The organism is Virgibacillus sp. AGTR (assembly GCF_016919725.2).
Lineage (GTDB): Bacteria > Bacillota > Bacilli > Bacillales > Amphibacillaceae > Virgibacillus > Virgibacillus salarius.
On sequence record NZ_JAJERH010000018.1, the window covers coordinates 1 to 57,671 of the forward strand.

At 36.5% G+C, this 57,671-nt stretch carries 54 protein-coding genes, 2 tRNA genes, 2 riboswitches and 1 other annotated feature (1 of these 59 running past the window's edge); of the genes, 32 read left to right on the forward strand and 24 right to left on the reverse strand.

What is annotated here, in order from left to right; translation table 11 throughout:
• Positions 1 to 182: 182 nt before the first annotated feature.
• The 10 genes from JUJ52_RS09030 to rpmH form a co-directional block, all read right to left on the reverse strand.
• Complete coding sequence (locus JUJ52_RS09030; protein ID WP_205389371.1) at positions 183 to 1,019, reverse strand: ParB/RepB/Spo0J family partition protein; 837 nt, start codon at positions 1,017 to 1,019, stop codon at positions 183 to 185.
• Positions 1,000 to 1,773, reverse strand: coding sequence for a ParA family protein (locus JUJ52_RS09035; RefSeq protein WP_026680114.1), 774 nt, complete (start codon positions 1,771 to 1,773; stop codon positions 1,000 to 1,002). Before JUJ52_RS09035 ends, JUJ52_RS09030 begins: the two co-directional genes overlap by 20 nt.
• 196 nt (positions 1,774 to 1,969) lie before the next feature.
• Positions 1,970 to 2,845 carry a nucleoid occlusion protein gene (gene noc / locus JUJ52_RS09040; RefSeq protein ID WP_166530512.1) on the reverse strand — a complete coding sequence of 292 codons (876 nt, stop codon included), beginning with the start codon at positions 2,843 to 2,845 and terminating at the stop codon, positions 1,970 to 1,972.
• 438 nt (positions 2,846 to 3,283) lie between these two features.
• The gene (gene rsmG / locus JUJ52_RS09045) at positions 3,284 to 3,997 is read right to left on the reverse strand and encodes a 16S rRNA (guanine(527)-N(7))-methyltransferase RsmG (RefSeq protein WP_205389372.1); all 714 of its coding nucleotides are present in this window, start codon (positions 3,995 to 3,997) and stop codon (positions 3,284 to 3,286) included.
• A 112-nt stretch (positions 3,998 to 4,109) separates the two neighbouring features.
• Positions 4,110 to 5,996 (reverse strand): tRNA uridine-5-carboxymethylaminomethyl(34) synthesis enzyme MnmG, encoded by a 1,887-nt coding sequence (mnmG, locus tag JUJ52_RS09050; RefSeq protein ID WP_205389373.1) that lies wholly within the window; start codon positions 5,994 to 5,996, stop codon positions 4,110 to 4,112.
• A gap of 57 nt (positions 5,997 to 6,053) precedes the next feature.
• The gene (mnmE, locus tag JUJ52_RS09055) at positions 6,054 to 7,430 is read right to left on the reverse strand and encodes a tRNA uridine-5-carboxymethylaminomethyl(34) synthesis GTPase MnmE (RefSeq protein ID WP_205389374.1); all 1,377 of its coding nucleotides are present in this window, start codon (positions 7,428 to 7,430) and stop codon (positions 6,054 to 6,056) included.
• Positions 7,431 to 7,716: 286 nt separating this feature from the next.
• Positions 7,717 to 8,331, reverse strand: a complete 615-nt coding sequence (gene jag, locus JUJ52_RS09060) for an RNA-binding cell elongation regulator Jag/EloR (protein ID WP_026680118.1) — start codon at positions 8,329 to 8,331, stop codon at positions 7,717 to 7,719.
• A complete protein-coding gene (gene spoIIIJ, locus JUJ52_RS09065) occupies positions 8,328 to 9,098 on the reverse strand; it encodes a YidC family membrane integrase SpoIIIJ (RefSeq protein WP_026680119.1) in 771 nt (256 codons plus the stop codon). The genes jag and spoIIIJ overlap by 4 nt, the downstream gene beginning before the upstream one ends.
• Before the next feature lie 114 nt (positions 9,099 to 9,212).
• Positions 9,213 to 9,557, reverse strand: coding sequence for a ribonuclease P protein component (gene rnpA, locus JUJ52_RS09070; protein WP_121604244.1), 345 nt, complete (start codon positions 9,555 to 9,557; stop codon positions 9,213 to 9,215).
• 194 nt (positions 9,558 to 9,751) lie between these two features.
• On the reverse strand, positions 9,752 to 9,886 hold the full coding sequence (gene rpmH / locus JUJ52_RS09075; RefSeq protein WP_021290274.1) for a 50S ribosomal protein L34: 135 nt from the start codon (positions 9,884 to 9,886) through the stop codon (positions 9,752 to 9,754).
• 711 nt (positions 9,887 to 10,597) lie between these two features.
• Between rpmH and dnaA the strand changes: the two genes are divergently transcribed.
• From dnaA to JUJ52_RS09115, 8 genes are all read left to right on the forward strand, one after another.
• Complete coding sequence (dnaA, locus tag JUJ52_RS09080) at positions 10,598 to 11,941, forward strand: chromosomal replication initiator protein DnaA (protein ID WP_166530511.1); 1,344 nt, start codon at positions 10,598 to 10,600, stop codon at positions 11,939 to 11,941.
• A 218-nt stretch (positions 11,942 to 12,159) separates the two neighbouring features.
• Positions 12,160 to 13,296, forward strand: coding sequence for a DNA polymerase III subunit beta (gene dnaN / locus JUJ52_RS09085; protein WP_166530510.1), 1,137 nt, complete (start codon positions 12,160 to 12,162; stop codon positions 13,294 to 13,296).
• A 262-nt stretch (positions 13,297 to 13,558) separates the two neighbouring features.
• The gene (gene yaaA / locus JUJ52_RS09090; RefSeq protein ID WP_026680123.1) at positions 13,559 to 13,774 is read left to right on the forward strand and encodes a S4 domain-containing protein YaaA; all 216 of its coding nucleotides are present in this window, start codon (positions 13,559 to 13,561) and stop codon (positions 13,772 to 13,774) included.
• 275 nt (positions 13,775 to 14,049) lie between these two features.
• Positions 14,050 to 15,162 carry a DNA replication/repair protein RecF gene (gene recF, locus JUJ52_RS09095; RefSeq protein WP_026680124.1) on the forward strand — a complete coding sequence of 371 codons (1,113 nt, stop codon included), beginning with the start codon at positions 14,050 to 14,052 and terminating at the stop codon, positions 15,160 to 15,162.
• 15 nt (positions 15,163 to 15,177) lie between these two features.
• A complete protein-coding gene (remB, locus tag JUJ52_RS09100; RefSeq protein WP_026680125.1) occupies positions 15,178 to 15,477 on the forward strand; it encodes an extracellular matrix regulator RemB in 300 nt (99 codons plus the stop codon).
• A 16-nt stretch (positions 15,478 to 15,493) separates the two neighbouring features.
• A complete protein-coding gene (gene gyrB / locus JUJ52_RS09105; RefSeq protein WP_026680126.1) occupies positions 15,494 to 17,419 on the forward strand; it encodes a DNA topoisomerase (ATP-hydrolyzing) subunit B in 1,926 nt (641 codons plus the stop codon).
• A 95-nt stretch (positions 17,420 to 17,514) separates the two neighbouring features.
• A complete protein-coding gene (gene gyrA / locus JUJ52_RS09110; protein ID WP_026680127.1) occupies positions 17,515 to 20,013 on the forward strand; it encodes a DNA gyrase subunit A in 2,499 nt (832 codons plus the stop codon).
• Positions 20,014 to 20,120: 107 nt separating this feature from the next.
• Entirely contained in the window at positions 20,121 to 21,242 is a 1,122-nt protein-coding gene (locus JUJ52_RS09115) for an HD-GYP domain-containing protein (RefSeq protein WP_205389375.1), read from the forward strand.
• Between the two features lie 5 nt (positions 21,243 to 21,247).
• On the opposite strand, the gene JUJ52_RS09120 is transcribed toward JUJ52_RS09115, so the two are convergent.
• Positions 21,248 to 22,198, reverse strand: a complete 951-nt coding sequence (locus JUJ52_RS09120; RefSeq protein ID WP_026680129.1) for a YaaC family protein — start codon at positions 22,196 to 22,198, stop codon at positions 21,248 to 21,250.
• 201 nt (positions 22,199 to 22,399) lie between these two features.
• Between JUJ52_RS09120 and guaB the strand changes: the two genes are divergently transcribed.
• From guaB to JUJ52_RS09180, 12 genes are all read left to right on the forward strand, one after another.
• Complete coding sequence (guaB, locus tag JUJ52_RS09125; RefSeq protein ID WP_026680130.1) at positions 22,400 to 23,869, forward strand: IMP dehydrogenase; 1,470 nt, start codon at positions 22,400 to 22,402, stop codon at positions 23,867 to 23,869.
• 164 nt (positions 23,870 to 24,033) lie between these two features.
• On the forward strand, positions 24,034 to 25,368 hold the full coding sequence (locus tag JUJ52_RS09130) for a serine hydrolase (protein ID WP_026680131.1): 1,335 nt from the start codon (positions 24,034 to 24,036) through the stop codon (positions 25,366 to 25,368).
• Positions 25,369 to 25,421: 53 nt separating this feature from the next.
• Entirely contained in the window at positions 25,422 to 26,306 is an 885-nt protein-coding gene (gene pdxS, locus JUJ52_RS09135) for a pyridoxal 5'-phosphate synthase lyase subunit PdxS (protein WP_026680132.1), read from the forward strand.
• Positions 26,307 to 26,321: 15 nt separating this feature from the next.
• Positions 26,322 to 26,906, forward strand: coding sequence for a pyridoxal 5'-phosphate synthase glutaminase subunit PdxT (gene pdxT, locus JUJ52_RS09140; protein WP_205389376.1), 585 nt, complete (start codon positions 26,322 to 26,324; stop codon positions 26,904 to 26,906).
• Between the two features lie 421 nt (positions 26,907 to 27,327).
• Positions 27,328 to 27,546 (forward strand) — a binding site (T-box leader).
• 62 nt (positions 27,547 to 27,608) lie between these two features.
• The gene (serS, locus tag JUJ52_RS09145) at positions 27,609 to 28,883 is read left to right on the forward strand and encodes a serine--tRNA ligase (protein ID WP_026680135.1); all 1,275 of its coding nucleotides are present in this window, start codon (positions 27,609 to 27,611) and stop codon (positions 28,881 to 28,883) included.
• Positions 28,884 to 29,150: 267 nt separating this feature from the next.
• Positions 29,151 to 30,200, forward strand: coding sequence for a FecCD family ABC transporter permease (locus JUJ52_RS09150; RefSeq protein WP_026680136.1), 1,050 nt, complete (start codon positions 29,151 to 29,153; stop codon positions 30,198 to 30,200).
• Entirely contained in the window at positions 30,200 to 31,225 is a 1,026-nt protein-coding gene (locus JUJ52_RS09155) for a FecCD family ABC transporter permease (protein ID WP_205389378.1), read from the forward strand. The genes JUJ52_RS09150 and JUJ52_RS09155 overlap by 1 nt, the downstream gene beginning before the upstream one ends.
• A gap of 36 nt (positions 31,226 to 31,261) precedes the next feature.
• Positions 31,262 to 32,251 carry an ABC transporter substrate-binding protein gene (locus JUJ52_RS09160; RefSeq protein ID WP_205389379.1) on the forward strand — a complete coding sequence of 330 codons (990 nt, stop codon included), beginning with the start codon at positions 31,262 to 31,264 and terminating at the stop codon, positions 32,249 to 32,251.
• A gap of 399 nt (positions 32,252 to 32,650) precedes the next feature.
• On the forward strand, positions 32,651 to 32,845 hold the full coding sequence (locus JUJ52_RS09165; RefSeq protein ID WP_121604251.1) for a hypothetical protein: 195 nt from the start codon (positions 32,651 to 32,653) through the stop codon (positions 32,843 to 32,845).
• 395 nt (positions 32,846 to 33,240) lie between these two features.
• Positions 33,241 to 33,726, forward strand: coding sequence for a sigma-70 family RNA polymerase sigma factor (locus JUJ52_RS09170; protein ID WP_026679926.1), 486 nt, complete (start codon positions 33,241 to 33,243; stop codon positions 33,724 to 33,726).
• 3 nt (positions 33,727 to 33,729) lie between these two features.
• Complete coding sequence (locus JUJ52_RS09175; RefSeq protein ID WP_051388246.1) at positions 33,730 to 34,827, forward strand: anti-sigma factor; 1,098 nt, start codon at positions 33,730 to 33,732, stop codon at positions 34,825 to 34,827.
• Positions 34,815 to 35,144, forward strand: coding sequence for a hypothetical protein (locus JUJ52_RS09180; protein ID WP_205389381.1), 330 nt, complete (start codon positions 34,815 to 34,817; stop codon positions 35,142 to 35,144). Before JUJ52_RS09175 ends, JUJ52_RS09180 begins: the two co-directional genes overlap by 13 nt.
• 122 nt (positions 35,145 to 35,266) lie before the next feature.
• Here JUJ52_RS09180 and JUJ52_RS09185 read toward each other — a convergent pair whose 3' ends face one another.
• A complete protein-coding gene (locus JUJ52_RS09185) occupies positions 35,267 to 36,232 on the reverse strand; it encodes an ABC transporter substrate-binding protein (RefSeq protein ID WP_205389382.1) in 966 nt (321 codons plus the stop codon).
• A 16-nt stretch (positions 36,233 to 36,248) separates the two neighbouring features.
• Positions 36,249 to 37,304 (reverse strand): NAD(P)/FAD-dependent oxidoreductase, encoded by a 1,056-nt coding sequence (locus tag JUJ52_RS09190; RefSeq protein WP_026679922.1) that lies wholly within the window; start codon positions 37,302 to 37,304, stop codon positions 36,249 to 36,251.
• A gap of 189 nt (positions 37,305 to 37,493) precedes the next feature.
• Positions 37,494 to 37,600, forward strand: a riboswitch (SAM riboswitch).
• 81 nt (positions 37,601 to 37,681) lie between these two features.
• Positions 37,682 to 37,785, forward strand: a riboswitch (SAM riboswitch).
• Between the two features lie 72 nt (positions 37,786 to 37,857).
• On the opposite strand from JUJ52_RS09190, the gene JUJ52_RS09195 reads away from it, so the two are divergent.
• The 5 genes from JUJ52_RS09195 to JUJ52_RS09215 all read left to right on the forward strand — a co-directional run bounded on the left by JUJ52_RS09195 (position 37,858) and on the right by JUJ52_RS09215 (position 42,041).
• Positions 37,858 to 38,889 carry a methionine ABC transporter ATP-binding protein gene (locus tag JUJ52_RS09195; protein ID WP_205389383.1) on the forward strand — a complete coding sequence of 344 codons (1,032 nt, stop codon included), beginning with the start codon at positions 37,858 to 37,860 and terminating at the stop codon, positions 38,887 to 38,889.
• Positions 38,879 to 39,529, forward strand: coding sequence for a methionine ABC transporter permease (locus JUJ52_RS09200; protein ID WP_026679919.1), 651 nt, complete (start codon positions 38,879 to 38,881; stop codon positions 39,527 to 39,529). Before JUJ52_RS09195 ends, JUJ52_RS09200 begins: the two co-directional genes overlap by 11 nt.
• Before the next feature lie 86 nt (positions 39,530 to 39,615).
• Positions 39,616 to 40,434, forward strand: coding sequence for a MetQ/NlpA family ABC transporter substrate-binding protein (locus tag JUJ52_RS09205; RefSeq protein ID WP_026679918.1), 819 nt, complete (start codon positions 39,616 to 39,618; stop codon positions 40,432 to 40,434).
• 29 nt (positions 40,435 to 40,463) lie between these two features.
• Entirely contained in the window at positions 40,464 to 41,669 is a 1,206-nt protein-coding gene (locus tag JUJ52_RS09210) for a M20 family metallopeptidase (RefSeq protein WP_205389384.1), read from the forward strand.
• 279 nt (positions 41,670 to 41,948) lie between these two features.
• A tRNA-Ser gene (locus JUJ52_RS09215) sits at positions 41,949 to 42,041 on the forward strand.
• Between the two features lie 96 nt (positions 42,042 to 42,137).
• On the opposite strand, the gene JUJ52_RS09220 is transcribed toward JUJ52_RS09215, so the two are convergent.
• Entirely contained in the window at positions 42,138 to 42,881 is a 744-nt protein-coding gene (locus JUJ52_RS09220; protein WP_026679916.1) for a GTP pyrophosphokinase, read from the reverse strand.
• Positions 42,882 to 43,313: 432 nt separating this feature from the next.
• Here JUJ52_RS09220 and proC point away from each other — a divergent pair, with 432 nt between their 5' ends.
• Positions 43,314 to 44,126 carry a pyrroline-5-carboxylate reductase gene (gene proC / locus JUJ52_RS09225; protein WP_034678423.1) on the forward strand — a complete coding sequence of 271 codons (813 nt, stop codon included), beginning with the start codon at positions 43,314 to 43,316 and terminating at the stop codon, positions 44,124 to 44,126.
• 15 nt (positions 44,127 to 44,141) lie between these two features.
• The gene (locus JUJ52_RS23700; protein WP_205389385.1) at positions 44,142 to 44,327 is read left to right on the forward strand and encodes a TIGR04104 family putative zinc finger protein; all 186 of its coding nucleotides are present in this window, start codon (positions 44,142 to 44,144) and stop codon (positions 44,325 to 44,327) included.
• A 453-nt stretch (positions 44,328 to 44,780) separates the two neighbouring features.
• Here the strand turns inward: JUJ52_RS23700 and JUJ52_RS09230 are convergent, their stop codons facing one another.
• Positions 44,781 to 45,464 carry a deoxynucleoside kinase gene (locus JUJ52_RS09230; RefSeq protein ID WP_026679913.1) on the reverse strand — a complete coding sequence of 228 codons (684 nt, stop codon included), beginning with the start codon at positions 45,462 to 45,464 and terminating at the stop codon, positions 44,781 to 44,783.
• A 14-nt stretch (positions 45,465 to 45,478) separates the two neighbouring features.
• Entirely contained in the window at positions 45,479 to 46,129 is a 651-nt protein-coding gene (locus JUJ52_RS09235; protein ID WP_034678421.1) for a deoxynucleoside kinase, read from the reverse strand.
• Between the two features lie 224 nt (positions 46,130 to 46,353).
• Between JUJ52_RS09235 and JUJ52_RS09240 the strand changes: the two genes are divergently transcribed.
• Positions 46,354 to 46,426: transfer RNA gene (locus JUJ52_RS09240), tRNA-Arg, on the forward strand.
• 224 nt (positions 46,427 to 46,650) lie between these two features.
• On the opposite strand, the gene JUJ52_RS09245 is transcribed toward JUJ52_RS09240, so the two are convergent.
• A complete protein-coding gene (locus JUJ52_RS09245; protein WP_026679912.1) occupies positions 46,651 to 46,875 on the reverse strand; it encodes a DUF3221 domain-containing protein in 225 nt (74 codons plus the stop codon).
• Between the two features lie 202 nt (positions 46,876 to 47,077).
• Positions 47,078 to 47,290 carry a hypothetical protein gene (locus JUJ52_RS09250; RefSeq protein ID WP_152525393.1) on the reverse strand — a complete coding sequence of 71 codons (213 nt, stop codon included), beginning with the start codon at positions 47,288 to 47,290 and terminating at the stop codon, positions 47,078 to 47,080.
• Positions 47,291 to 47,529: 239 nt separating this feature from the next.
• On the opposite strand from JUJ52_RS09250, the gene JUJ52_RS09255 reads away from it, so the two are divergent.
• On the forward strand, positions 47,530 to 47,847 hold the full coding sequence (locus JUJ52_RS09255; protein ID WP_026679911.1) for a magnetosome magnetite crystal formation protein family: 318 nt from the start codon (positions 47,530 to 47,532) through the stop codon (positions 47,845 to 47,847).
• 434 nt (positions 47,848 to 48,281) lie between these two features.
• Here JUJ52_RS09255 and JUJ52_RS09260 read toward each other — a convergent pair whose 3' ends face one another.
• The gene (locus JUJ52_RS09260) at positions 48,282 to 49,148 is read right to left on the reverse strand and encodes a TetR/AcrR family transcriptional regulator (RefSeq protein WP_205389386.1); all 867 of its coding nucleotides are present in this window, start codon (positions 49,146 to 49,148) and stop codon (positions 48,282 to 48,284) included.
• A gap of 115 nt (positions 49,149 to 49,263) precedes the next feature.
• Here JUJ52_RS09260 and JUJ52_RS09265 point away from each other — a divergent pair, with 115 nt between their 5' ends.
• Positions 49,264 to 50,706 (forward strand): MDR family MFS transporter, encoded by a 1,443-nt coding sequence (locus tag JUJ52_RS09265; RefSeq protein WP_026679909.1) that lies wholly within the window; start codon positions 49,264 to 49,266, stop codon positions 50,704 to 50,706.
• A 107-nt stretch (positions 50,707 to 50,813) separates the two neighbouring features.
• Complete coding sequence (locus JUJ52_RS09270; RefSeq protein ID WP_026679908.1) at positions 50,814 to 51,206, forward strand: hypothetical protein; 393 nt, start codon at positions 50,814 to 50,816, stop codon at positions 51,204 to 51,206.
• Between the two features lie 207 nt (positions 51,207 to 51,413).
• On the opposite strand, the gene JUJ52_RS09275 is transcribed toward JUJ52_RS09270, so the two are convergent.
• From JUJ52_RS09275 to bioA, 5 genes are all read right to left on the reverse strand, one after another.
• Positions 51,414 to 52,694 carry a DUF5068 domain-containing protein gene (locus JUJ52_RS09275; protein ID WP_026679907.1) on the reverse strand — a complete coding sequence of 427 codons (1,281 nt, stop codon included), beginning with the start codon at positions 52,692 to 52,694 and terminating at the stop codon, positions 51,414 to 51,416.
• A 391-nt stretch (positions 52,695 to 53,085) separates the two neighbouring features.
• Complete coding sequence (gene bioB, locus JUJ52_RS09280) at positions 53,086 to 54,078, reverse strand: biotin synthase BioB (RefSeq protein ID WP_121604260.1); 993 nt, start codon at positions 54,076 to 54,078, stop codon at positions 53,086 to 53,088.
• 60 nt (positions 54,079 to 54,138) lie between these two features.
• On the reverse strand, positions 54,139 to 54,750 hold the full coding sequence (locus JUJ52_RS09285; protein ID WP_034678419.1) for an ECF transporter S component: 612 nt from the start codon (positions 54,748 to 54,750) through the stop codon (positions 54,139 to 54,141).
• 100 nt (positions 54,751 to 54,850) lie between these two features.
• Positions 54,851 to 55,540: a dethiobiotin synthase gene (bioD, locus tag JUJ52_RS09290; protein ID WP_026679905.1), complete on the reverse strand. Its 690-nt coding sequence runs from the start codon at positions 55,538 to 55,540 to the stop codon at positions 54,851 to 54,853.
• Between the two features lie 65 nt (positions 55,541 to 55,605).
• Positions 55,606 to 56,979 (reverse strand): adenosylmethionine--8-amino-7-oxononanoate transaminase, encoded by a 1,374-nt coding sequence (bioA, locus tag JUJ52_RS09295; protein WP_205389387.1) that lies wholly within the window; start codon positions 56,977 to 56,979, stop codon positions 55,606 to 55,608.
• 418 nt (positions 56,980 to 57,397) lie between these two features.
• On the opposite strand from bioA, the gene JUJ52_RS09300 reads away from it, so the two are divergent.
• A protein-coding gene (locus tag JUJ52_RS09300; protein WP_026679904.1) for a dicarboxylate/amino acid:cation symporter crosses the window boundary here: on the forward strand, positions 57,398 to 57,671 show its 5' end (the start). The gene runs 965 nt beyond the window's last position; the window shows 274 of its 1,239 coding nt (coding positions 1-274); the start codon lies at positions 57,398 to 57,400; its stop codon lies off the right edge, out of view.

Consider the following 57,671-nt stretch of genomic DNA (forward strand, 5'->3'; position numbering starts at 1 on the left):
CCGTGCCCACGGAAAGCGAAGTAATTAGTCGGAGCATTGCCAATATACATCAAAATTTCAAAATAACTACTTGGCTTAACGCAGTCATTGCACTGATTTTATACTTTCTTATCTTTTAACAAAAGACTGACATTTTTCATTGTCAGTCTTTTATTAAAATCATATCATATGTTGTGGCTCGCTCACTGATCTAATACATCCATAATTCGTTGTAAGTCTTCATCATTATAAAACTCAATTTCAATTTTACCTTTTCGTTTACCGCGCTGAATGGAAACTGCTGTACCCAGCCTATTTCTTAAGTATGATTCTCTCTCCTGAAGGAAAATATCCTTCTTAGGCTTTTCTTTCTTCTTCACCGGTTTTTCATTTAACTGAATAATTAACTTCTCTACTTGTCTAACATTCAGCTTCTCTCTCCGTATCTTTTGAATCAGTGATTGCAGTTTAGTTTTATCTTTCAGACCTAATAAGGCTCGTCCATGACCCATTGAAAGCTCCCCGTTGTTAATACAAGCTATCACCTGATCTGGTAAGGAAAGTAACCGAACGATATTGGCAATATGTGAGCGACTCTTTCCTAACCTCCTTGATAGCTCTTCTTGGGTAATCCTTAATTCATTCATTAAGTTGGCGTATGCATGCGCCTCTTCAATCGGTGTTAAATCTTCTCTTTGAAGATTTTCTAATAGGGCAAGCTCCATCATTTTTTCATCCGATAATTCTTTAATGACGACAGGAAGTTTTTCTAAACCAGCCTCTTTAGCAGCACGGTATCTTCGTTCACCAACAACTATTTCATATCCTTTAATACTTTTACGTACTAAGAGTGGTTGAATGATTCCATATTCTAGTATCGATTCTTTTAACTCCTCAATAGCATCTGCATGAAATGTCTTACGTGGTTGATATGGATTTGGTCTACATTCAGTAATGGCTATTTCCTGAATAACATCATCTTCATGCTCTTCAATGTCTGGAAAAAAAGCATTAATACCTTTACCTAACCCTTTCGCCATTGGCCATCACTTCCTTCGCTAATTCAAGGTATACTTCTGCCCCTCTTGATTTTGGATCATAACTTATAATCGGAAGTCCATGGCTAGGAGCTTCACCCAACCTCACATTTCTAGGAACAATCGTTTGATACACCTTATCCTGAAAATATTTTTTAACTTCCTCAATTACCTGAAGACCCAAATTCGTTCTTGCATCTAACATCGTCAACAGTACCCCTTCTATCATAAGTGACTTATTTAAGTGCTTTTGGACTAGTCGAATGGTATTCAATAACTGACTTAGCCCCTCCAAAGCATAATATTCACATTGTACTGGAATAATTACCGTATCTGAAGCAGTTAATGCATTTAATGTTAATAAGCCTAAAGAAGGCGGGCAATCTATAATGATATAATCATACTTTTCTTTCAAGTTTTCTAATGATTTCTTTAATCTTATTTCCCTAGAAATTGTTGGTACAAGTTCAATTTCTGCACCAGCAAGCTGAATGGTAGCAGGTATGATATCTAAGTTGTCTACATTTGTTGGAATACAAACTTCCTCAGCTGGTAGATCTTCTACTAGTACATTATAGATACAGTTTTTCACATCTGCTTTATTAACCCCTGTACCACTTGTTGCATTTCCCTGGGGATCTACATCAACAAGAAGTACATTGTTGCCCAAATGTGCAAGACAAGCACTTAAATTCACCGATGAAGTTGTTTTTCCTACGCCACCTTTTTGATTTGCGATGGACATTATTTTTCCCATGTTGACACCTACCCTAAAACTATATACTTTCTATTTTATCACTTTTTTTATGCAATGGGCGACTTATTTATGTTTTGTTTCTATTTCATAATCCAAAATTGCACCATTTTCCGTGTTTTAACTATTCATGTGCAAAATACCCATCTTTTTTGTAAAAGATGGGCTGTACATGTAATTATTTCAATGTATAATAGCTTTACTTCTTTTTAGGTATTTTTATTGTGATTTGGTAGTAATCGTCTAAATCCTGTTCATCTGATTCAACTTCTACTCCCGTATCTGACACCATATTTAAAGACTGTCTAATGGTGTTCATTGCAATTCGAATATCCTTATTGAATCCTTTTCTCTTTGGCGCTTTCTTTTTCGTTATAGATTGTTGCTCATTTAATTTTTTAATTCGATCTTCTGTTTGTTTAACATTTAGGTCATTATCCAAAATATCTTGTAATAATTTAATCTGCTTTTCTTCATCTTTTAATTTAATGAGTGCGCGTGCATGTCTTTCTGTGATGTATTTACCCAATAATGCCTCTTGTACGGGCTGTGGCAATTTTAATAAACGAAGCTTATTAGCAATTGTAGATTGATTCTTGCCTAAACGTTGTGCTAATGCTTCCTGCGTTAATGAATGTATTTCCAATAGTCTAGCGTAAGCAGTTGCCTCTTCTATAACTGTTAATTCCTCTCGTTGCAAGTTCTCAATTAATGCTACTGAGGCAGTTTCAGCATCTGTCATTTCACGAATGATAGCTGAGATGTATTCCCATCCCAATGATTGCACTGCTCTCCATCTGCGTTCCCCAGCTATTAACTCATATTTTTCTTCCTCGCCATCCACCTCTAACTTACGTACGACGATTGGTTGAATCATTCCATGCGTATGAATTGTCTGTGCGAGTTCTTTTATTTTTTCTTCACTAAAAATCGATCTTGGTTGAAATCGATTGGCCTCTATATGATTGATAGGAATCTGAATAACTTCATCAGGATGAAACGATTCCATTTCAGCATCTGAATCCGCTTCAGATTTATCACCTATTCCAAAAAATCGGTTAAAGGGCTTCACCATAATCCCACACCACCTCTATTGTACTTGATATGCTTATCTATGTATAAAATATAAAATGTTTCACGTGAAACATTTTATATGAATCTATCATTATTATAGCACAGGAAAAGGTATTCATAAGAAAAGCGCGGGGCAACTTGACTACTCCCAACATGCCTTTACAAATCTTTTATTTCCTTAAGGAAAGTGCTAAAGACCTATAAAAAAGGCAGTAAATCTAGACATTTCATCACTTATACGTTCATATCGCTTAAGAAAAAACGCTGCAGCAAAAATGCTACTGCGCTTGTATAAAAACTACACACCCATGTACATGTTGCTGGATGATAGTGCATCAGCTTATATTTTATCACATTTTTTAACCAAAGAATATCCAATCAGCCTATTTTAAAAATAATGCTTTGATCGCTAAAGTTCATACATGCAAGTAATGATAGCTTATTCAATTGGCTCTTTGTTTGGTAAGCCAGCTTTTCTTGGATACTTCTTAGGTGTTTTTCTTACTTTTTTAATCTCTATAATAGATCGTTCGCTAGCTTCTTCAGGCAAAGCAAATGTGTATGTATGCATTAATTTTCCACCTAATAACTCAACTGCCGATTTTGCTTGTCCTACTTCATCCTTTGCCTTTAATCCCTTCATAGCAAGAAAAACTCCATGCTTTTTAGTTAATGGTAAACACAATTCACATAGCACGGACATACGGGCGACAGCTCTTGCTGTTACTATATCAAACGATTCTCGAAATTGGTTCTTCCCGAAATTCTCGGCACGATCATGATAAAAAGCAACGTTATCTAATGCTAACTCCGTTGCTAAGTGATTTAAAAAGCCGATACGTTTTTTTAATGAATCCACAATCGTTACTTTAAGCTGCGGAAAACATATCTTTAAAGGAATACTGGGAAATCCTGCCCCTGCTCCGACATCACAGATAGTTAAGTCTGTAGTGAAATCATAATAAAAGGCCGCACTTATGGAATCATAAAAATGCTTTAAGTAGACATCCTTTTCTTCTATTAAACCAGTAAGATTTATTTTTTCATTCCATTCAACTAACGTACGATAATAGATAGCAAATTGTTCCTGCTGCTGTTGATTTAGATCGATTCCTTTTATCCTTAAAGCTTGTACAAATTGTTCTGGGTTCATACCGTTTAACTCCTTATGTAGAGGGTGTTACAGAAAGGAATAACAGCTGTATACCTTTCTGTAACCTGAAATATCCTAAACACTCCTGCATCAGTCCACTGTCAGTCAAATACTAATTCGCCAAACGAGCGATATTTCCTTGTTCAATATATACGATTAAAATGGATATATCTGCAGGATTGACCCCTGAAATTCGTGACGCTTGACCTACGGATAGTGGTCTTACCTTTTTAAGCTTTTCTTTTGCTTCTGTAGCTATTCCACTAATATCATCATAATCAATATCTACTGGAATTTTCTTATCTTCCATCTTAAGCATACGCTCTACTTGTTCATTTGCTTTTTTGATATAGCCTTCATATTTTATTTGAATACCGACCTGTTCCGTTACTTCAGCGGATAATTTGGGATCTGCTTGGATAATAGATGCTAATAAATCATACGATAATTCTGGACGCTTCAATAAATCATAAGCTTTTATAGCTTCTTTTAGAGGTGTTGCACCTGCTTGCTCAAGCAGGTAGTTTACCTCTTCAGAAGGTTTTATAATTAGCTTGAACAATCGAATTTTCTCTTCTTCTACCAGTCGATTTTTCTCGACAAATTTAGCATAGCGTTCTTCTGAGATAAGACCAAGCTGGTAGCCTAATTCAGTCATTCGTAAATCAGCATTATCATGTCTTAATAATAGACGATATTCCGCACGAGAAGTAAGAAGACGATAGGGCTCATTGGTTCCTTTTGTTACTAAATCATCTATTAGTACACCAATATAAGCTTGGGATCGATCTAGAATAACTGGTTCTTTATCCAATACTTTTGCTGCGGCATTAATTCCTGCCATAATTCCTTGAGCAGCAGCTTCTTCATAACCCGAAGTACCGTTAATTTGACCAGCAGTAAACAATCCAGGAATTTTTTTTGTTTCCAAGGTTGGCCACAGCTGTGTTGGTACAATTGCATCATATTCAATTGCATAGCCTGCGCGCATAATTTCTGCATTCTCTAGTCCTTCTACACTTCTTACCATTTCATGTTGAATGGATTCAGGAAGTGATGTGGAAAGTCCTTGTACATAAACCTCTTCCGTATCTCTTCCTTCTGGTTCTAGGAAAATTTGATGACGAGGTTTATCATTAAATCGAACAATTTTGTCTTCAATAGACGGGCAATAACGAGGACCCGTTCCCCTTTTCATACCAGAATACATGGATGAAAGTGATAGATTCTCATTAATTATTTCATGTGTAAATTCATTTGTATACGTTAACCAACATGGGATTTGCTCCGTAATATATTCCGTTGTTTCATAAGAAAAACTTTGTGGTTTTTCATCACCTGGTTGGATCTCTGTTTTTGAATAATCAATGGTATGACTATTTACTCTTGGTGGAGTACCTGTTTTAAAGCGAGTAATCTCAAACCCAAGCTCTTCTAAGTTTTCGGATAGCTTAATTGTTGGGCGTTGGTTATTAGGACCACTCTCATACTCCAGATCCCCCATTAAAACTTTCCCACGCATAAACGTACCAGTAGTAATTATAACTGTTTCTGCACTATAAGCAGCATTCGTTTCAGTAATAACACCTTTACATATGCCATTTTCGACAATTAATTGATCTACCATACCTTGACGTAGTGTAAGATTTCTTTCATTTTCAATTATTTGTTTCATTTCTTTTATATATAAAGGCTTATCAGCTTGTGCACGCAAAGCCTGCACAGCTGGTCCTTTCCCAGTATTTAACATACGCATTTGAATATACGTTTTATCAATTACTTTTGCCATAACACCGCCAAGTGCATCTATTTCACGAACCACTATACCTTTAGCAGGTCCGCCTATTGACGGGTTACATGGCATAAAGGCAATCATATCTAGGTTGAGTGTGAGCATTAATGTCTTTGCACCCATTTTTGCTGCAGCGAGACCTGCTTCTACTCCAGCATGCCCTGCACCAACTACAATCACGTCATAATGACCTGCATCATATGTCATTGGTCTTCATCCTTTCTATATTTTCATTACCAATACCAAAAAAACGATAGTTTTTATTTACTTTCCTAAACAAAATTGTGAAAACAGCTGATCAATTAAACTGTCACTTGCTGTATCACCAATAATTTCCCCCAAGAATTCCCATGTTCTTGTAACATCAATTTGAACAATATCCAGAGGCATTTCTAATTTTAGAGCATCGATAGCATCTTCTAATGCACGGCTGGCTTGTTTTAATAACTGGATATGTCGTACATTTGAAACATACGTTAGATCTCCGGTATCAATTTCCCCTTCGAAGAACGTTTTAGAAATCGCATTTTCTAATTCATCTACACCTTCTTCTTCAATTAATGAGGTAGTGACAACTGGTTTATCCTCTGCTAGCACTTTTACCCGCTCTAAATCCAATTTTTGCTCAAGGTCTGTCTTATTAATTATTACAATATAATTAAGTCCCTGTATTGCTGTAAATAATTTTTCGTCTTCCTCTGTTAAATCATCGTTATAGTTCAAAACAAATAAAATCAAATCAGACTCTTTTAATACCTGTCTAGAGCGTTCCACACCAATCTTCTCAACAATATCTTCTGTTTCTCTAATACCTGCTGTATCTACCAAACGTAGTGGAACACCTCTTACGTTTACATACTCTTCAATAATATCCCGTGTTGTCCCTGGTATTTCTGTTACAATGGCCTTATTTTCTTGAACCAGTGTATTCATTAACGAAGACTTACCGACATTTGGTCTACCAATAATAGCCGTTGCTAAGCCTTCTCTTAATATTTTGCCTTGTTTAGCAACCTGTAACAGCTTCTCTATTTCTGCATGAACTTCTTTTGTCTTCTTACGCATCATTTCATGTGACATTTCTTCCACATCATCATATTCAGGATAATCAATATTCACCTCAACATGAGCAACTGTTTCCAATAAATCCTGTCGTAGACGCTCAATTAAAGTAGACAAACGACCATCCATTTGTTTTAGAGCTACAGACATTGCTTTGTCTGTTTTAGCCCGGATTAAATCCATTACCGCCTCAGCTTGAGACAAATCTATTCTGCCATGTAGAAAGGCTCGTTTGGTAAACTCACCAGGCTCTGCTAAACGTGCTCCTTTACTCAATATAATTTCCAGCACACGATTTACAGCAACCATTCCACCATGACAGTTAATTTCAACTACATCTTCACGTGTAAATGTTTTCGGCGCTCGCATCACAGAAACCATTACTTCCTCAGCAATCTCATTTGATTGTGGATCGATAATTTTCCCATAGTTAATAGTATGTGACGCTACCTGCTTTAAATCATTGCCTTTGAATATTTCCGTAGTTATTGAAATTGCTTCAGGACCACTTAATCGGACAATTGCTATCGCCCCTTCACCAATCGGTGTGGATATTGCAGTAATTGTATCTGTTTCCATTGCTCTTCACCTCCAACATAAAGTTATATATATAGAACGTATAATTATTTTTATCGTCACTAACTTAATAGAATATCATACTTTTTAATAAAAATAAAGTTATCCACAACACATCCCTGCTAAACGTGATAAGGTTTATGCACATGTGGATAACTTTATTCGATATACGCTTCCTGCTTCGTGAATTGTACACAATCTGTCAAAATAATGCTACCCTTTTTCAAAAAAAATTCCGCCTAGTTTGGCACTAAGCGGATAATTTTTGATTTATTTCTTACTAGCCATATTAAGGCTGTATTACAATATGACGATGTGGCTCTTTACCATCAGAATATGTCGAAACTTCTTCATTTGCTTGTAGCACACTATGAATAATTTTACGTTCGAAGGCAGGCATTGGCTCCAAAGCTACCTTTTTATTCATGCGGATAGCCTTATCTGCCATTTTTAACGCAAGCGACTCAAGTGTCTCTTTTCTACGTCCCCGATAACCTTCAGCATCTAGTGTCACCGTATAATATTGCTTTCCTTCTTTATTGATAACAAGATGTAGTAAATATTGTAAGGCATTTAAAGTTTGTCCTCTTTTTCCAATAAGTAAAGCTATATTATCACCCTGTACATCATAGGTTACATGATTTTCCTCTACCTTTGTAAAAATCGTAGCATCTATATGCATCTGTTTTATGATTTGCTGTAAATATTTTTCCGTTTCTTCTATCTGATTTTTGACAGTCGATACCTTTACAAAAGCGCGTTTGGACCCGAAAACACCTAGTAACCCTTTTTTTCCTTCATCAATCACGTCGATTTCGACTTGGTCCCTTGTTGTATTTAACTGCTCTAATGCTGATTGGACCGCTTCTTCAACCGTTTGTCCACTAGCAGTTATTTCTCTCACTTTTTGTCTCCTCCATTACTTTTATCAGCCATCATTGGTTTACGGATAAATAGTGTTTGGGCAACCATAAAGATATTCCCTACTACCCAATATAACGCCAATGCTGCTGGGAAGAATATTGCAAAAACACCAATCATAATAGGCATCACATAAAGCATAACCATCATTTGTGGATTTTGAGCGGCTGGACTTCCTGACATCATCAATTTTTGCTGGAACCACGTAGCTGCTGCAGCAATAATCGGTAAAATGAAAAATGGATCCGGCGCACCTAGCTCAAACCACAGAAAACTATGTGTTTTGATGGATTCCGTACGCATAATTGCATGATACATGGCAATTAAAATAGGCATTTGAATAAATATTGGTAAGCACCCTGCAAGCGGATTTACCCCATTCTTTTGAAATAATGCCATTGTTTCCTGCTGTAGTTTTTGCTGTGTATTTGCATCTTTCGAGCTATATTTCTGTTGCAGTTCCTTCAACTTAGGCTGAATATCCTGCATAGCTTTTGAACTCTTTAATTGTTTCACATTTAGTGGTAGCAGTACTAGCCTTACTAAAATAGTAACGATTACAATCGCTAGACCGTAGTTTTCATTAAATAATTCTGCAAAATATGTGATTAGCATGGATACTGGAAAGACGAAATATTTATTCCAGATACCTTCACTTTCTTCCGTGATAGGTTCATTTACATCGGTACAACCAGAAAGTATTGCTAGCAGACCAATTAAAGTTACCAGCAACCAAAACTTTTTACGCAACACTTTTCCTCCTAACTAAAATAAAAGAGCTAACTCTTTTCTATCAACGAATATTCAAATAGCTTATCCTAAGAGTTATTTTAACCTAAACAAACCTAAGATTCTATATTAAATTTATTGATTTTTTAACAATCGTTCTTTATATAAAAGATGTGTCAAGCTTTTTTTGATTTCATGATATTCCATCTGTTTTGCAGGGTGTCTGGCAATGATTACAATATCATGTGGATACGCAATTTTTTCCTCTAATTCTTGAAAAGACTGACGTAAATAACGCTTAATTCGATTTCTTGTTACCGCATTTCCTATCTTTTTTCCAACAGATAACCCAATTCTGAAATGATTCTGCCCCTTTTTCTCTACATAATAGATGACGAGTTGTCTGTTTGCAAAAGATTTACCACACTTAAACGTATATTGAAATTCTTCATTCTTTTTAATTCGAAATTCTTTCTTCATCTATATCACCTTATTACGTATACCACTTATCAGCTTGTCCCTGATTCTGGTCTTTTCTATGTATAATTATAGAAGAAATATCATTCTTCTATTCTTAAGCTGCCCAACTTATAAGTGGTAATAACACATTAACCCACTTCTATCTATAAACAATATGTCTAAAGTGGAAAAAAGACCACTGATTATTCAGTGGCCTATGCAGACAAGACTTTTCTTCCTTTACGACGACGACGAGCCAATACTTTACGTCCGTTTTTAGTACTCATACGTGAGCGAAAGCCGTGTACTTTTTTACGTTTGCGATTATTTGGTTGATACGTTCTTTTCATTTATCCTGCACCTCCCTAAGGGATGAAATAATCTTTTATTAAACAGTCAATAGACAGTCTTTGTAATTATACGTAAAAATACTTCCATCTGTCAACTCACTTCTAATTTAAACTATCCACACCCTACTGTTTGGAAATAATCGAGTCTTATTTGCTATCCACAACATATATCGACAGGAAAATCACAAAATATAGTGGTGTGGACAATAATTGTCTACAACCGATGGACTTTGTGGATAACTGTCGAAACCCCATTGCATTCAAAGGGTTTTTCTGATATTATATTTGTGTTTAACTTGTGAAAAAAGAAAACTGAAATTCTAGTTATACACAAACTGTGGATAACTTGTGGATACTTGTTAACATGATTGTTTATGTTGTTATCAACAAAGCTGTGGACAACGTTTATAATTAATTCAAAGCTTATTCCACCTATATTTATTTATCCACACCAATATTATTTTTGTTATACCATTTTAACCCTTCAATTTTAAATACAATTGGAAGTAGACCTAAACGTAAATTCTATTTATCTTGCCTTTCCATCTTTAAAAGATTGAGAGAGGCTTTTTATGTCATTATTACTCATTAATTGGAGCAGTATGCAGTCTTTACGTAAATACTCATTAATTAACATAAATGGTTCCTAATAGAAACATCGATAATTGGAAGTGGATGACATTTATTACAGTGAAAGGAGTGAAATTCTGCTTGGAGAATATACAGGAAATATGGATAGCTACCTTAGAGAGAATTGAAGAAAAAATTAGTAAGCCGAGCTTTGATACATGGTTAAAGAACACAAAAGCAGAAACCATCGAAAACAATACACTTATTGTTTCCGCACCAAATGAATTTGCTAGAGATTGGCTTGAAAATCAATACACAAAGCTTATTTCCGAGATTCTATCAGAAATAACTGGTTCAGATATTGTTGCTAAATTTATACTTCCGAATACAAGTACGTCGATTGATAACTTCGAACCTACACAGAAGCAAAAGCCAAAAGACGATCCTAATGAAGCACCTAAATCCATGTTAAATGCAAAATATACCTTTGATACGTTTGTTATTGGTGCTGGAAACAGATTCGCTCATGCTGCATCCTTGGCTGTAGCTGAGGCACCAGCACAAGCATATAACCCGTTGTTTATATATGGAGGAGTAGGTCTAGGGAAAACACATTTAATGCATGCCATTGGACATTATGTACGTGATCATAATCCAAACGCAAAGGTCGTTTATCTATCTTCTGAGAAATTTACAAACGAATTTATTAACGCAATTATGGATAATAAAACAGTTAACTTTCGTAATAAATATCGTAATGTTGATGTTCTGCTAATTGATGATATTCAATTTATAGCAGGTAAGGAATCGACACAGGAAGAATTTTTCCATACATTTAATGCATTACATGACGATAATAAACAAATAATTATTTCAAGTGATCGGCCACCAAAAGAGATTCCAACTTTAGAGGACAGGCTTCGCTCTCGCTTTGAATGGGGATTAATTACAGATATTACACCACCGGATTTAGAGACCAGAATTGCTATCTTAACAAAAAAAGCAAAAGCAGAAGGACTCGACATTCCAAATGAGGTTATGCTTTATATCGCTAATCAAATTGATACGAATATTCGCGAGCTAGAAGGTGCGCTTATTCGAATTGTTGCTTATTCATCCTTAGTTAATCAAGATATTGATGCATCACTAGCTGCTGATGCTTTAAAAGATATTATTCCTAGTAATCAACCAAAGATAATAACTATCCAGAGCATTCAAGAAACGGTTGGAGCAAAATATAATGTACGATTAGAAGATTTTATTGCCAAAAAACGGACAAAATCGATTGCTTTTCCACGCCAGATTGCTATGTATCTATCTCGAGAAATGACAGACGCATCCTTACCAAAAATTGGTGAAGAGTTCGGTGGGCGAGATCATACTACAGTAATTCATGCTCATGAAAAAGTATCAAAGTTGATGGAAAAGGATACGCAATTAGCAAAAGAACTTGAAGAATTGAAAGAGCAATTAAAATCACTTTAAATTATAACTCTCACTTTCTCATTTTCAGCTAATTAAAGATCCTGTGAAAACTGTGGAAAACAGAGACAACCTTATAAACAAGTTGTCCACATGTGAATAACCTTAGCGCATTGACAAAAACAGATTTATCCACATAATCACAGCCCTTATTATTATTATTACTATATTTTTATAAAATAATATAATTAAAAAGAACTTCCACTAGGAGGATTTATTTCATGAAATTTATCATTCAGCGAGATCAATTAATAGCAAGTGTTCAAAATGTAATGAAGGCTATTTCATCTAGAACGGTTATTCCTATATTAACTGGAATAAAAATTGAAGCTAGACAAGACGGTATAACCTTAACAGGAAGTGATTCTGATATATCTATTGAGTCCTATATTCCTGCTGAAGAAAACGGTACGGTTAATGTTGAGTACATTGAAGAAGGAAGTATTGTACTACAAGCGAAGTATTTCCCAGACATTGTTCGCAAACTTCCTGAAAAGACGATAGAAATACATGCAGATGAAAACTTAAAAGTAACCATTCGCTCAGGAAAAGCAGAATTTAATTTAAATGGACAAGATGCTACAGAATATCCACAATTACCTAAATTACAGACAGATGATAGTTTTGAACTACCAATTGATTTACTAAAGAGCTTAATTAAACAAACGGTATTTGCTGTATCCACAATGGAAACTCGACCAATCTTAACGGGTGTAAATGTAAAATTAGAAAATCAAACACTTACATTTACAGCGACAGATAGTCATCGACTAGCTTCTAGAACGATACCAGTAGCAGATACTACCAATGAATTTTCTAATGTTGTTGTTCCGGGAAAAAGTCTAAATGAATTAAACAAAATCTTAGATGATACAGAGGATAAGGTTGAAATTAGTGTAACTAGTAATCAAATTTTATTCCGAACAAAACATTTGAATTTCTTATCCCGTTTATTAGACGGTAATTATCCAGAAACCTCTCGGTTGATTCCTGATCAAAGCAAAACGGTATTGCATGTTAAAACGAAAGAATTATTAAGTACAATTGATCGTGCTTCCCTATTAGCTAAAGAAGAACGCAATAATGTAGTTCGTTTAACTACACAAGGTGATCAGCTAGTAGAAATTGCAAGTAATCATCCAGAAGTTGGAAATGTTACAGAAGAAGTTACGGTATCTTCAATAGAGGGAGAAGAGTTAAAGATTTCATTTAGTTCTAAATACATGATGGATGCATTGAAAGCCATTGAATTTGAGGATGTGAATATCGAATTCACTGGAGCGCTACGACCATTTATTATTCATCCAGCAAATGAAGACTCTATCCTGCAGTTAATTGTACCTGTGAGAACATACTAAAAATAGCTCATGCTTTCCGTTAATTTAATCAAAAAATTAACAATCACTTTGATATTTCAGCGTAAAATTTAATAAAAAGCTCTTATCGGACGAAGATAAGGGCTTTTTACATCTGTATAAGTGATTTTTAGCCTAAATAAGCGATTATTTTAGGATATAAAGGGTCATACCTTTCCTTAATGGAAAATCTTTAGTAAAATAAGAATAGAGGATAAATAGATACGTGTTTTACAAATATGACCTAAAAGAGTGATAATATAATATGCCTGAAAAAATAACTATACGAACGGAATATATCTCCTTAGGCCAATTCATCAAGCTTGCCAATGTTTTAGAATCTGGTGGTATGGTAAAAGCTTATTTACAAGATGTTGGCGTCTTAGTTAATGGTGAACGAGAACATAGGCGAGGGAGAAAGCTATATCCTGGTGATGTGGTGAAGATTGAGGAAATCGGGTCTTTTCTCGTTACAGATTGATAAAAAATGAATTAACATATAGAGTCTTAGAAAATGATTTTGACGGTTAAAATAAAACTTGCTTGTTTCTGACGCAGCTTTTTTCATTCTGCGTCTGCAATTCGTTCAGGTTCAAGCTATTTTTGCTGCTTTGCAATCTCATTACTAGGAAGAATTTAACAGGCATCAGCAAGCCGTCATTCATAAAAATCTGTTTTCGAAAAACGTTATTTCAATAGATTACCTACGTTAAAAGGATGGAATCATAATTTTTTATGATTAGAAGAGGATTAACTATGCATATTGAAAAGCTACAATTAAAAAATTACCGTAATTACCATAAATTGGATATATCATTTGATGATAAGATAAATGTAATTATCGGTGAAAATGCGCAGGGGAAAACGAATTTAATGGAGGCTATCTACCTGCTTGCCTTTACAAAGTCCCATCGAACTCCTAGAGAAAAGGAATTGATCAAATGGGATGAAGAATATGCTAAAATAGAAGGTAGAATTACTAAAAGAAAACAATCTTTTCCGCTAGAAATCGTAATCTCCTCAAAAGGGAAAAAGGCGAAGTTAAATCGATTGGAACAAAAGCGGTTAAGTGATTATATAGGAGCGCTAAATGTTGTTATGTTTGCTCCAGAGGATTTAACACTTGTAAAAGGAGCACCACAAATTCGCAGACGTTTCATTGATATGGAACTTGGCCAAATACAGCCTCGTTACATCTATCATTTAGGACAGTACCAAAAAATCCTTAAACAACGTAATTCTGTTCTAAAACAATTGCAACGCAGATCGGATCAAGATACTACGATGTTGCAGGTTTTAACAGAGCAGCTCGCAGAACATGCCGCAACTCTATTGGAAAGGCGGTTTGTTTTTTTGGATTTATTAAGAAAATGGGCTAGTCCGATACATTATGGTATTAGTCGTCAACTTGAAAGTCTGGAAATAAAGTATTCTCCGACAATAGAAGTATCAGAAGAAGCAAATAAGGAGAAAATAGAAGATATATACTGTGAAAAATTCAAAAGCATTCAAGAAAAAGAGATCGAGAGAGGGACAACATTAATTGGCCCGCATCGTGACGATCTGCTGTTTTATGTTAATCATAGAGACGTACAAACCTATGGATCACAAGGACAGCAGCGAACAGCAGCTTTATCTGTAAAACTAGCAGAGATTGAATTAATTTATAGTGAGGTAGGAGAATACCCCATTTTATTGTTGGATGATGTGTTAAGCGAACTAGATGATTTCCGACAATCTCATCTTTTAAACACCATTCATGGTAAAGTTCAGACCTTCGTATCCACCACAAGTGTTGATGGCATTAATCATGAAACATTAGAAAAAGCGGAAATCTTTCGTGTGCAGGAAGGAAAAGTAGAAGCATAATGTGGGGGGATACAGATGTTTATTCATATTGGAAATGATACCGTTATTCACTCGAGTGATGTTGTTGCTATTATTGATTATCATTTAATTTCATCATCAACCATTATGGAAGAGTTAATGACAGAATCATTAAAAGAGAAGCGAGTAGCTGGACCGATTGAACATGCAAAATCAGTCATGATTACGAAAGAGATGATGTATTATAGCACTTTATCTGTCTCTACTCTGAAAAAAAGAGCAAGTATGATATCTACAATCAGCAAGCTCGATGATTTTTCAGACGAAATTAAGGAACTAGATTCCGAAGAAGTTTAGAAATGGATGTGAAAACATGTCAATGGAAGATAAGATCATGAATGAACAGGCCTATGATGCAGATCAAATACAGGTACTTGAAGGGCTAGAAGCGGTCCGTAAACGTCCCGGAATGTATATTGGTTCAACAAGTGAAAAAGGCTTGCATCATCTCGTCTGGGAAATTGTAGATAACAGTATTGATGAAGCCCTAGCTGGCTATTGTGATAAGATCGAGGTTATTATCGAAAAGGATAATAGTATAACGGTAAAGGATAATGGACGCGGTATCCCTGTTGATATCCAGAAAAAAACAGGACGCCCAGCTTTAGAAGTTATTATGACTGTCCTTCATGCCGGAGGAAAGTTCGGTGGTGGTGGTTATAAGGTTTCTGGTGGGCTTCATGGCGTAGGTGCTTCTGTTGTTAATGCGCTGTCTACTAATTTAGAGGTACATGTCCATCGAGATAATAAAATTCATTATTTACAGTTTAAAAAAGGTGTTCCACAAGGGGAAATTGAAGTAGTTGGCGAAACAGATATTACGGGAACAATTACACATTTCAATCCTGATCCAGAAATCTTTAACGAAACCACGACGTATAATTTTGATACGTTATCTCAACGACTTAGAGAGTTAGCATTTCTAAATAAGGGAATCAATATTTCCATTGAAGATAAGCGAACAGACTCAGAGCCAATTAATTATCATTATGAGGGTGGAATTAGCTCTTATGTAGAATATATAAATCGCACAAAGGAAATTTTGCATGAGCCTTTTTATGCTGAAGGAGAAGAGCAAGGGATATCTGTAGAAGTTGCCATTCAATACAATGATGGCTTTACGAGCAATCTCTATTCATTTGCCAATAATATTCATACCTATGAGGGCGGTATGCATGAATCTGGGTTTAAAACAGGATTGACACGTGTGATTAACGATTATGCTAGAAAGAATAACTTATTTAAGGAAAATGATCCGAATTTATCTGGAGACGATGTTCGCGAAGGATTGACAGCAATTGTTTCCGTTAAACATCCTGATCCTCAGTTTGAAGGTCAAACAAAGACTAAATTAGGTAATAGTGAAGTACGGACAGTTACCGATTCTGTTTTTAGTGAAACCTTTTCTAAATTTTTATTCGAAAATCCAAACGTTGCTAAAATCGTTGTAGAAAAAGGATTAATGGCTTCACGTGCCCGGGCAGCGGCGAAAAAAGCTCGTGAACTGACACGTAGAAAAAGTGCGTTGGAAGTATCCAATTTACCTGGTAAACTTGCAGATTGTTCTTCAAAGGATGCTAAAATCAGTGAATTGTACATTGTGGAGGGAGATTCTGCGGGAGGATCTGCTAAACAAGGACGTGACCGACATTTTCAAGCAATCTTACCTTTACGTGGAAAGATTTTAAACGTAGAAAAAGCGCGGCTTGATAAAATTTTATCAAATAATGAAGTGCGAACGATTATTACTGCTTTAGGTACAGGGATTGGCGAGGATTTTGATATCACTAAAGCCCGTTATCATAAAATTGTGCTTATGACAGATGCCGATGTTGATGGTGCCCATATTCGAACGTTATTGTTAACCTTCTTTTATCGTTATATGCGCCCACTTATTGAGCATGGCTATGTTTATATTGCGCAGCCACCTCTTTACAAGATACAACAAGGTAAGGCTGTTCATTATGCCTACAATGACAAAGAGATGGAACGGATATTAGAGGAAATACCGAAAGCTCCAAAACCAGGCTTGCAGCGATATAAAGGTTTAGGGGAAATGAATGCAACGCAACTTTGGGAAACAACAATGAGTCCAGAATCACGTACCCTTCTTCAAGTTGAATTATCTGATGCAATTGACGCTGATCAGATTTTTGATGTGCTGATGGGAGATAAAGTGGAACCACGAAGAAACTTTATCCAAGAGAATGCCCAATATGTAAAGAATTTGGATATTTAGATAAAGCCACGTTCCACGTTGTTATATAAAATATAAAGCCAGCTTCTCAGGCTTTATAGGTTTTGGTTGTACTAGTGAATGGAGGTAGTATTACAATGGCGGATCAGCAACGTCCAAATGTACAGGAGATAAATCTTAGTCAGGAAATGCGTACATCATTCCTTGATTATGCAATGAGTGTTATTGTCTCACGTGCTCTTCCAGATGTTCGTGACGGATTAAAGCCTGTTCATCGTAGAATATTATATGCAATGAATGATTTAGGTATGCATGCAGATAAAGCTTATAAAAAATCTGCTCGTATCGTTGGTGAAGTAATTGGTAAATATCATCCACATGGTGATTCAGCTGTTTATGAAGCTATGGTAAGGATGGCGCAGGATTTTAGTTATCGAAATATGCTGGTAGATGGGCATGGTAATTTTGGTTCTGTAGATGGAGATTCAGCGGCAGCAATGCGTTATACGGAAGCAAGAATGTCAAAAATATCCATGGAATTATTGCGTGATATCAATAAAGATACAATCGATTATACGGATAACTATGATGGCTCAGAAAGGGAACCAGTTGTTTTCCCTTCTAGATTTCCTAACTTACTTGTTAATGGAGCATCAGGGATAGCTGTAGGGATGGCAACAAATATTCCACCACATAATCTTGGTGAAACAATAGATGCCGTACTTGCGCTAAGTAAAGATCCAGAAATTACAATTGATGAACTGATGGAGGATTATATTCATGGTCCTGATTTCCCTACAGCTGGGCAAATTCTTGGTAGGAGTGGAATTCGCAAAGCATATGAAACAGGGAAAGGCTCTGTTACTATTCGAGCAAAAGTCAATATTGAAGAGAAGCCAAACGGAAAGTCTACGATTATTGCAACTGAATTACCATATCAGGTAAATAAAGCAAAGCTGATAGAGAAGATTGCTGAGCTTGTACGAGATAAACGAATTGACGGAATTACTGATTTACGAGATGAATCAGATCGTGATGGGCTACGTGTCGTTATTGAACTCCGTCGGGATGTAAATGCGAATGTTGTTCTTAATAATTTATATAAACATACTGCGTTGCAAACTACCTTTGGGATAAATACGTTGGCATTAGTAGACGGACAACCTAAAGTACTTTCAATCAAACAATGTCTTATTCATTATTTAGAGCATCAAAAAGTAATTATTAAACGGCGTACAGCATTTGAATTGCGAAAAGCTGAGGCACGTGCACATATTTTAGAGGGGTTGCGAATTGCGCTTGATAATTTGGATGAGGTTATTGCGCTTATTCGTAGTTCAAAGACAACAGATATTGCACGTACTGGACTAATTGAACGTTTTGATCTATCTGAGAAACAAGCACAAGCAATTTTAGATATGCGTTTACAACGTTTAACAGGTCTTGAACGTGAAAAAATTGAAAATGAGTATAAAGAACTTCAAAAACTAATTGAAGAGTTAAAAGCGATTTTAGCGGATGAAGAAAAGGTATTAGAGATTATTCGTGAAGAGCTAACAGAAATTAAGGAACGCTTTAATGATGATCGTCGAACTGAAATTGTTGTTGGTGGTAGTGATTTCTTTGAGGACGAAGATCTAATCCCAGAAGAAAACATTGTTATTACATTAACACATCAGGGATATATCAAACGATTACCTTCTTCTACCTATCGTACTCAGAAGCGTGGCGGTCGTGGTATCCAAGGAATGGGAACGAATGAGGATGATTTTGTTGAACATCTTGTCTCTACTTCTACCCATGACACTATATTATTCTTCACAAATAAAGGTAAAGTGTACAAGGCAAAAGGATATGAAGTGCCAGAGTTCAGTAGAACTGCAAAAGGAATTCCCATTATTAATCTGTTGCAAATTGAGAAAGGCGAATGGGTGAATGCGGTTATCTCTGTAAAAGACTATCGTGAAGATCAATTTTTATTTTTTACAACGAAGCACGGTATTTCTAAACGTACGTCACTTGCCCAATTTGCAAATATTCGTAAAGGTGGACTTATTGCAGTAGGACTTCGAGAAGAAGATGAGCTGATCTCAGTGCGGCTAACTGATGGTACAAAGGATATGATGATTGCAACGAAAAATGGCTATTTAATTCGTTTTCCAGAGGACCAAATACGATCTATGGGAAGGACTGCAGCTGGCGTAAAGGGTATATCATTACGTGAAGATGATGAGGTTGTTTCCATGGAAATCTTACAGGAAGATGCTAAGATTCTCCACGTAACAAGTAAGGGTTATGGTAAACAAACACCAGAGTCAGAGTATCGAATAACAAATCGTGGTGGTAAAGGAATATACACTTGTAATTTAACAGAAAAAACAGGACATGTAGCAGCGGTGAAAGCTGTTTCAGGTAAAGAAGATCTTATGCTAATTACTGTTGCAGGTGTACTCATTCGTATTCCAGTCGAAGATATATCAGAGACTGGACGTAATACGATGGGAGTTCGTTTGATCCGTTTACAGGATGATGAGGAAGTAGCTACTGTAACAAGGATTGATCAGGATGAGGAAGAAGAACAAGTGGATCAGAAAGATCAAGCAGCACAAGATACAACAGAAGATGTGGAAGAATAATTGAAAAGATGGCTGACGTTCGGCCATCTTTTTTTCAACTAGATGAAACACAATGAGATACTATCCTATTTTATATATCTTATTTATCTAGTGGGGAGGAAAGTAATATGCAAGTAAGTCCATTACATCTAATACCAGGCTGTGTTTTAATGAAGGACGTAGAAGGAAAAACGAGTCGTCCGATAATCCCTAAGCAGACTGTGCTTACAGAGCAGCATATTGTTGTATTACAAAAATTCCTAGTGAAAACCGTTCATGTCTCTCCAAAGTTGGCAGATGGTAGTGAATATCAGCCGAAAGAGGAAGAAATGCAGCAAAGAAAGAGTGATTTGTTAGAAACTAACCTTCGTGAGGAAACATCATCTTTACCATTTGCAGCACATTATCAGCTAGCTGTTAAGCAATACAAAGCGCTCTTTGTATCTTGGCAAAACGGCTCAGCTATTGATATTACTCAAGTACGTAAGTTGATTATTCCTTTGTTAGGGCGAATGAAAGACATCAGCCAGGCAATCTATACTATACATCACTATGCAACTAGGGAGGACTATTTCTTTCATCATAATGTGGCGGTGGCTATTTTATCGGCTTATCTCGGATACAAAACCGGATACGCAAAAGGAGAATGGTTACAAGTTGGTCTAGCAGGATTTTTAAGTGATTGTGGAATGGCAAGAATTGATCCTGCCATCGTGAAGAAACATCATTTTTTAACAACTGAAGATTTATTAGAAGTAAAAAAGCATCCTACTTATTCCTATCGATTAACCGAGAAATTACCAACGATTAAACAAGCTGTTAAACAAGCAGTCTTACAACATCACGAGCGAATGGATGGCAGTGGTTATCCACTTGGATTATCCAAAGGGAAAATTCATCGTTATGCTCGGATTGTCGCTGTTTGTGATATGTACCATGCTATGATTTGTGATCGGTTATATAAGGAAAAGCAATCCCCTTTTAAGGTAATGGAGAAACTGCGGCAGGAGCAATTTTCTAAGTTAGATCCAGATGTAGTTCATACTTTTGTGCAGGGTATTACCAATTTCCCCGTAGGGACAAAGGTAAAGCTATCCAATGCAATGATAGGGGAGATTGTCTTCACTGATGCCAATAAGCCAACTCGACCAATGATAAGGCTACAAGATAATGACGACATCATGGCATTACAAAATCATCCTACTGTTTATATTGAAGAGATTTTAGAGAGTTCGTCTAGCATCGACTGACTCTCTTACAATTTTTTTCGTTGATCGTATAAATTTTCCCCTAATAGAAGTGGCATTTTAGTTGACGTTAATTCTAAGAAGTACAAAATGAATGGATAATCGATGTCGGGTTTTGCGACGAATAAATCTCCCCACCACTCTGTTTCATAACGACAAAGCATGCTTAGATTATATAAAATCAAATAATGTACCATCACTTCGTGAATGGACAGATAATCTTCACGTTTTAAAGGGAAAAATAATTGTTCTGTAGAACTGTGGACGAAAAATGGGCCAGTTACTTTTTTAACTGGATCAGTAACCTCCATTCGAATCATACGATCATCGTAATCATAATATTTTATATTTGGTAGGTATGGTTGAATTCGGCGAATAAAGGCTGTATCTGTTAAATGATAGGAATCCAGTAAATGAGCTGGAAACTCTAATAGTTTGGAATATTGTTTTCCGACAGGTACCATCTTATGTTCCCCTTGAAATTGAAAGAGTTGATTCATTTCTGGTATTACTGCTAATAAATGTTTCATACTTCTTTTTTCAAATGGAATCGTTTGCTCGTATAAATGCTCAGAAAAGTAAGGGAATAAGCCATTATGTTGTACTTTTACCTCATCATTCATAAATGTATAATCCTTTTTCTTTCTTTTCCTAGCTGTTACACCATGAGCTAATAAGTTGGTCGACTCAGGATAATTTGGGCGTTTGGTTAATAAGCAGGCTTTAATGAAGTGCACCATCCCATAAAAATAAAGAATCGGCTGCATAAAAGGATCAGACTTCCTTCCTTGCTGATAAAATCGGTTCCCATGGTTTAAATAATAGATAAAGGCATTACAATTCTCATAGCTCTTCGCTTCCGGATCTGGAAGTTTTAACTGTGTATAACAATGGCATAAATAGCTTTGTGCAGTTTGTTGGGATTGTAAGTAATTAACAAAGGAGATAATCGGATTCATAGATGATACCTCTTAACTATTAAAAAATTTTGAATCTATTTATTTTTTTATTTCCAACAATCTCTTGTTGAAAAAGCTAATATGTTGGCGTATTGTAAATAAAAATAGAAGTACTACTAGTGTATGCAAGTTCGGTTCTTGCATACATAAGGGTGTAGTGAAAAGCCTAGATAGTTATCTAAACTTATAAGGAGGATAAGCATGCGAGAAGATAAATTTTCTAAAGAAGGTTTAACGTTTGATGATGTTTTGTTAATGCCTGCAAAATCAGAGGTATTGCCAAAGGATGTGGATGTAAGTACACAACTAACGGACAATATAAAGCTCAACACCCCATTAATAAGTGCTGGAATGGATACTGTAACAGAAGCATCGATGGCAATAGCAATGGCTCGACAAGGTGGAATTGGTATTATTCATAAGAATATGTCGATTGAGGAGCAAGCAGAGCAAGTAGATCGTGTTAAACGTTCCGAAAGTGGCGTAATTACAAACCCATTCTTTTTAACTCCAGAACATCAGGTATATGATGCAGAACATTTGATGGGTAAATTTCGCATATCGGGTGTACCGATTGTTAATAACACGGATGAACAGAAGCTTGTAGGAATACTTACGAATCGTGATCTTCGATTTATTCAAGATTATTCTATATTGATTTCAGAAGTGATGACAAGTGAAAATCTGGTAACAGCACCAGTTGGTACAACTTTAGAAGAAGCTGAACAAATCCTCCAACAATATAAAATTGAAAAGCTGCCATTAGTGGATGATCAAACGGTTCTAAAAGGATTAATTACTATAAAAGATATTGAAAAAGTAATTGAGTTTCCACATGCAGCAAAAGATGCGCAAGGTAGACTATTAGCAGGTGCAGCAGTTGGTGTGACAGGAGATGCTATGAAACGAATTGAAAAGCTTGTGGAAGCTGGCGTTGACGCTATCGTTATTGACACAGCTCATGGCCACTCACAAGGGGTTATCGAACAAGTAAAAGCAGTACGTAAGGCTTATCCGTCATTAGATATTATTGCAGGTAACGTAGCAACACCTCAAGCAACGAAAGAGCTGATTGAGGCTGGAGCATCGATTGTTAAAGTAGGAATTGGCCCTGGCTCTATTTGCACTACACGTGTCGTAGCCGGTGTAGGTGTTCCACAAATTACAGCAGTATATGATTGTGCGCAAGCAGCTGCTGAATATAATGTACCTGTTATTGCAGATGGTGGTATCAAGTATTCAGGTGACATTGTAAAAGCATTGGCTGCAGGAGCTCATGCGGTTATGCTAGGTAGCATGTTTGCAGGTGTTTCCGAAAGCCCTGGTGAAACGGAGATTTTCCAAGGAAGACAATATAAAGTTTACCGAGGAATGGGATCTGTTGGTGCAATGAAGGCAGGCTCAAAAGATCGTTATTTCCAAGAGGACTCTGATGTGAAGAAGCTTGTCCCTGAAGGAATTGAAGGTAGAGTTGCTTATAAAGGTCCACTTGCTGATACGATTCATCAATTAATGGGCGGACTTCGTTCTGGAATGGGTTATTGTGGTACAGAAACTATTGATGCACTAAGAGAAGATGCTCAATTCGTAAAAATTACAAATGCGGGGCTAAGGGAAAGTCATCCACATGATGTACAAATTACCAAAGAGGCACCTAATTATTCTATATAGTCTTACGACAAACTTTGTACTAGTCGATGAAAAAATTGTAGATGGGGATATTTCCCTGTCTATTTTTTTGTCTATTTCTATGGTAAAATAACTAAGTGCATCCTTAAATTGAAAAAGTGTGCAACAAACATAGAGGTTAAACTACAGGTTGGAGGTACAGAAAGTTGAAACATAGTCTACAAAAGAGTTTCGTCATTTTACTAGCAGCGATGGTAATGATGGTTTCTATCATTGCAAAGCCATTTACTGCAAATGCTGCAGAAACATTGGATATTGAGGCAGAATCTGCGATATTAGTAGATGCAAATACTGGTAAAATTTTATTTGCCAAGAATGCGGATGTGGCTCTTCCTCCAGCTAGTATGACCAAAATGATGACAGAATATCTCGTATGGGAAGCCATCGAAAAGGGTCAAATCAGCTGGGATACAACAACACAGATTAGTGACTATCCATACAGCATTTCTGCTAATGCTTCTTTTTCAGGAATAGGATTAGAACAATCGAAGGATTATAAAGTAAAAGATTTGTATAACGCAATGGCAATCAACTCTGATAATGCTACTTCGATTGCATTAGCTGAATTGATTGCAGGTTCAGAAGCGGAATTTGTGAAAATGATGAATAAAAAGGGAGAGGAAATGGGGCTTCCTGACTTTAAATTCGTTAATTCCACTGGTTTAGACAATGAATCATTGGGAAAAAACCATCCAGAAGGAACAGATCCTAATGGTACAAACTTGCTTTCTGCGGAATCTGCTGCGCTACTTGCCTATCATCTAGTAAATGACTATCCAGAATCGTTAGAGGTTTCTAGCATGCCATCCACCGAATTTGATGGAAAAGAGATCCGAAATTGGAACCACATGCTTCCGCATAAAACAACCTTTTTAGAGCAATTTTATTATGAAGGTGTAGATGGGTTAAAGACAGGATATACTGATTTAGCTGGTTACTGCTTTACAGGAACAGCTAAAAAAAATAATCAGCGCTTGATTTCAGTTGTGATGCAAACGGATAGTGAAGAAAAGCGATTTGAGGAGACTGCCAAATTATTTAATTATGGTTTCCAACAGTTTGAAAGCACAGAGGTATTTCCGGCAGGACATCAAGTAAAAGGTAAATCCTCCCTTCCAGTAGCGAAAGGAAAGGAAGATCAGGTTGATATTTCTATTAAAGAAGGAATAACGATACCTATTAAGCCTAATGAAAAAGATAAATATAGTATGGAATATACAATAAATAAAGATTTGTTAAATAAAGAGGGCAAATTGACTGCACCAATTAAAAAGGGAGAAAAGATTGGGACAGCACAGCTTAAATATAAGGGCGAGAATGACTATGGCTATATTATTAAAGATAGTAATAGTACGGTAGATGTTGTAGCGAATGAAACAGTTGAAAAATCCAACTGGTTTATGTTAACACTTGGAGCAATTGGTGATTTCTTTGCTGATTTATTTACGACAGTAGTTGATTGGGTGAAAGGCTTATTCTAATCAATTTTTCTTGATCATCTGATATAGTTATTTTATAACAAGGGGGAGTTTATATGTCTCATACAGGTACAGAACGTGTAAAACGTGGTATGGCAGAAATGCAAAAGGGTGGCGTTATTATGGACGTTGTCAATGCTGAACAGGCGAAGATTGCTGAGGAAGCAGGAGCAGTTGCGGTAATGGCTCTTGAACGTGTTCCATCTGATATACGAGCAGCTGGTGGTGTCGCTCGTATGGCGGACCCTACTATAACAGAAGAAGTGCTAAATGCTGTCTCGATTCCTGTAATGGCAAAGGCACGCATTGGACATATCACAGAAGCACGAGTGTTAGAAGCAATGGGTGTTGACTATATTGATGAAAGTGAAGTCTTAACACCAGCTGATGATGTGTATCATATTAATAAATCAGATTATACCGTACCATTTGTTTGTGGCTGTCGTAATCTAGGAGAAGCGGCACGTCGGATTGGCGAGGGTGCTTCCATGTTACGTACCAAAGGTGAACCTGGAACAGGGAATATTGTAGAAGCAGTTCGTCACATGCGTCAGGTACAATCAGAAATTAGGAAGCTTACTGCGATGTCAAGAGATGAAGTGATGACTTATGCCAAGGAGATAGGTGCACCGTTCGAATTACTAATCGAAATTCGTGAGGATGGCCGTCTACCTGTGGTTAATTTTGCAGCTGGTGGGATAGCGACACCAAGTGATGCTGCACTCATGATGGAGTTAGGGGCTGATGGTGTATTTGTTGGTTCAGGTATCTTCAAATCTGCAAATCCTGCCAAGTTTGCTAAGGCCATTGTAGAGGCGACAACACATTACCGAGATTATAAATTGATTGCAGAACTTTCTAAGGACCTTGGGGTTGCCATGAAAGGTATTGAAATGAGCACCATTGAAGCACATGATCGTATGCAGGATCGTAGTGAATAGAAGGAAGGATTCCATATGACAACAATTGGAGTGCTTGCATTACAAGGTGCAGTCCGCGAGCATCTTCGGGCTGTAAAGGCTTGTGGTGCTAATGCAATAGAGATAAAACGAAAAGAACAGCTAGCTGAGATTGATGGATTAATTCTTCCTGGCGGTGAAAGCACAACGATTAGAAGATTAATTGACAGCTATGACTTTTTTGATGCTATTCAAGATTTTGGTAAGCAAGGTAAGCCTATCTTTGGCACGTGTGCTGGAATGATTTTAATGGCGACTGCCATAAAGGATCAAGATACTGCACATTTAAAACTAATTGATATGGAAGTTGCTCGTAATGCATTTGGACGTCAGGTTGCGAGTTTTGAGGCCGATGTAGAGGTGCATGGTATTGCAGCAGATTTTAATGCTGTGTTTATTCGCGCGCCCTATGTTGTTAAAGCAGGACCCGATGTAGAGATACTTGCTACGTATAACGAACACATTGTTACAGTTAGACAAGGTAACTATCTAGCAACAGCTTTTCATCCTGAATTAACAGATGATAATCGGATGATTGCTTATTTTGTTCAGATGGTTAAGAAAGCTGTAGCAAGTACTTAACACTAGTAAACCTGATGAGACATAACTCAAATGCTTTTTCTTTGCATGTAGGAGTTTTATAATCAGAATAAGACCGAACGAATTCGAATGCTAGTTAAAGGTGGTTATCCCGGAAGTTAGATTTTTCACTTTAACTTCCAGGGGACGGTACCATTGCTTCGAATTATCGTTCGGTTTTTTGATTAGCGTACTATGTCTGAGCCTTTTTTTATTCTCTTTTTGGTTGTCAACACCTTGCTCTATTACATTCACTTCAACATGTTGGGCGATAGGATACGGTAGCTGTAGCAAAAAATGTTCTTCCAGATACATCTTTGGCATTATGGACGACAACAAACGAGGGATGGGGGTGCGCAGTTGCAAAAAAATGATAGTTGCATATACATAAAAAATCAGCTATGATGTAATATAATACCTATATAAAACGATGTTGACAGGAAATAGTAGTAGTTTATCTTCTTAAAGAGAATCGATGGTTGGTGTGAATCGATATTAGATAGCTATGAATCCATCCTTGAATTGGTTTATGGAATTCTTTGGATAGTAAGTAAACCCGGTGACGTACCGTTAAAACGATAAGCCGGAAGAGATTTCTCTTCAATCAGGGTGGCAACGCGGGAATTTTACTCTCGTCCCTATTTCATTAGGGACGGGAGTTTTTTGATTTTTATTTATTAGACATAACTAAGGAGGACAATTGTAATGCTAGACATGAAATTTTTACGAAACAATTTTCAAGAAGTGAAAGCAAAATTAACCCATCGTGGCGAAGATTTATCAGAGCTGGATCGTTTTGAGGACCTTGACGAAAACCGGCGTAAGCTTATAGCTGAAACAGAACAGCTGAAGGCAAAGCGAAATGAAGCATCTAAACAAATATCTGTATTAAAAAGAGAAAAGAAAGATGCAGAGCCAGCTATCAAGGAAATGCGCGAGGTTGGTGAAAAGATTGCTATACTGGATAAAAATTTAAAAGAAATCGAGGAACAATTGGGGCAAATTATGCTATCCATTCCAAACATTCCACATGAAAGTGTACCTGTTGGTGAAGATGAAGATGATAACATTGAAGTGCGTCAATGGGGCGAACGTCCAAACTTTGCTTATGAAGCTCAACCACATTGGGATATCGCAACAAATTTGGGTATATTGGATTTTGAACGTGCAGGGAAAGTGACTGGCAGCCGTTTTGTATTCTACAAAGGCTTAGGGGCACGCTTAGAGCGTGCTTTATGGAATTTTATGATGGATCTACATGCGGATGAACATGGTTATGAGGAAATGATTCCACCATATATGGTAAATCGTACAAGTATGACCGGAACAGGACAGCTGCCGAAGTTCGAGGAGGATGCATTTAAATTAGTTGATTGGGATTACTTTATGGCACCAACCGCGGAAGTACCAGTAACGAATTATCATCGGGATGAAATCTTATCTAGTGATGACTTGCCAAAAAAATATGCCGCATTTAGTGGGTGCTTCCGTTCTGAAGCAGGATCAGCAGGTAGAGATACTAGAGGATTGATTCGCCAGCATCAATTTAATAAAGTGGAGCTTGTTCATTTTGTTAAACCAGAAGAATCTTATGAAACATTGGAAATGTTGACTGGACATGCAGAAAAAGTATTACAGTTATTAGAGCTACCATATCGTGTTATGAGCATGTGTACTGGTGATCTAGGTTTTACAGCAGCAAAAAAATATGATATTGAGGTTTGGATCCCTAGTCAAAACACGTATCGTGAAATTTCTTCTTGTTCTAATTTTGAGGATTTCCAAGCTAGGCGAGCGGGGATACGATTCCGTAGAGATGTAAAAGCTAAACCGGAATTCGTGCATACGCTCAATGGTTCTGGTCTAGCGATTGGTCGTACTGTTGCAGCAATCCTCGAAAATTATCAGCAAGCAGATGGTACTGTTGAGATCCCTAAAGTATTAAAACCTTATATGGGCGGAAAAGAAGTAATTAAATAGTTTATTCTAAAAGCGTGCCGGAATTATATAAATCGGCACGCTTCTATTTTAGTTGTCGCTGGATGAGGATTAATCTGTGAGCATCAGTGAACTTCAAAGGAACATTAACGAAAAACTGGTGACTTCAAACAATCATCTAGAAAAAATTCTTTTAAACCTCTAAAATGATGTAGACAAAGTGATCAAGGATTGCTACTATATAAATGATAATGATTATCAATTTCATTAGGTTAGATAGTTCTTTTTGATAAGGAAGTGGGAAGAAATATGGCTGCAGAGTCTCGGACATCCGATCTACATACAACAACGAAATCTATTAAATCTAGACCACTGCCAGCAATGATTATTTTAATTGGTGGTATTATCGCAACTATATTTGCTCTGACACTTTCTATTTCTATAGGTGCAGCTGATATTACATTTTCCACTGTATGGGAAGCGATATTTCATTATGATCCAACCAGTACTTCACACTCCATTATTCAGGAACTAAGACTTCCTAGAACCTTAGCTGGAGTTTTAGTTGGTGCATCTTTTGCTGTAGCTGGAGCGATGATGCAAGGGATGACAAGGAATCCATTAGCTGATCCAGGAATATTAGGGATCAATGCAGGAGCGGTCTTTATGGTCGCCATTTGCTTTGCGCTCTTTCCTGGGATGTCTTACAATGGATTAATTCTCTTTTCATTTATAGGTGCAGGTGTAAGCGTCGTTCTTGTATTTGGTATTAGTTCGATGGGAAAAGGAGTAGTAACACCTGTAAAAATAGTGTTAGCTGGAGCTGCTGTAACAGCATTTTTTACAGCTTTAAGTGAAGGTATAGGCATTTATTTCAGTTTAAGTCAGGATTTGGCTTTTTGGTTTGCTGGCGGTATAGCAGGTGTGAAATGGACACAGTTAAAATTAATGTTTCCATGGGTTCTCGGCGCGCTGATTGCAGCTATGCTGTTATCGAAATCAATTACGATCCTAAGTCTTGGTGATGATGTAGCCAAAGGATTAGGACAGCGGACGAAGCTTGTACGTGCAGCAGGCTTTATTATCGTGTTGTTAATAGCTGGAGTTGCTGTCGCAGTTGCTGGTCCAATAGGTTTTGTTGGCTTAATTGTTCCGCATATTGCCCGCTTTTTTGTTGGAGTTGATTATCGGCTTATTATTCCATGCTCAGCTGTGATAGGCGGCTTTCTTACTTGTATAGCAGATATAGGTGCGCGTATGATTAATGCACCACAAGAAACGCCAATTGGTGCGTTATTTGCTTTAATTGGTGTTCCATTCTTCCTTTATGTTGCTAGAAAAGAAAGGAGGAATCTGTGATGCGCTCTATAGGAATACGGTCCGAAGATGAACGAACAAGAAAACGGATTCTTATATTACTTATATTTATTGTTTTAATTGTGCTTACTTTTGTTATTAGTGTTAATATTGGCGCGATCCGTTTAGCCCCTTCTGAATTGCTACAAACAATCATTGGAAATGGGACCGCCCAGCAAGAATTGATTTTATTTGAATTTAGACTTCCACGAATTATCATCTCTATGTTAGTTGGTGCGGGGCTAGCAGTTTCCGGCTGTATTTTGCAAGGAGTAGCACGTAATCCTTTAGCAGAGCCGGGAATATTAGGGATAACTACAGGTGCAGGACTAATGGTAGTTTTAGCATTAGCATACTACCCAGTTGGCGAAAGTATACCCGTTGGTCTACTGCCGTTTCTATCCTTAATTGGTGGCATTAGTACGGCGATTATTATTTACATGCTAGCTTACGATAGGCATAATGGCTTGTTACCTAATCGTCTGGTGTTAAATGGAATTGCGGTAGCAGCTGGATTAAATGCAATTCTATTAGTTGTCTCCTTACAACTTCCAGAACAAAAGTATGATGTGTTAGCAGTTTGGATGGCAGGAAGGATTTGGGGGGCTGAATGGCGCTTCGTATTTACGCTATTACCATGGATGATTATTCTATTACCATATATCTTTTTGAAAGCACGAACGCTTGATGTCTTAACTTTTGGTGATGAAGTGGCTACAGGGCTAGGGGTTTCCGTGGAGAAAGAGCGATTAAAGGTAGTCGCTGCTTCGGTTGGATTAGCTTCTGCTTGTATATCTGTTAGTGGAGGCATCGCCTTTGTCGGCTTAATAGGCCCACATCTAGCAAGAAAATTAATTGGACCAAATCACCGTTTTCTATTACCGTTATCTGCTGTTGCAGGGGCTCTACTATTACTTGCTGCAGATACTATTGGAAAAGCAATTTTACAGCCATCTGAAATACCCGCCGGAATTGTAGTTGCAATTATTGGAGCACCATATTTTCTATATTTGTTGAGTAAATCGTAAGGTTAATAAAAAATGAAAAAGAAAAGAGGATTATAGATGAAATTTTCACGGATACTTCCATTCAGTTTCTGTTTATTAATAATTTTTCTGCTAGCAGCTTGTGGAGATAGTGATAAAGAAGAAAAAGCAGAGAACAGTAAAGCGGATGATACAAAACAATCAGAGGAACAAGCTGAGCAAACACGTGTATATGAAAGTCCAAATGGAGAGGTAGAAATTCCGGCAAATCCAGAACGAGTTTTAGTCGCTGATCAGGATTATGTTGGTTATGCATTAGCTCTAGGAGTAACACCAATTGCAACTACTGGCTGGATATTTGATTCCCCATATTTTAAAGATCAATTATCTGATACGAAAAATGTAGGAGATAAAACGTCAATTAGCATAGAAGAGGTAATTGCACTTAAACCGGACTTAATTATTACGTATTCAGAAGATAAATATGAACAGCTTGCAAAAGTCGCTCCTACTGTGTTAATTCCTTTTGGTACTTATAATTATCGAGAAATGCTTACCGAATTCGGAAAAATATTAAATAAAGAGGAAGCAGTAAAGGACTATTTTGCTACCTTCGATGAGAAAGTAGAAGAAAAGAAAAAAGAAATAGCAGATGTCATTGAGAACGATGAAAAAGTCGTTATTATTGAACTTGCTGAAAAAGAAATATACTTGTTTGGTGAGTCTTACGGAAGAGGCGGAGAAATCATTTACAATCAACTTGGTTTGAGTGCTCCGGAAAAGGCTGCTGAAGAAGCAAAAGATGAAGGTTGGGCAAGTATTTCATTAGAAGCTGTGCCCGAATTTCTAGAAGAAGCCGATCATATATTCATTGGTGTAAGAGAATCAGAAAATGGAGATACAGAAGAACGGAAGTCAGATGTTACCTCGTTAACAATGTGGGAAAACTTACCTGCAGTTAAAAACGGGAATGTTTATGATTATAAAGTCCAAAATATGTATTTTTCCGATCCAATTGCATTAAGTCATCAATTAGATTTCATTGTTGATAAATTAAAATCAGAATAAATAGGATTGTGATATGCTCCCCTTAAGGTAGACAGATTAAAAAATAAAAATCTGTATCTACATGAAGGGGAGTTTTTTATTGTTTCTTCCTTCTTTTGTCTCAGCATCTTTTTTAAAAGTTAAGAAAGTATAAAATCAGTACAATGACTGCGTTAAGCGAAGTAGTTATTTTGAAATGTTTGATGTATATTGGCAATGCTCCGACTAATTACTTCGCTTTCCGTGGGCGCGACCTCAACTAACTTTGCAAAGAAGAACACGTTGCAAAGTGGATTTTTGGCTCGCGCTATTCCCGCAGGAGTCTACGTAATTCGTCTCCGCTATGAGAAGGTGCAACAATTCTTGTCATAAGTAATAGGTTGACTTTTTTTACAATGGGTAAAGTGAAAATCGCTATCCGTGAGTATAAAAGCAGCTGTGTTACTTCATGCTAGCGTTGTAGAGCCTGATAATAGCGAAGGCCGGCCACTTCAACTCCTGTGGGAAATGTTTGACCTGAAGATCCACTTTTTTGAGCGGGTTTTGCTAAAAAAGTTAGCTGAAGGACAAACCCCATGGAAAGGGAAGTGGGCAGCCGGAGTGGTGGTCAAGTAAGAAGTAGCTATTATTCCATAATAGCTACTAGAGGGAGCGTAAATCTGAGCATGTAGTGATAAGGACTGAGCGAATTTTGCTCCGTTTTTTTCTAGGAAATTATAAAATTTCCCCTATGGATAAATATAGGCGTGTTGGGCTGCATCCAGCTCCAGCGTCCAGTAACTAGGCTACTTCACGAATCGCCCTACGATTAAGTCATCATTGGCTCACAAGCTCACCGTGATTCCTTTATCTCCGTTGAATCGCTCCAGTCGCTACGTTTCTAATCAGGCGTTTCCGCTTTTGTTATTGTATCTGCTACTTTCGAATTATTAAAAAAGTGCATCAAATTCTAAAGAGCTGCAACTTTTTATGAGGCGAATTCGTTATTTAGGGAGGAAGGGGGAGGAATATTGGATATACAAGACTTATATAAGCTTTATATTTTAGATGTTTATCGATATTTATTCTCCCTATGTAAGGATAAGGAATTAGCAGAGGATTTGACTCACGATACATTTATGAAAGCATACATAGCATTAGATAGATCACCGCCAAAGTCCTTTAAAGCATGGCTGTTTAAAATAGCCTACCATCTTTTCATTGATTATATGAGGCACAGTAAAAGAATTGTTTATCAGGAACCAGAATTTTTTTCGAAAATAGCTCACGATCAATCAACAGAACTAGATTTTTTAAAACACTTACATATTAGAGAATTGTACCGAAAGCTTGATCAATTGAAGCCCTTACAGCGGGATGCTATTCTTCTATGTGATATTCAAGGATATTCCTATAAAGAAGCAGCTACTATTCTATCAGTAAAGGAGAACACCTTGAAATCCCATATTTTCCGTGGAAGAGGACGACTTAGACAGCTTTATAAAAAAGGGGAGTGAAGCATGAGCACAGAATGGAAAGAAAAGCTAAAAAAATATTATAATGGTGAGCTGTCAGAGGAGGAAGCTCTGGAAGTAGAGGAGGAATTAGATAGGCTTGATGATTATCAGGAAATACTAGGGAAAGAGATACCATCTGTTGATCAGGAGAATGATCGTGAAGATATACCTCCGGAAAAAGTCCAGCAAATTCTAAACAGTAGTATTCGGCATGCTAAATTTTCCTTAGTAGCCTATGTTGTTATGATCCTATTACTCATATACCCTATTATGGTGATAGCTAGTTATCTGTACTATGGCGTGAATAATAAGGCTGAAGAACTTATAGATGTTGCAATTAATACAGTTTACGTCACGGAGCCAAATGTTAGTCTTGAAGAAATGGAGATAGAGGAGCAGATTAATTTATTTCATTTTCAAGTTCAGATGGATCTTTTCAAACGAATTGGCAAAAAGGATATAAAGCAAGGGGAGTGGCAGGTCAAATATCTATTCGATGATGCAAAAATGCCAGTACGAAACTATATTACAGAATCTCCGAAAGAGCGAATCCCATATTTTGATACAAAAAAACTATATCACCCTAAAGCAACGATTACGAATCGAGATAATACAGCTTGGGATACACTTGAAAAACTGCCAGAAGGAACTGTTTCTGAAATATATGTCTCACTAAATAAACTTACAAACCCAGATGAAATGCCAGACATCGTAGATGGAATGGATGTGGAATGGCGATGGTATGCTATAGATACTGGTTTAGAATCCACAGGTAAAGATCTAGAAGGAAGATATCTGGCGCCAATCGGTTATCCTGCCCAAACAGATCCTGATGCTTGGTCACCGTACAATAATTCAAAATCAAATGAAGCACAATTCTTAGATAGTCTTCATTTACTAGAAAAATATGAAGAGCAAGCGGTAGCCATTTCCCATGCAAAATCATTAGAGCTGAATGATCGGATTAGTTATTTAATGAACCATGGGATTCATGTTTATGCCGGGGTACTTACAGGACCTACAAAAGAGATATTAAAACTACAAGAAAATGAAGCAATTCGAGCGATTCATATAGGGGAGGTGCGATTATGGAATTGGTAAGTTTATTTCATAGAAAAGAAAAAAAGAAACGACTAAAATTAAGAGAAACAAAATTTGGTATCGCGTCTTTTATATGTGCATTGCTTACATTAGCCTATTTAAATATTTTTTTACTAACCTTCGGTGAAGTTGCGGGACTTACGAATATCTTCTTTGGTGTACTACCCTTTCTTGGTACACTTTTTGGTTTAATTAGTTTAACAAGAATGAATTTTAAAAAAACCTTTACCTTGTTAGCATTCAGTATTTATGTATTTACCGCATTTTGTATTGTTATCGTCGGTTTCTTTGAGCTAAGCATTTATCCAAAGCCATGAGGAAAGTAAAAACGTTTTTCACATGGAAAACAGAGAAATACTAGAAATCTTGGAGTAGTCCATCTTTATATTAAACAAACTACTTGCTGGTAAGTGACCAACAAGTAGTTTGTTTTACTTGATTACTGATTTTCTTTACGTTCGATAATCATCTCAACGAATAAATCAATTTGTTCCTTTACTGCAATTGGGTCGTAACGATAAAAAATATCAAAGTCATTATAGAAGATTTGATCTTGTTTATGAGCTTGTAAATTTTTCCAAATAGCAGAATCTTTCAAGTCTTGTAAAGCTGTCCCTTCATTTTCAGGGTCATACGTGGTTAAGAACATATAATCAGCTGCATAGTCAGGGAGTACCTCTAGAGAAAGCTGTTTCGTACTTTCTCCTTCACTGTTCTTCTCTGGCATCTTTAATTTGAGCGCATTATACAAGGCTTGTCCACCTCTACCCGAATTATCACCAAAGGTCCACAATTCCCCTTTGTTTGTAAGCTCATAAATGCCAAATGTTTCATCCGGCTCGATAACACCCTCTAATTTTTTACGACCTTCCTCTCCTTTTTTATGAAAGTCAGTGAGGAATGCTTCTGCTTGATCCGGCTTACCTGTGATGTCACCGAATAGCTTAACGGTTTCTTCTACATCGGATGTAGTACCGTATGGGATATGAATGGTTGGAGCGATCTTAGATAATGCCTCGTAATTATCATCATACATAACGACGATTAGATCCGGTTTTAGCGATAATACTTTTTCTTCATTGAGTGGATAGCCAACATCTGTTGCATCCTTTAATAAATCTGATATAAATGGATTATCAAATGCTGTTGGTTCAGCACCTACTACGTTTGCACCTACGGACAGTAGTTCGCCCCCGTAGTAGTCGGTGACAATTCGTTTTGGTTTAACTGGTATATCGACATTCCCTTTAGCGGTTTCAAAACTACGCATTTCTTCTTGTTTATTATTATCTTCATTGCTATCTTGATTTTCTGATTCTTCTTCTGAGCTATTATTACCACCACATGCTGATAAGAAGACAGCAAGAATAACTAGAAAAACTGGTAAGCGCAATTTTTTAATCATTTTCAATCTCCTTAGCTTATGATTTTTGATATAGATGCCTTAATAGCGCTTTATTTCTTGAATTAAATTTATCGTTATGTGAAGATACCCTTGCTTTTGCTGTTGCATCAGGTTCTAATAATAGTTTTGCTTGATTAACGGCATTCGCTGCATCTACAAATGCTCCAGCAATTAAGTGTACCTTCCCATCAAACGATAGGATATCACCAGCTGCATAAAGACCTTCAATGGAAGTAGCTGATTTCGAGGTTCCTTTTACAAAGAAATCCCTTTCTATTTCAATATTTAAAGGGCTTTCTTTAATAAACGTTAATTCTCGTTCATAGCCATAGCTAATGATAAGCGCATCTGTTTTCACTTCTTCTTCTTGATTTGTCTCGTGGTTTCGTATTTCCACGGCTTCGATTTGATCGCCTTGTGCATTAGCATGCAACTTCTCAATGGTTGAATTAAAATGGATGTTAGCTGTAGAATTCATGATTTGCGAAATATGTGCTTCATGTCCTGTAAATTCATTTTTACGATGCACCATATGTAGCTGCTTAGCTATTGGTTCTAATTCGTTAGCCCAATCAATGGCTGAGTTTCCCCCACCAGATATGATAATGTTTTTATTTTTGAAATGCTCAAGACTTTGTACGGTATAATGCAGATTTGTTACCTCAAATCGATCTGCACCTTCAATATCAATTTTAATTGGATTTAATATACCGCCACCAACTGCAAGAATTACTGTTTTACTTAAATATTGATTACCAGAATGGGAAGTTAATACAAATAGGTTATCTTCATTTTTCTCTATTTTTGTAACTTTTTCGTTGAGAATGACTTCAGGATCGAATGTCAATGCTTGCTCTGCCATTTGATCAATTAAGGTAGCTCCAGTTACAGGAGTTAATCCACCTACATCCCAAATCATTTTCTCTGGATATACGTGTACCTTACCACCAAGCTTTGGTTGATATTCTATAATACGAGTTGATAAATCCCTCATGCCACTATAAAAAGATGCATATAAACCTGCTGGTCCACCACCAACAATAGTTACATCTGTAATATCTAAATGTTGCATATTATAATTACCTCCTTCGCCATTGATGATAATGAGAATCATTATCACTATGACTAATTATACAGAATTTTTTTAGGAAAGCAATAAACGGTTAGAAAAATAAATGACAGGTTTATAAAAAATTTTCAAATAGTAATTGACAGGATGTCGCAAGCGTAGTATTGTATATATCAATTACAAAATATAAACTTCTTATTCAGAGAGGTGGAGGGAATTGGCCCTTTGAAGCCTCGGCAGCGGACTTTACAAAGTACTGTGCCAAATCCAACAAGTCATTTGTGCTTGGAAAATAAGAAGAGAGCGCCAATAGATATGGAAATCTCTTCTTACAAACAAGGAGGGATTTTTTTATTCGGGACAAAATTTTATAGCGTAACTTCTTATCCAGAGAGGTGGAGGGACTGGCCCTTTGAAACCTCGGCAACAGACTCTATGAAGTACTGTGCCAAATCCAGCAAGCTAAGAGCTTGAAAGATAAGAAGAGGATAGTATATGGATGCCTCTTCTTAACTGAAGAGGCATTTTTAGTACAGACATAAAGGAGTGATACATCATGATTACATTTGAACGTGTAAGTAAAATTTATAATGGAAAGCAACAACAAATAAAGGCATTAGACGATGTGAATTTGCACATTGAAAAAGGTGAAATCTTTGGTGTTATCGGTTTTAGTGGTGCTGGGAAAAGTTCCCTTATTCGTTGTGTGAACCTATTAGAACGTCCCTCTTCGGGAAAAGTAACGGTTAATAATCAAGATTTGCTAAGCCTTTCTCCAAAGGATCTACGTGAAGCTAAACGAAGCATCGGGATGATTTTTCAGCATTTTAATTTATTAAATGCTAAAACAGTATTCGCAAATGTAGCGATGCCGTTATTACTTGCTAATGTACCAAAAGATGAAGTGAAGCGTCGGGTTATAGAACTACTAGAGTTTGTTGGATTAAAAGATAAAGCAGATAATTATCCAGATCAACTATCTGGTGGACAAAAGCAGCGTGTAGGAATTGCTCGTGCCCTTGCTACGAAGCCAAAGGTATTATTATGTGACGAAGCAACTTCAGCACTAGATCCAGAAACTACGAAATCAATTTTACAGCTGCTAAAGAAGATAAATGAAGAATATAACCTAACCATTTTGATTATTACGCATGAAATGGGGGTTATTCGCGAGATTTGCGATAAGGTAGCGGTATTGGATGAGGGGAAAGTAGTAGAAGCAGGTTCCGTATTCGAAGTGTTTGCACAGCCAAAGACAGAGATTGCACATAAATTTGTACGGTCTGTGATGCATGATGATATTCCTAGATCCGTATATGAGCTGTTAAAAGTGCGGGATCAACGTCAGAAAATTTATCGAATTGTATTCCTTGGGGAATCGACGGGACGACCGCTATTATCAGAAATTGCTAAGCAATATGCGGTTGATGTAAATGTGTTATTTGGCAGTATTACGGAGCTACAGGGAACACCATTTGGCAATTTAATCGTCAAACTAGATGGTGATGAAAATGAAATAAATCGTGCTATCATGCATATTCACCAACAGAAGGTAACGGTAAAGGAGGTGCTAGCAGATGTTAGTTAATGGTCAACAAATTGTGGAAGCATTATGGGAGACTATTGTAATGGTTGGCGTTTCCTTGCTTTTTTCGTTTGTAATTGGTCTAATCTTAGGGATTTTACTTGTTGTCACAAGAAAAGGTCATTTATGGGAAAATAAAGCAGTTTTTACCGTATTAAATGCCATTATAAATGTGTTCCGATCTATTCCGTTTATTATCTTAATGGTTGCTGTCATACCATTTACTCGTTTGGTAGTTGGAACTTCAATTGGAACTGCGGCAGCTATTGTTCCAATGATTTTATATGCTGGCCCATATATTGCTCGATTAATAGAAAATTCACTACTAGAGGTTGATCCAGGTGTGATGGAGGCAGCACAGGCTATGGGTGCAACACCCAAACAGATAATTATGCGCTTCCTTATTCCAGAAGCGCTTAGCTCCTTGTTATTGGGTATTACGATTGCCACCATTGGACTCGTAGGTGCATCTGCCATGGCAGGTGCAGTAGGGGGTGGAGGCCTTGGCGACTTAGCTATTACTTACGGATATCAACGCTTTGATACATTGGTTATGATTATCACCGTAGGGATTCTCGTTATTATGGTTCAAGGCTTACAATCTACAGGCAATTTCATTTCTAAAAAAATTAGACGTCGGTAATGACTATTAATTTGAACGCTTTTTTCTAGCTATTTTTTAAAGCATTTATCGTTAAGTAACGTATTTAAAAATAAGGAGAGAACAGCATGAAAAGAATAACCATCCGTTTTTTATTGATTATATTGACAAGCATTATCACAGCATGTTCGAGTAGTGATGCAGCTACAACAGTGAAAGTCGGGATTAGTGGATCAGATACAGCCATTTGGGATTACGTGGCAGAAAAAGCAAAAAAAGAAGGGATAGATGTCGAAATCGTTCGTTTTTCTGACTATGTTCAGCCCAACTTAGCATTAGCTGAGGGGGAAATCGATGCAAATGCTTTTCAGACGGTATCTTATTTTGATGCTTTTATTGAAGAACATCATTTAGATTTAACCCCAATTGCAACAACAGTTATTGCTCCAATGGGCTTATATTCTGAAAAGCATGATCGTCCAGAAGATATTCCAGAAGGTGGAACCATTGCCTTAGCAAAAGAGGCAACAAATATGGGGAGAGGTCTATTGTTGTTACAGGACGCAGGGTTGATAACGTTAGAAGAAGGATTTGATGGCAATGGTTCATTAGATAAGATTGTTGAGAATCCAAAGAATCTTCAATTTGAATTGCTAGTGGCTGGTCAAACACCGCGTGTTTTACCTGATGTCGATGCTTCTATTATTAATAATGGGATTGCAGTTGATGCAGGTTTTAGCCCGTTAGATGATTCCATTTACCATGAAGATGAAACAGCAACGCCATATATAAATATCATCGCTGTCCAAAAAGAGGATCAAGATGATGAAGTGTTGAAGAAATTAGCAGATATTTATCAAACCGAGGATGTTGCGAATTTTATAGAAAAAGAAAGAGACGGAAATTCAATTCCAACGTTCGTACCGTTAAATGAAATAGGACATTAGACAAATAATAATATAGAGAGGTGAAGAAGATGACTATCGTTACAGGTAATATTGTGGAACTTAAAAAGCGAATTGCAACTTATATTGATGCGAATAAAGAAAGATATATAGGGATTAGTCATACCATACATGAGAACCCAGAAATCGGAAATCAGGAATTCTTTGCAGCTAAAACATTAACAGATATTTTAGTTGAGGAAGGCTTTGACGTTGAAAAAGATATAGCCGGGCACCAAACAGCGTTTATCGCAAAGAAACATGGTAGAGTTAAAGGACGGACCATTGGATTTTTAGCGGAATATGATGCGTTGCCTGGAATTGGGCATGCATGTGGCCATAATGTGATAGGCGCCACCAGTATTGCTGCTGCAATTGGTCTAAGTAAAGTAATTGATGAAATTGGTGGGAATTTAGTTGTATTAGGAACACCAGCTGAGGAAGGTGGACCTAATGGCAGTGCGAAAGGAAGTTTTGTAAAGGCAGGGCTTGTTGACCAGCTTGATGCTGCAATTATCGTACATCCAGGTGCCGAAACTAGTCTAACGTCACCAAGCTTAGCTGTAGATCCATTAGATTTCGAATTTCTTGGGAAGCCAGCTCATGCATCAGCGCATCCAGAAGAAGGAATAAATGCATTGGATGGTGTGATCCAATTGTTTAACGGGATAAATGCTTTACGTCAGCATGTACCAAGTGATGTACGTATTCATGGAATTATTACAGATGGTGGTCATGCTCCTAATGTGGTTCCTGAATATGCAAAGGCACGATTTTTCATCCGAGCAGCATCGAGAAATACATTAAATGAAGTAACTGATCGGGTTAAGTCGATTGCTGAAGGAGTGGCTTTAGCAACTGGTTCACAGCTGAAGGTTACCCCATTTCAAAATGAGGTCGATAATTTTATTATAAATCGTAGTTTTGATGACGTTTTTAAAGAAGTCGTCGAAGAATTAGGGGAGACAGTTAACACAGAAGAAAGAAAAACGTTGGGATCAACAGATACAGGAAATATTAGTCAGGTTGTTCCAACAATCCATCCGCATATTAAAATTGGTTCTAGTGACTTAGTTGGTCATACCGTAGCCTTTCGTGAAGCTGCTAAATCAAAGCAGGCTGATGAGGCTCTCATTGTTGCAGCCAAGGCATCCGCATTTACTGCTTTAAAGCTTATTACCGATAAAGCAGTCTATGCACGTATTTATGAAGAATATGTTGAAAGAACTCAAGCATAATAGGGATAATGGGAATATGGGGGAATGAAGATAACATTCTCATTTCCTCCATAATTTTTAACGATTCAACTAGCCTTTTTGGATCCAGAGTGTTCGGTTATCCGCATACAGTAATTTCTCTATTGAATTGAACTTTCACTTTGTTTATAGAGGTTTTTAGTGATAAGCATGTATGAAGTGAATTCAAATATACACATCTATAAATGACGGAAATTTCCGAAATGGATTATTGTCATTGACAAGCTTATTTATGCATGGTATATTATATTTTGTTGTCACGGAGGTATACCCAAGTCTGGCTGAAGGGATCGGTCTTGAAAACCGACAGGGGTGTAACAGCCCGCGGGGGTTCGAATCCCTCTACCTCCTCCATTTATAAAATAGCGCATAAAATTTTGGAGATAAAAAAACCGTTACCATGTAGCGGTTTTTTTCGCTGTATATGGAAACGGAATTGTTGAAGTTTGCTTATTTCGTTTCTTTTATAAATGATTCGAGAAGTTTACGAGGAAGTGCAAAGCTTTCATTAGCTATTTTTAATAATTGTAAATCGTTGTCTTCACCTTCCTGTGCTTTTATATGGTTCACTTCATTATGTAATTGTTCCATTCGTAAATCGAGGTCTGATGCTACTTTCGCAGCATCTGTTAATTCTTTTGATAAATGATCAGGAATTACTTTATTATACTTATAGTAAATCTTATGCTCAAGACTTGCCCAAAAATCCATAGCAACGGTACGAATTTGAATTTCTACATATACATGTTCTTCACGATCTGACATAAACACAGGTATCGAAAGAATAAGGTGGAGACTTTGATAACCGGTGGATTTAGGGTGTTTTATATAATCTTTACAGGAAATCACGGTTATGTCCTTTTGCTGCTGAATCATTTCGCTAACGCGATAAATATCAGAAATAAACGAACAAACAATACGAATACCTACAATGTCATGGATATTTTCTCTAATGGATTCAAGTGAAATATCTAGATTTTTTCGGTACATTTTTTTTAGAATACTTTCTGGAGATTTTATCCTTGATTTAATATGCTCAATCGGATTATAGTCATGGAAATGCTGAAATTCCTCCTGAAGGATCTGAAGCTTTGTGTTAATTTCATCAAGACCAAATTTATAGGTCATCATAAAACGTGTCATTTGATCGCGAATTTGTTTAAGCTGCTGAATTTGATTTATTGAATTAGCCATGTTAGCCCTTCTTTCCTTGATGATTATTTTTAGTTTAGCTTAATTTAACCTAAATTACACGTTTTCTTGACATTTGAAGCATTTCAGCATATAGTACATATCTAACCAAATAATATTTTAAAAAGGCAGTGATTGGACCAGTAATGCAGCGGGCGTACGAAAGAGAAAGGGATCCATCGGCTGAAAGATCCCAGACGTAAACGACTTGTATGAACCTATCCAGGAGCCGTTAGAATAAAAACTGACCGCAGATGAAGACTGTGTTAACAATAAAAGCTGGGCATAGGTTAGCTATGTCAATTTAGGTGGTACCGCGGAAATGCTCTTTTCGTCCTTATTTGAAGGATGAAAGGAGCTTTTCTTTTTGGAAAAACAAATAAGTAGTAAGTATCTAACGGAACGTATTGAATTTAATCTAGGAGGTAATTGGAAATGGATAAAAAAATCGCATTCATCGGAGCAGGATCAATGGCTGAAGCAATTATATCAGGAATGGTTCGGGCAGAGATCGTAGATAATAATCATATTTCAGTAACCAATCGAAGTAATCAGGAGCGAATTTCTCGACTAGAGAAAAGGTATCAAATTAATAGCGTAATGGATAAAGAAAAGATAACAACAGATACAGACATAATTATTTTGGCTACCAAACCATACGATATAGAGCAAGCCATCGATTCTATCAAGGACTATATTACAGCGAATCAATTAATTATATCTGTAACAGCAGGTATTTCTACTACAGCTATAAAACAATTTATCGGTATAAACGTACCAGTTATTCGAGCAATGCCAAACACTTCAGCATCTATTGGTGAATCTGCAACTGCTATCTCTGCTGGAAAAGGTGTAAGTAAGGATCATGTTCAGGAAGCAGTTACGCTATTTAATACGATTGGAACAACGGTAGTAGTTGATGAGGAAGATATGCATATGGTAACAGCAATTTCTGGAAGCGGCCCGGCGTATATTTATTATTTGGTAGAAGCAATGGAAAAAGCAGCCGTTGATTCTGGGTTGCATAAGGATACGGCAAAGGCTTTAATTGCCCAAACAATTCTTGGGGCTGGTGAAATGCTTAGCCAATCTGAAGATACAGCTGATGTATTACGAAAAAAAATTACGAGCCCAGCAGGAACAACGCAAGCGGGTCTAGAATCTTTAAAGAAGAATGGATTTCAACAAATAATCATCGAGTGTGTGCAAGCAGCACGGGATCGATCCATAGCGTTAGGGAAGGAATAATAAGGAGGTACAGCAATGCCGAGTTGTGCTCATTGCGATAAGAACTGGAACTATATGGATACATTAAAGCGTTCCTTTCGAATGAAAATGAAGTGCCCGTATTGTGAAGAAGCGAATTACCTATCAGCGAACAGCAGAAAGAAAAGTAGTATGACATCTCTAATCTTATTACCCTTGATTTTAATAGGTAATATCTATTAAAATCTTCTATACCTTATGTGATTTTAATTGGACTGCTTTTATTGATTAGTATCGTGACGACAACACCGTTTATGATTGGCTTAAGCAAAGAAGAGGAACCATTGTGGTAAGGGTAAGCTTGATCAGGAAGTTTATATAGATAGAAACTTCAAATTATGTTTAGAAGATAAAAATAAATAACAACGAACGATAATTAGTTAAAAGAAATTAATTATCGTTCGTTCTTTGATCAGAATCATTCGTTTAGCACCTGAAATCAGCGAGACTCCGGCGGGAACAGCACGAGTCCGAAGATCCACGTGGTAACGTGTTTTTCTTTACCAAGTTAGCTGAGGCCGTGCCCGCAGAAAGAGCGTATATTTTCACGGTGCGGCGATGATACTCCTATTAATAACATGATTATTCGTAGTTTGAGAAAAAGAAGTTATGTTTTGTACCAACTCTTTTTAATTCCTATTTCATTAACTCTCTCGATTTCCATCTTCTAGATTGCTGAATAAAATGTCCAATCTTCTCTAGAATAGGTTCAATAGAATTTTCCTGCTTCATCAAATCATAATCAGATATATTAATCCTTAGGATTGGACATGCATTGAAGTTATTAATCCATTCTTCATAACGCTTGTACATTTCCTCCCAATAGGAAATTGGTGTACTTTTCTCCATTTCACGCCCACGTTCTTGAATACGTGCTAGCACTTCATCAAAGGATCCCTCCAAATAAATGAGTAAGTCAGGATGCGGGAAGTATGGTGTCATGACCATTGCTTCAAATAGGTTTGTATATGTTTCATAATCCGTTTTTGACATCGTTCCATTATCATAATGCATTTTTGCGAAAATTCCTGTATCCTCATATATGGAACGATCCTGGATGAATCCACCACCGTATTCAAAGATCTTTTTTTGTTCTTTAAAGCGTTCTGCTAAGAAGTAAATTTGTAAATGAAAGCTCCAGCGTTCAAAATCAGCATAGAACTTCTCAAGATAAGGGTTTGTATCTACTTTCTCCAGCGATGTTTTAAATTTAAGTGCTTTTGCTAATGCGTTTGTCATTGTTGACTTCCCTACCCCGACAGTACCAGCAATGGTAATAATACTGTCATTTGGAATAAGATATTTTTCTCTTAAATGCATGATTGTGTTCCCCTTTAACCTTTTCTCGCCTCTTCAGCGACTTTTTTAAGCTGTACATTGACCTGATTAATGATACTGTCTAGATCATTTTGATAGCGGACAAAATCCATCTCGTCTCCATTAATACGGATAACGGGAATAGTTGGATGCATGAGCTCGAATTCATTCATGTAATCCTCATAATCCTGAGACAGCTGTGCAAGATAAGATGGCTTAATGTTTTGTTCTATCTCTCTTCCGCGTTGATGAATTCTTTGCAAAATGGTATCCAAGCTTGCATGCAAATAAATCATCATATTTGGAACGGGCATATCTTTTGTTAAAATATGATAAATCTGTTCGTACTTCTCAAATTTATCAATTGGGAGTGTCCGTCTTGCAAATATCATGTTTTTCGATATATGATAATCAGCTACTACTGATTTATTTTTGCTTAAAAATTTTGTATCAATGTCCTCTAATTGTTTAAATCGATTGCATAAAAAGAACATTTCTGTTTGAAAACTCCATTCCTCAATATCATCATAAAATTTTCCGAGAAATGGATTTTCCTCCACAATTTCCTTTAATAAGTGAAAATCAAAATGTGAGGAAATTTTTTTGGCAAGCGATGTCTTTCCAATACCAATTGGTCCTTCAATTGCAATAAAAGGAACTCCTGCCATAGCTTCATCCTCCAATCCATAACTACCTAAAACAGATGTATTATATTTTATCATACAAGTTAAAGCAGTACCATGTATAATTTCGTATAGTACTTTTCAAGGTCGTTGTAATTTTGTATAATGGATAGTGCTGGATTAGAAAATCCAATTCTATATCAAGCATGAATTGGAAGAATTTTATTGATAATTTCATTGTTATCTAGTTTTCTTACTCATGCAATCATGCCCCCGTAGCTCAGGGGATAGAGCATCGGTTTCCTAAACCGTGTGTCGCAGGTTCGAATCCTGCCGGGGGCGTAGCTTTATGGGCTTTCATTTTTGAAATTGCTCATACCACTTATTAAATTAGAACTACTGTTCTCGCCACTTTATGAGGGGTATTTTTTACCTTGAAACAGAACAATAATAATTGTAGCAAAAAATAAGCCCCGTCCTTAGTTGGATGGGGTACTTATTTTTCCATAATTTCAACCTTAACAGCATGTCCACTAGGGGGGGGAACTTTCCAATATTCTATCAAATCATACTCGTATTGGTTGGCCTACTTCTATCTCATCTAAATTAATATCTACATCTGATAAATTAACAGATATTGCATTTGGATAGCTTATTCCCAATTTACTCTCTTCATATTTTTCCAACAATTCCTCTTCCCAAGTAGGTGCAAATAAAAAAGTAGTTTCGTATTTTTGTATTACATAACCTTCTTTTCCTCCATTCCTAGGTGGATCTTTTTGGCGAGACATCTTGATTTAGGTCTTTTTGTTGATTTCCATTGTTAGTACAACCTACAATAAAAATGAATAATATGATCAAATAACTAAGAGACATGCTTTTTCTTAACAAACTTCATAACCTCCAAAATATTGTTTTATACATAAAGATTTATGATGTGTAATTAAGAACCTATTTGATATGAGGTTCTTTTCTTTATCTATAGAGTTGATACTAAGGTGCTATTGTGAGTACAAAAGTTATCAACTCATCGTCAGCTTTAGGTCCACCATTTGTATCAATTTTATAATAAACCATATTTTGATCCCAATTGTAAACTGAACCACACATTACCCATTGAGAAATCTGATTATCCTCACTCATTAAATCTCCTGAATATCCATAGATACTTAGAGTTTCAGAATCTAGATTACGTTGGTCTGTCATGCTAAGTGTCCCAGTGACCTCGCCTACATGAAAATCACCTATAGGTTGTACTTTTATTACTGCATAGTCATATTCTATATCGTAATTTTCTGACCAACCTCTTGCGGTGTATATTCAATTAATCCAGATTCGCCACGACTGAGCCACTTAAAGATGCTACTACCTTACAAAACCGTAAGACTATATATGGCTTCTTTGTGGTAAAGTGGTTTAGGAACTTTAAAAAAAGGGTGATTTATATGAAGCCAAATAATATTTTGTCCTCGCTCAGCTATTTTAGTATCTTTTTTGCCCCATTTCTTTTTCCTATTATTGTTTATTTTGTTGCCGATAAAAGTGTAAAGCACCATGCAATAAAAGCATTGTGGGCACATCTTGTTCCATTTATAACGATTGTTTGCATTATTGTAATTGCTGTAACACTAGGAATCAGTCAATTAAGTCAAACCGTTAATGGCGGTATTTTAATAGGTGTAGCTATTCTCGCTGTTATTGTAAATGTGTATTTTTTCATTTGGAATCTTGTGAGAGGGATCAAAGTGCTAAATGAAAATTAATATAAATGAAAAGCTCTTATCATTTAATAGCTATTTTGGTTTTCTAGATTACAAACTGGAATTTTAAAGAAATGAGGAAGAGACAAAATAAATTGAGATAAAAAAACTCCGAGCCATAATCCGAGTATACAAAGTGATACCCGGACAGTGGTTTAGAGTTTTATTTTTATCTTTCAATTTTTTGAAATAGTGATGATAACTATTAAAAGAGGGGGAGTTAATCCCCTATGGAAACAGATCGAGTCCGAAGATCCACGCAGTTAAGCAAATTTTGGTTAGCCGCATTAACTGAGACCGTGCTAGTGTAAAGCGTCTATCTCAGAATGAGAAGAAAGAATAAAATGTTATTCGGCTTTAGCTACACCTAGTTTAGTTATGCCTCAACCAATTGCGCTTATAATTATGTTGATGAGTAAAATAATTTCCACTGCATATCAACGATTATTTTTTCTTGCTTGACTGACGATGAGGTCAACTACTTCCTGATATTGTTGCTCTTTTTTAGGTAGAGAAGATGCAATCGTGTGTAATTGACGAACTGCTCCCTCACAAACACTCCACCTGATTGGTGTGTGTTGTTCGCATTCTTCTAAAATAAAATCAATTAATTCCTTTTCTTCCCTCGTGTTTATGTCATGATTAATCTGATCGAGGAGATTCCTGATCTTCCAGACAATCGATTCTTCCGTCTCATTCCAATTCCCAAAGTTAAAAGGAAAAAGAATTTGTTTAGCTTGTTTTGTAATCTCTATATTCTTCTCTAATCGAAGAATATTATAGTCAAGAATAGACGAACTATTGGTGTTTAGGTTCATTTGGTTAGAATATCGCATCTGATAACCTAATCCACCAGTAAAATGAGTAGCTATGTCCATAGCATTTGCCTCAATTTCCATCCCATAGACATCAATTAAACGTTTGGCTAACCAGTTTAATTCATTATAATGATTCTCATGCATATATTGGCTCAACTTTTCATCATTTTCAGCTAACGCAATATTATAGAGATCTAGAATATTTTCAGAGCTGTAAAGGGCGTGTTTTACACGAAGCTGTGAATAAAGCGTTTGTTTACTATGTATATTGCCTTCTATTAATAATTGCTTTTGTTGCTCTTCCACCTTTGCATCGACTTCTTGAATAATTGAAAGAATTAATTGGGATTTAGAGGAAAAATGATTATAGAAGGTCCCTTTGGAAACTCCTGAATGCTTGAGAATATCTTGAACAGAGGTATAGTGGAAACCTTTGGTCTGAAATAACAACTTTGCAGCATCAACAATCTGTTTTTCTTTTGCCATGTATTTTCTTCTCCTAAAAAATATATTGACATTTTTATTATAGCACCTATACTATATAAATGGAATTATACTTAAGTATAAAAAAATAAACTAAAGTAAAAAGGTGTGAATAATAATGAAAGAATCTAATTCTCCGCCAGTAGACATTAATGGGAAACCGTTTAATAGAGCTGGCTTTGTTGTTGTTTTATTAATGGGAGCATTTCTAACTATTTTAAATCAAACGTTATTAGTTACAGCAATTCCTAAAATAATAGAGGATTTACATGTTTCTGCTTATGATGCACAATGGTTAATCACTTCATTTATGCTCATAAATGGAATTTTAATCCCTGCTTCTGCTTATTTATTACATCAAATAGAAAGTAGAAAACTATATTTGATTGCAATGGGAAGCTTCATATTGGGGACAATAATTTGTGCGCTAAGCACCACGTTTTCCCATTTATTGCTTGGACGGATCATCCAAGCGATTGGATCAGGTGTAATGATTCCATTAGTGCAAACATTGATGTTTTTAGTTTTCCCAGCCAATCGTCGAGGAGAGGCAATGGGGCTCGTTGGTATTGTTATCGCCTTCTCACCGGCAATTGGTCCAACTTTAGCTGGGTGGATTGTTGACGTTTATCATTGGCGGTATCTATTTTATTTTGTTTTACCATTGGCTGTTATCAATCTATTTTTAGCATTTTATTTACTTAAAAATGTAATTCCCCTAACAAAACCGAAGTTGGATATTCTATCATTCGTATTAAGCTGTATTGGTTTAGGATCATTGTTATATGGTATTAGCCTTGCTGGAGATACAGGGTGGAGTAATTCAATTGTATGGATTACTTGCGTGATAGGGATAGTAATCTTATTAATGTTCTCTTTAAGACAACTTAGATTAAAAGAGCCCTTGTTGGAACTACGTGTATTTAAAAGCAGAACCTTTGCTGTAACAACGGTTATTGTCTCTATTATTTTTATGACAATGATCGGATCTGAAATTCTACTTCCAATTTTTACACAAAAAATACTTGGCTATTCTGCACTTCAATCAGGTTTAATCCTGCTTCCTGGTGCTATTGTTTTAGGGATCATTTCTCCCATATCGGGAAAGATATTTGATAGGTATGGTATTCGTACGTTAACTATTGTTGGAATGACTATTCTCCTCATTGGTACATTCCCATTCATGTTTCTAACGAATGAGACAACCATATGGTGGCTAATCTTTTTTTATATGTTAAGAATGGTGGGAATGGGACTAACGATGATGCCACTTGCAACTGCTGGAATTAATGCGCTACCTCAGAAATTAGTTAGCCATGGTACAGCAGCAAATAATACTGTACGCCAAGTATTTGCTTCACTTGGTGCAGCTATTATGGTAGGCGTGATGACGATATCGGTTCGTAATTTCTCTACGAGTCAACATGTCTTGACGGAAGCCGGTTCATATTCTAAAGCTATGGTAAAAGGGATAAATAATGGATTTATGGCTGCTTTTGTACTTGTTATTTTTGCATTCATAATCTGCTTTCTAATTAAGGATAACCGAAAAGGTAGATAGGAAAATATTTAGAGGATTTTTTTTGGAAAGTATTTTAAGCAGTTGTTTTGATAAAGTAAATAAATCGGAGCATACTATAATTGAATTTAATAGTGGGGGGTTAGATTATGAACGCAAAAGAGCTAAGAGAAAAAATAAATGATTACTGCGAAGCATATGATAGTTTGTATGGCAATCTAGTTAAGCCTATAAACGAAATGCTTATGAATATTGATGCCGATATATCAGAAAAAACAGCTAATCAAATTTTGGAAAACCTTAAATTATTTCACGAGGGAGATAAATATATAGCAGATTGCCATTTAGATGAGAGCAATAATTTTATCGAAGATGGTATCGAAGCATTAAAAAAAGGGAACTTGGCTGATGGAGCTTTACAAATTTTTGGGGCAGGATTAAATTTTGCGAGCTTTTCATCGAAAGCCGTTACACATAAAAATATAAACCCTCATGGCATGATCAATGAACGATTTAAATTAATAAAAAACTCACTAGATTAATATACTTCATTTATGTAATTTTTTTAGCTACAGCACTGATAAAGGCGTAAACGTTTTAAACAGTGAAAAAGAATTACACGAAGGCTACATCGTGTTTCTATAATAAAAACAGCACTGAAGGGTATTCGTAAGTTTTTGTTAATTCAAAGGAAAGTGAGCTTTCCTAACAGACTGCTCACTTTCCTACATCACTCGCATATTCCAGTGTTATTTTGGTAATGTAAATGTAGCTTTCTTTCCTTTTGATATATCATTTGCCTCTTGGTCTTTCATTGGTCCGATTTCAACCTCGAATGATTTATCTTTCCAGATTTTCTCGTATTGTTCTTGGTCTAACGTATAGATTTGGAGTAATTCACCAGCGCTACCTGATTCAATCATATCATCGTATTTATAGTTAAGTAACATGCCTTCATTTAGCATATATTGAGAGCCGTCATTTACCGTTAACTTCGACATAATGGAGCTATGTGCAACCTCAGAATCGCTTTTATTGTCAATGTTAAATTTCACGGTTAATAAGACGATTCCATTAGAAAATGCCTCAAAGCGTGGTGCTTCTTCTTTATTTGGTTTAAATTCTGTAAACTGATAACCATCTAGTGTAACCGTAATATCACCTAATTTTTCACTTTCCCCAATTCCGTCTTTTTGACTTAGCATTTTTTTATCGCCCATATTCCCTGCAGTTGCTTTGTCTTGGTAAAATGCTTTATTATCTTCTACTTTTTCTGCTCCTTCTTTATTTAGACTAAAGGTAAACGTACCTTTTTTGCCAAAGGTAGAAGAGAAATCATCTTTTTTAGCTTGTGGTGCAGGGACTTCTGCTGTAGCAGTAGATTCTGCAAGCACTTGCTTCCATTGGTCTTCACCAAAAGGATAAGTATAATAACCAGTTATCGTTTCCCCTGATTTAATGACATAGTCATTAGATGGAGCCAACTTTGTAGGAAGCTGTTCTTCTTCAGGTAATAAATCTCGGTAATTATTGAAAGATTTCTGTGCTCCTGTATAAGATAAATAGAAGGATGGCATATAATATGCATCGTTGTCGGTATCATTTTTCACTGTGTATTTTGCAACAATGACTCCGCCATTTGTTTGATCATTGAATGGAATGGCGTAATCTGTATGGAAATCTTTAAGCTCCACAAGTGAGTAACCATCTAATGAAACAGTTACACCTTCCATTTCATGTGTTTGTGGTTCATTATTTTCATAAACCACTTCCGTAGTTCCTTCTGTTTGTTCTTCCATGTAGCTAATTAACTTGGAGAAATCATTTGAACCATCACTTTCTTGTTGTACTGTTTCTTTTGTTTCCTCCTCTGCTTTTGCTTCATTTTTTGAGTCTTCTTTTGTAGTGGCTGATTCTTTAGCATCATTTGCTTCACTATCTTTTGCTTCATTTTTATCACTGCCACATCCACTTACAATGAGGGCAGTAATAACGATTGTGATGAGTAGCATAATTATCTTTTTCGACATGAATCTGGTACCTCCATAAAATTGTAAAGTTAGTGAAATAATACTACAACTATTGTAAGTTTTATATCGGTAAAAAGTTCTATTGTTGTTTAAAATGAAATAATTAAATAATCTTAGCCCTTTATAAATTCATATATGAAATAATCGGTTGTTATTATTGATTTATCATAAGTTAAACCAATGATTTGATCAATTTAGAACAACAAAAATTGTTTGAGAAATAATAAATCATATCAGACTTATACACTATATTTTCATACAATTGAATTTACTTCGCTGTCAAATTTCCGGATATTTTAATGTCTCTTTGTGGTATAAAGTGACATTAGATGAAGTAACAGGCTAGTAGGGGTAGCCGTTATATCTTAAAGCAAACTGTTAACGTTGAAGATTAAATAGGTATCTCACTACCTTCGTAGTCAATTTCAAACCCAAGATCCTTTAGCATTTGGTGGTCCTTTGTTCCTTCCTGCCCGGCTGTGGTAAGATAATCACCAATAAAGATGGAGTTAGCTGGATATAATCCAAGTGGTTGAAGGCTTCTTAAATTAACTTCACGACCTCCGGAAACTCGAATTTCTTTTGTAGGATTAATAAAACGAAATAGACATAATACTTTTAGACAATAAAGAGGAGTTAACTCATCTGTCCCCTCTAATAATGTCCCCTCCATGGCGTGCAGAAAATTAACAGGAATAGAGTCAGCATTTAATTCTTTTAAAGCAATGGCCATTTGGATAACATCCTCTTTTGTCTCCTTCATTCCTACAATGACCCCAGAGCAAGGCGAAATCCCAATATCTTTTACTTTATTGACAGTTGCAACGCGATCCTGATAGCTGTGACTAGTTGTTATATTGTCATGATGATTTTTTGATGTATTGATATTATGGTTGTATCGATCAACACCAGCTTCCTTTAATTGTTCGGCTTGTCCTGGTTTTAGAATACCTAAACATGCGCATATTTTTAAATTATATTTTTCTTTTATTTCTTTGACTGCACTGGTTACTTGGTTTAGTTCACGGGTGGTTGGTCCTCGACCACTAGCGACAATACAATAAGTGCCAGAATGAAGTTGGTGTGCTTTTTCCGCACCTTGAACGATGGTATCCTTATGCATCATACGATATTTTTGGATTGGATTTGTCGAGTCTCTTGATTGAGCACAATAACCACAATTTTCTGGGCAAGCACCAGACTTGGTATTAATAATCGTATTTAATTTTACTTTATTGCCATAATACGTTTTTCTAATGAGATAGGCACTATGTAGCAAGTCTAGAATTTTATCATTCGGACATTCTAAAATCTGCATGGCCTCTCCCTCTGTAATTTCATATCCTTCCAATACGGCATTTGCTAGTGAATTGAAATTTAACATAGTACGCCTCCTTTAATATTTCTTATCTGTTTCTAACTAGTTTTATTCCTAATTGCTAGATTAGTTAGTTACTCGTGTTTTGATTCCTATGGGATTTGTTCGCTGAAACGTATCATATATTCTTGGTGCTACCATGGCTGCAGCGCCAATTGTCAGTAAATCTACTGGTAAGTATGCGAGCATGATTAGCCATGCCTTACTATAAGTTATACTCTCAGTAGCATCCATAAAGAATGCTAGAGAAAAATACATATAATTCGTTCCAATTAGGTAATTGAATACAAGTCCCACCAGAGAAGCAATAACAAAGGTAAGGGAAGTGGGTTTTCTTGTAAATTCAATCACTTTCCCTACCATATAGGCTGTAACAATAAACGATATAATAAAGCCAAAGGTTGGACTAAAAATAGTACCTAGTCCACCTTTCAAGCCAGCGAATACGGGAATACCGATAACCCCTACAAGGACGTATACGATCATGGAAATCGCCCCCCGACGGCTACCAAGTAGAGCACCAGATAAGAAACAAAAAAATGTTTGTAAGGTTATCGGTACACCGCCAATTTGCAAAAATGGCACCCATGTGGTTATATTTGCTCCAATCCCCATTAATGCTACAAACAAAGCTATTAAGGTCAAATCTAAGGTATGAACACGTATGTGCGTCTTCAATTAAAAGCCTCCTGTCTAAAAACCTGTAACGTAACAACACACCTGTCATTAAGGGTTTATTCCATCTAAGGCTAATAAATTAGCCACAAATTATAATTCTCTATAAGAATGTTTGAAGTGGTATGGACACTTTGGTTTGCTCAATCACGTGTTTCGGGCTATTCGAATCGAGCCAAGGTAGAATGCCAAGGACAGGAATCCCAGTTAGCTCCTCAATAATGCCAGGATTGGTTTGTTCAGCTGCCCCATGTTTGGCTTCATCTAATCCATTTAAAACAATTCCAGCTATTTCAAGCCCCATATGCTTGGCGAATTGAACAGTTAACGATGTATGATTGACGGTGCCAAGATGTATACTTGCTACAATTAACAATGGAAAGCCAATTGCTTTAGCTACATCGGCAGCAAGATAATTTTCACCGAATGGAACGGCAATTCCACCGGCACCTTCTACAATGAAGAATTCATGGGTATCTCTAATACTGTTCCAAGCGTTGACAATGGATGCTAGGGAAATCAACCGATCTTCTCTTTTGGCAGCAACATATGGTGCTAATGGCTCTTTAAATTGATAAGGTGTAATTTGCTCCAATGTATTCCTATCTCCTGAGAATCTCTTCAGAATAGCGGGATCGCTGAGGGGGTGTTCCCGTTTCTCTCCACTTAACATGGGCTTAAAAACGCCAACATCTATTCCTTGTTTGTGTAATGCACCGGCAATGCCAGCACCGATACATGTTTTACCAATACCCGTATCTGTTCCTGTAATAAATAATCCCTTTGATTTCATACTTTTGTCTCCGTTTCTTGGTTGATCTATATAGGTAGAGTAGTAGAAGTCGTTTATGTGAGATTTTATTTTTTTATGGTCTCCAATTGTGCATATTTTTCTTCTGTAATCTGTTGAATAGAGGCTTCCATAATTTTTATCATTTCCCGCAATTCCTGTCGTTTGCTAGATAGTGGCGGCATAAAAACAATCGTATCTCCCACTGGACGGGTTAGCATACCGAGCTGACGCATCTTTAAGGAAACGTCATAACCTACTCTTTTTTCGAAAGGAAAGGGTTCTTTTGTTTGCTTATTTTTCACTAGTTCTATTCCTACCATAAAACCAAGCTGTCTAATATCTCCAACATGTTCTAATTTATTGAAGCATTCTAATTCCCTGTACAGGTATTTCGAGTTTTCTTGCACACGAGTAATTACTTGTTCTTTCTTAAATAAGTCCAGATTGGCAAGAGCAACTGCGCAACCTAACTGATTTCCAGTGTACGAATGTCCATGAAACAATGTTTTCATATTTGTATAATCATCATAGAAAGACTCATATATTTGCTCTGTTGAGAGAGTAGCAGCAATTGGTAAATAGCCTCCTGTGATACCTTTTCCGATAATCATAATGTCTGGAGTTACATCTTCATGCTCACAGGCAAACATTTTCCCTGTTCGACCAAATCCGGTAGCTACTTCATCGAGAATAAGTAGAACGTTGTATTTCTTACACAATGCTTCAACACCAGCCAAGTAGCCATGAGGCATTAATCGCATTCCTCCTGCTCCTTGCATCATCGATTCGACTGTTACGGCAGCTAGCTCATCCTGATGCTGATCTAATGTACGTTCTAGTTCTAGTAAGCACTCATTTTTACATGTTTCAGGGTCTCCACTTGGATGTCTATATACATATGGAAAAGGAACAGGGATGCTATCAAATGTAAGTGGCTGGTAGACGTGATGGAAAATATCTACCGCACCAACACTTACTGCGCCAATTGTATCGCCATGATAACCGTCCTTCATCGTTACAAATTTATTTTTACCTGTAACCCCTTGGTTTCTCCAATACTGAAAGGCCATTTTAAGTGCGATTTCAACAGCTTCTGCACCACTATCGGAGTAAAAAATACGATTTAGACCATCAGGGGTAATATGTACTAATTGTTCTGCTAATTCAGTAGCTGGCTGGTTTGTCATTCCAAGTAGTGTAGAATGTGCAATTTTATCTAATTGACTACAAATAGCTTCATTTAATTCTTTTTTTTGATGACCATGTACGTTTAACCATACAGATGAAAAACCATCATAATAGGATTTTCCTTCCGTATCTTTTAGGATAACGCCTTGCCCACTTTCAATAATTAACGGATTACGATCATAATCCTTCATTTGCGTAAATGGGAGCCATAGATGTCGTTTACTTTTTTCTATTAATTCACTGTTGCTCATTGATAGACCTCCATATTACATTTTATTGTTAACCATATTTTTTAAAGGTTAACAATAATGAAATCATAAAAAAACGTCGAGGTCAATCCTTATTGATAGAATTTGTTCGATGAATAGCTTGTCTATTATTGGCGATAAAAGGGCTGTTTGCATACCTTTTTTAAAATTAAGTTGTCGTACGAATCCTATTCTTAATTTCCAATGTAATATAACCATATATATAGAAAATTTGTATATTTTAGACAAATATAGACAGGGTCTATTCATTTTGCATAAAAAATGGTAGAATGGTAAAGCAACTCAAAAAATTACAAGCTTCAATCCTTGTAAACACTGCATTTACACTACCATTCCAAATAGCCTCTATTCACCAAATCGTCTCAGACAATCGAATATACAACTAGAAAGGACGAATGCTATGAATCTAACGAAAAAAATTCTGATTGCCCTCGTACTAGGAATCATCGTAGGTATAGGTTTAACTTTTTCATCTAGCGATGTATTTTCTGCTGTTGATACGTATGTATTAAATCCTGTTGGACAAATATTTTTAAATTTAATCATGATGATTGTTGTGCCGATCGTATTTGTTTCCATTGTCCTGGGAACAGCTGGGTTAGGTGATCCTTCGAAACTAGGTAAAATCGGCATTCAAACGGTTAGCTTTTATTTAGTTACCACTGCTGTAGCTC

Coding starts and splice junctions, on each gene's coding strand:
- JUJ52_RS09030 (WP_205389371.1), bottom strand. CDS start 1,019: ATGGCGAAAGGGTTAGGTAAAGGTATTAATGCTTTTTTTCCAGACATT.
- JUJ52_RS09195 (WP_205389383.1), top strand. CDS start 37,858: ATGATTACATTTGAACGTGTAAGTAAAATTTATAATGGAAAGCAACAA.
- guaB (WP_026680130.1), top strand. CDS start 22,400: ATGCGAGAAGATAAATTTTCTAAAGAAGGTTTAACGTTTGATGATGTT.
- JUJ52_RS09220 (WP_026679916.1), bottom strand. CDS start 42,881: ATGGCTAATTCAATAAATCAAATTCAGCAGCTTAAACAAATTCGCGAT.
- JUJ52_RS09275 (WP_026679907.1), bottom strand. CDS start 52,694: ATGTCGAAAAAGATAATTATGCTACTCATCACAATCGTTATTACTGCC.
- mnmE (WP_205389374.1), bottom strand. CDS start 7,430: ATGGAAACAGATACAATTACTGCAATATCCACACCGATTGGTGAAGGG.
- bioA (WP_205389387.1), bottom strand. CDS start 56,979: ATGAGCAACAGTGAATTAATAGAAAAAAGTAAACGACATCTATGGCTC.
- proC (WP_034678423.1), top strand. CDS start 43,314: ATGGATAAAAAAATCGCATTCATCGGAGCAGGATCAATGGCTGAAGCA.
- JUJ52_RS09245 (WP_026679912.1), bottom strand. CDS start 46,875: ATGTCTCGCCAAAAAGATCCACCTAGGAATGGAGGAAAAGAAGGTTAT.
- JUJ52_RS09115 (WP_205389375.1), top strand. CDS start 20,121: ATGCAAGTAAGTCCATTACATCTAATACCAGGCTGTGTTTTAATGAAG.
- JUJ52_RS09180 (WP_205389381.1), top strand. CDS start 34,815: ATGGAATTGGTAAGTTTATTTCATAGAAAAGAAAAAAAGAAACGACTA.
- JUJ52_RS09175 (WP_051388246.1), top strand. CDS start 33,730: ATGAGCACAGAATGGAAAGAAAAGCTAAAAAAATATTATAATGGTGAG.
- JUJ52_RS09150 (WP_026680136.1), top strand. CDS start 29,151: ATGGCTGCAGAGTCTCGGACATCCGATCTACATACAACAACGAAATCT.
- dnaN (WP_166530510.1), top strand. CDS start 12,160: ATGAAATTTATCATTCAGCGAGATCAATTAATAGCAAGTGTTCAAAAT.
- JUJ52_RS09235 (WP_034678421.1), bottom strand. CDS start 46,129: ATGGCAGGAGTTCCTTTTATTGCAATTGAAGGACCAATTGGTATTGGA.
- bioB (WP_121604260.1), bottom strand. CDS start 54,078: ATGTTAAATTTCAATTCACTAGCAAATGCCGTATTGGAAGGATATGAA.
- pdxT (WP_205389376.1), top strand. CDS start 26,322: ATGACAACAATTGGAGTGCTTGCATTACAAGGTGCAGTCCGCGAGCAT.
- recF (WP_026680124.1), top strand. CDS start 14,050: ATGCATATTGAAAAGCTACAATTAAAAAATTACCGTAATTACCATAAA.
- JUJ52_RS09160 (WP_205389379.1), top strand. CDS start 31,262: ATGAAATTTTCACGGATACTTCCATTCAGTTTCTGTTTATTAATAATT.
- rpmH (WP_021290274.1), bottom strand. CDS start 9,886: ATGAAAAGAACGTATCAACCAAATAATCGCAAACGTAAAAAAGTACAC.
- JUJ52_RS09120 (WP_026680129.1), bottom strand. CDS start 22,198: ATGAATCCGATTATCTCCTTTGTTAATTACTTACAATCCCAACAAACT.
- pdxS (WP_026680132.1), top strand. CDS start 25,422: ATGTCTCATACAGGTACAGAACGTGTAAAACGTGGTATGGCAGAAATG.
- JUJ52_RS09155 (WP_205389378.1), top strand. CDS start 30,200: ATGCGCTCTATAGGAATACGGTCCGAAGATGAACGAACAAGAAAACGG.
- JUJ52_RS09260 (WP_205389386.1), bottom strand. CDS start 49,148: ATGGCAAAAGAAAAACAGATTGTTGATGCTGCAAAGTTGTTATTTCAG.
- gyrB (WP_026680126.1), top strand. CDS start 15,494: ATGTCAATGGAAGATAAGATCATGAATGAACAGGCCTATGATGCAGAT.
- JUJ52_RS09200 (WP_026679919.1), top strand. CDS start 38,879: ATGTTAGTTAATGGTCAACAAATTGTGGAAGCATTATGGGAGACTATT.
- bioD (WP_026679905.1), bottom strand. CDS start 55,540: ATGAAATCAAAGGGATTATTTATTACAGGAACAGATACGGGTATTGGT.
- JUJ52_RS09190 (WP_026679922.1), bottom strand. CDS start 37,304: ATGCAACATTTAGATATTACAGATGTAACTATTGTTGGTGGTGGACCA.
- JUJ52_RS09230 (WP_026679913.1), bottom strand. CDS start 45,464: ATGCATTTAAGAGAAAAATATCTTATTCCAAATGACAGTATTATTACC.
- JUJ52_RS09250 (WP_152525393.1), bottom strand. CDS start 47,290: ATGACAGACCAACGTAATCTAGATTCTGAAACTCTAAGTATCTATGGA.
- mnmG (WP_205389373.1), bottom strand. CDS start 5,996: ATGACATATGATGCAGGTCATTATGACGTGATTGTAGTTGGTGCAGGG.
- JUJ52_RS09270 (WP_026679908.1), top strand. CDS start 50,814: ATGAACGCAAAAGAGCTAAGAGAAAAAATAAATGATTACTGCGAAGCA.
- remB (WP_026680125.1), top strand. CDS start 15,178: ATGTTTATTCATATTGGAAATGATACCGTTATTCACTCGAGTGATGTT.
- JUJ52_RS09035 (WP_026680114.1), bottom strand. CDS start 1,773: ATGGGAAAAATAATGTCCATCGCAAATCAAAAAGGTGGCGTAGGAAAA.
- yaaA (WP_026680123.1), top strand. CDS start 13,559: ATGCCTGAAAAAATAACTATACGAACGGAATATATCTCCTTAGGCCAA.
- JUJ52_RS09205 (WP_026679918.1), top strand. CDS start 39,616: ATGAAAAGAATAACCATCCGTTTTTTATTGATTATATTGACAAGCATT.
- serS (WP_026680135.1), top strand. CDS start 27,609: ATGCTAGACATGAAATTTTTACGAAACAATTTTCAAGAAGTGAAAGCA.
- noc (WP_166530512.1), bottom strand. CDS start 2,845: ATGGTGAAGCCCTTTAACCGATTTTTTGGAATAGGTGATAAATCTGAA.
- JUJ52_RS09185 (WP_205389382.1), bottom strand. CDS start 36,232: ATGATTAAAAAATTGCGCTTACCAGTTTTTCTAGTTATTCTTGCTGTC.
- JUJ52_RS09255 (WP_026679911.1), top strand. CDS start 47,530: ATGAAGCCAAATAATATTTTGTCCTCGCTCAGCTATTTTAGTATCTTT.
- rnpA (WP_121604244.1), bottom strand. CDS start 9,557: ATGAAGAAAGAATTTCGAATTAAAAAGAATGAAGAATTTCAATATACG.
- gyrA (WP_026680127.1), top strand. CDS start 17,515: ATGGCGGATCAGCAACGTCCAAATGTACAGGAGATAAATCTTAGTCAG.
- JUJ52_RS23700 (WP_205389385.1), top strand. CDS start 44,142: ATGCCGAGTTGTGCTCATTGCGATAAGAACTGGAACTATATGGATACA.
- rsmG (WP_205389372.1), bottom strand. CDS start 3,997: ATGAACCCAGAACAATTTGTACAAGCTTTAAGGATAAAAGGAATCGAT.
- JUJ52_RS09210 (WP_205389384.1), top strand. CDS start 40,464: ATGACTATCGTTACAGGTAATATTGTGGAACTTAAAAAGCGAATTGCA.
- JUJ52_RS09265 (WP_026679909.1), top strand. CDS start 49,264: ATGAAAGAATCTAATTCTCCGCCAGTAGACATTAATGGGAAACCGTTT.